This window comes from Microtetraspora glauca, from assembly GCF_040656155.1.
Taxonomy (GTDB): Bacteria; Actinomycetota; Actinomycetes; order Streptosporangiales; family Streptosporangiaceae; genus Microtetraspora; species Microtetraspora glauca.
This window is the reverse complement of sequence record NZ_JBFALK010000018.1, coordinates 56,962-114,153: the sequence shown is the minus strand read 5'-3', so window position 1 is coordinate 114,153 and position 57,192 is coordinate 56,962. Positions and strand designations below refer to the sequence as shown.

Sequence of the window (57,192 nt, the reverse complement as noted above, 5' to 3'; positions counted from 1 at the left end):
GAGGGCACAGGCGAGACGGAGACCGAGACGGCGGGCGAGGCGGCGGGCGAGGAGCGGTGGAACGGGGAGAGCGGTGGAACCCCCGGGTGGGACGGCCCCTCGGGGGAACGCGCGGCCGACGCCCGCCCGGACGGGGACAGCCCGGACGGAGACAGCCCGGACGGAGACAGCCCGGACGGGGAGGGCACGGGTGGAGACGGCGCCGGTGGTGACACCACGGGTGGGGAGGGCACCGGCTGCGGGCGGCCGTGCCCGCCGTCCGCACCATGATCGCCGATTCCGCCGGTTCCGCGGTCTCCGCCGCTCCCGTCCCGGCCGTCGCGGGAGCCGTGCCCGTCGTAGGAGCCGCGCCCGTCGTGAACGCCCTGTGCGGACGGGTGGCCGCCACCGATGACGACGTCGGAGAGGAACAGCCCACCGGCCGCGGCCGCGGCCGTGCCCGCCGCGGCGGCCCAGTACGCGAGGGGCACCCGCCGCACCCAGCGGCCGACGCCGGTCCGTCCCCCGCCTCCCGCGGTGGCGGCGCCGCGGAGCGCGGCGAGATATCCGGTGAGGAAGGGGCCGGCGACGAGCGGACCGACGACGACCCGCAGGCCCTGGACGACGTCGGACAGTTCGAGGAAGACCGTCCGGCAGTCGACGCAGTCGGCGACGTGGCCGTCCACCAGGCGGGTCTCCCGCCGGGTCAGGCCACCCCGGACGTAGGCCGCCATCTTCTCCACCATCACCCGGCAGCCGGGCAGCGGACCGCCGTCCAGGTGGATCTGGAGGAACGCCTGGCGCAACCCCTCGCGGGCGCGGTACGCGAGGGTCGCGACCCCCTTCACGGAGAGGCCGAGCATCGGGGCGATCTCCGCCGCGCCGCAGGTCTCCACCTCGGTGTGCCACAGCACCATCCGCCACCGCTCAGGCAGGGAGAAGTACGCCGTGGCGACGAGCGAGCGCTCCAGCCCGGCGTAGGCCGGGTCCACGTACGGCGTGCCGAGCGCGTCCTCGTCGGTCTCGCCCGCGGCCGTACGGCGGAGCGCGGTCAGGAGGTAGGGGCGGAAGGCCGATTCCGGGCCGCCGCCACTCCTGATCGCGTTGAGAACGGCCGCGAAGGTCTCGGAGACGATGTCCTCGGCCTCCGCTTCGCCCTCGACCATCTGGCCGGCCAGGGAGCGGGCCGCGGCGACATGGCGATCGAAGAGCGGCGCATAGGCCGACACGTTGCCGCCCCGCACCGCGTCCAGGAGTTCTGCATCGGTTTGCCGGATTCCCGCACTCATTGTTACCTCACGATTACGCTGAGTCGTCCCGCACATGATTCCGCCGACCATGCGATGCCTAAACCGGTGACGGGTCCTTACCTCCGAACCGGTGGCCGCGACCTCGTAGGCTGGGCGCCATGAACGACCGCGAGAAGCTGCTTGACGAGATCAAAAAGAAGGGGGTCGTGCACGGCAGGGTCGTGCTCTCCTCGGGCAAGGAGGCCGACTGGTACGTCGACCTGCGCCGCATCACGCTCGACGGCGTGGCGGCCCCGCTCGTGGGGCGGGTGATGCTCGACCTGACCGAGGACCTCGGCTATGACGCGGTCGGCGGCCTGACGCTGGGCGCGGACCCCGTGGCGACCGCGATGCTGCACGCCGCCGCCGCCCGGGGCCGGACCCTTGACGCCTTCGTCGTACGGAAGGCGGGCAAGGCCCACGGCCTGCAGCGCCGGGTCGAGGGACCGGACGTGAAGGGGCGCCGCGTGCTCGCGGTGGAGGACACGACGACCACGGGCGGCTCCGTGCTGACCGCCGTGGAGGCCCTGCGCGAGGCGGGCGCCGAGGTCGTGGGCATCGCGACGATCGTGCACCGGGGTGGCGACGAGAACCTGGCCGCCACCGGTCTGCCGTACCGCTCGGCCTACGGCCTGGCCGATCTGGGGATCACGTCGGCCTGAAAGTTTCAGCCCGGCCGGATCTCAGCGGGAACGGCTCACCTTGAACGCCTGGCGCTCCCCGGTCTCACCCGGGGGACGCTGGGTCCCGTTCTCCAGGACCGTGACCGTGCTCGCGTCGCCGAGGACCACGTCGAGTTCGGGGTCGAAGTAGGACGCCTGCTCGCCCCGGGTCAGGTCCCGGTCCATCAGCACGTCTCCGCCGGGAATGCGGACGAAGACCGGGCACCGGTCGGCGCTGCACACGATCTGGACGGTCGCCGTCCGGGTGCTCGCGGGTGAGGGCGTACCCCCGGAGGCGCGGGGCGAGGAGGAAGGGACGGCCTCGGCGTCTCCCGAGCCGAGGACCGTCAGCAACGAGGTGGCGAAGGCACCGGCGACAGCCAGCGCGAGCAGGACCGCCAGGCCGATGAGTACCAGCCGGGCGATCCCCATCGGATCAGACCTGTGGCGTCCCACATACCGGAGGGTAGCGGCTCCACGAAGAGGTCAACAGCACCCAAATGGGGATTAATCACTCTTTCATGCACCAGAGGGGTCAGCGTCCCGCGTGGTGCTTCCCCTTCGGCTCCGCCACGGCACCGGCCTTGCGGTTCTTCAGGACCTCGCGGACGATCGGCACCAGCGACAGCACGACGATCAGGAAGACGCCGGGCAGGATGTACTTGTCGATGCCCTCGACCTTGCTGCCGAGGAAGTAACCGAGCAGCAACAAGGCCTCGACCCAGACGACGCCGCCCACGACGTTCCACACGAAGAACTTGCGCGCGTCCATTTCCAGGACACCGGCGACGGGGTTCATGAAGGTGCGGACGATCGGCATGAACCGCGCCGCGACCACGGCCTTGGCCGGGCCGAACTTCTCGAAGTAGTGCTCGGCCTTTTCGACGTGCTCCTTTTTGAACAGCCGGGAGTCGGGCTTGTCGAAAAGCTTGCGGCCGATTCGCGCGCCGAGCAAATGGCCGAGCTGGGCGCCGAGGATCGCGGCCAGCGGTGTTCCGACGAGCAGGGTCGGCAGCGAGAGGGGTTCGATGCCCAGCCCCTGCGCCGCCGCGGCGGAGCTGAAGATCCCGGCCGCGACCAGCAGCGAGTCGCCCGGCAAAAAGAAACCGACGAGCAACCCGGTCTCGGCAAAGATGATCGCGATGACGCCGACCGTCGCGAAGGCGCCGAGCATGGTCAGCCACCACTGCGGGTCAAGAAGGTTCAGGATCACGTCCACGCCCCGAGCTTACCGGTCGGATATGAGGCGACACTTAAAGAAGACGGGCCGCGGCCCCGAGCCTGCTTCACACATCGGCACACGCTTCGGGATACTTGCGACCGCCGGTAACTGTCTCAGAAGGAGATGAATTTCCGATGCCTATCGCGACTCCAGAGGTCTACGCCGAGATGCTCGACCGGGCCAAGGAGGGCGGCTTCGCCTACCCGGCGATCAACGTGACCTCGTCCCAGACGCTGAACGCGGCGCTGCGCGGCTTCGCCGAGGCGGAGAGCGACGGCATCATCCAGGTGTCGACCGGCGGTGCGGAGTTCCTCTCCGGCACGACGGTCAAGGACATGGTGACCGGCTCGGTCGCCCTGGCCGAGTACGCCCGGGTGGTGGCCGCCAAGTACCCCGTGACCGTCGCCCTGCACACCGACCACTGTCCGAAGGACAAGCTGGACGGTTTCATGCGCCCGCTGATCGAGATCTCTCGTGAGCGGGTCGCCAGGGGCGAGGAGCCGCTGTTCCAGTCCCACATGTGGGACGGCTCCGCCGTACCGCTGGAGGAGAACCTCTCCATCGCCTCCGAGCTGATCGAGAAGTGCGCCGCGGCGCGTGTGATCATGGAGATGGAGATCGGCGTCGTCGGCGGCGAGGAGGACGGCGTCGTCGGCGAGATCAACGAGAAGCTGTACACCACGGCCCAGGACGCCATCGCCACCGCCGAGGCCGTCGGCCTGGGCGAGCGCGGCCGCTACCTCCTGGCCGCGACGTTCGGCAACGTGCACGGCGTCTACAAGCCGGGCCACGTCAAGCTGCGTCCCTCCGTCCTGAAGGACATCCAGGAGGCCGTCGGCGCCAAGTTCGGCAAGGAGAAGCCGTTCGACCTCGTCTTCCACGGCGGCTCCGGCTCGCTGCTGGAGGAGATCCACGAGGCCATCTCGTACGGCGTGGTCAAGATGAACATCGACACCGACACGCAGTACGCCTTCACCCGCCCGGTCGCGGACCACATGTTCCGCAACTACGACGGCGTGCTGAAGGTCGACGGGGAGGTCGGCAACAAGAAGGCCTACGACCCCCGTTCGTACGGCAAGGCCGCCGAGGCGGGCATGGCCGACCGGGTCGCCGAGGCCTGCCGCCACCTCAAGTCGGCGGGCACCAAGCTCCGCTGACCGGAGCCCGGTCGACCACACGTCTGACCAGGCGTCGCCGCGCGGAACATGTTCTTCCGTTCCGTGCGGCGACTTCCCGGAGAATTTCCGTCAATCTTGCCCCCGCCCGCTCATCACAGTGCGGGCTGTCCACAGGTAAGACTGTGGACATGGAATCGCATGAGAACCTCCTGGCCGGTCCGCCGCCCACCCTCCTCCCGGACAACACCGAGGCCCGAGAGATGCTCGAAGCCGGCGCCAAGGCGGCCGACGTGGCCGCGCGCTTCCCCGCCTACTCGGAAGCCTGGGCGGCGCTGGCCGACGACTACTTCGCGGCCGGGCACGCCGTCACGTCGTACGCGTTCGCGCGCACCGGCTACCACCGCGGCCTCGACCAGTTGCGCCGGGCCGGATGGAAGGGCCACGGCCCGGTCCCGTGGGACCACGGGCCGAACAAGGGCTTCCTGCGCTGCCTGCACGCGCTGAGCCGGGCCGCGCAGGCCATCGGGGAGAAGGACGAGGCCGAGCGCTGCGCCCAGTTCCTGCGTGACAGCAGCGCCGACGCCGCGAGGGAGCTCGCCGGACACTGAAGTGCCGTGACCTGCCCGAGCCGGTGGGAGCCGTACACGCGGGGTGACCGCCCACTTAGGACCCGGAGATCCCATTTTCCGACCGGCTCAGGTAGTCTCTGTTTGCAAGAGGCCCCTGTCGTGCTTGCGCCAGGGGTTTTCGTTTTGTGGTGCAGGAGTCAGACCATGCCGGCTGTGGTTCTCGTAGGCGCCCAATGGGGCGATGAGGGCAAGGGAAAGGCCACCGACCTGCTCGGGGGCGACGTTCACTACGTCGTCCGCTATCAGGGCGGTAACAACGCGGGCCACACCGTGGTCATCGGCGACCAGAAATACGCCCTGCATCTGCTGCCAACGGGCGTTCTCTCCCCGGACGTGGTCCCCGTGATCGGCAACGGCGTCGTGGTCGACCCGGGCGTGCTGCTCAGCGAGATCGACGGGCTGGCCCAGCGCGGGATCAACGCCGACCGGCTGCTGATCTCGGCGAACGCCCACCTGATCATGCCGCATCACAAGGCCATCGACAAGGTCAGCGAGCGCTACCTGGGCAAGGCCAAGATCGGCACGACCGGGCGCGGCATCGGCCCCGCCTACGGCGACAAGATCTACCGCATGGGCATCCGCGTCCAGGACCTGCTGGACCCGGGCATCCTCCAGCAGAAGATCGAGATCGCCCTCGGCGACAAGAACCAGATCCTCACCAAGATCTACAACCGGCGCGGGCTCGACCCGGTCAAGGTGCTCGACGAATACCTCGCGTACGCCGAGCGGCTCAAGCCGCACATCACGGACACGTCGCTGGTGCTGAGCAAGGCGCTGGACGAGGGCAAGGTCGTCCTCCTCGAAGGCGGCCAGGGCACGCTGCTGGACATCGACCACGGCACCTACCCGTTCGTGACCTCGTCGTCCCCGACCTCGGGCGGCGCGTGCGTCGGCTCGGGCATCCCGCCGTCGCGGCTCACCCGCGTCATCGGCATCCTCAAGGCGTACACCACGCGGGTCGGCTCGGGGCCGTTCCCCACGGAGCTGACCGACGAGATGGGCGACTGGCTGCGCTCCACCGGCGGCGAGTACGGCGTGACCACCGGCCGCAACCGCCGCTGCGGCTGGTTCGACGCGGTCATCGCGCGGTACGCCACCCGGATCAACGGCGTGACCGACTTCTTCCTCACCAAGCTGGACGTGCTGTCCGGGCTGGAGCGCATCCCCGTCTGCGTCGCGTACGACGTGGACGGCGTGCGCCACGAGGAGATCCCCATGACACAGACCGAGTTCCACCACGCCAAGCCGATCTACGAGGAGCTGCCCGGCTGGCAGGAGGACATCACCGGCGCCAAGACGTTCGACGACCTGCCGCCCAAGGCGCAGGATTACGTCAAGGCGCTCGAGGAGATGAGCGGGGCCCCGATCTCCGCGATCGGCGTCGGTCCCGGCCGCACGCAGACCCTCCAGATCCGCCCGCTGATCTGAGCGCGTTTCCCCACTCCCGCAGGTTGTGCGGCATTTGAGCGGATGCGCGCCGAGGGGGTGGGGATGCTCGGGCACCGCCGGCCTACCCAGTAGGGTTCGCCGTTGTGCACGGACACGTTGAACTACACGGCCATCGGGGAGCGCGCGGGCTGCGGCCCGAGAACACGCTTCCCGGGCTCGCCTTCGCGCTGGAACTCGGGGTCGACGCACTGGAGTTCGACGTCGCCCTGAGCTCCGACGGGCAGATCGTGCTCACGCACGATCTGATCGTCTCGCCGGTGACCAGCGCGGACACCGGGATGGCCACGGCGGGCGACGAGATGTTCCCGTACGTCGGCAAGCCGATCGGCTCCCTGACGCTGGACCAGCTCAGGACGCTCGACGTCGGCATCCGGATGCCGAAGCGACCCGACGACCCGTTCGCGCTCACCCAGGTGCCGCTGCCGGACACCCGGATGCCCACGCTCGGAGCCGTGCTCGGCCTCGTCGACGCGTACGGCGCGGACCAGGTCAGGTTGCACGTCGAGCTGAAGTCCGACCCTGAGCACCCGGACCTCTCGGCCGATCCGCACGCGTTCACCGAGCTCGTGGTGAAGGAGCTCGACCGGCACGGCCGGCTCGCGAACACCGCCCTGCTCAGCTTCGACTGGCGCGTCCTCGAGATCGCGCGCCCGCTGGTCGACCGGCGGTACGCGCTGGTCGAGCAGGTGACGATGACCCCAACCTGGATGAACGGCCTGGAGCTGGCCGACTTCGACGGCGACCTGGCGGCCGCGGCCCTGGCGGTCGGGGCCACCGCGCTGTCCCCCGACCGCGTGCTGGTCGACCGGGCACTGATGGCCGGCGCGGCGGACCGCGACCTTCCGGTGGTGGTGTGGACGGTCAACGACCCCGACGAGGCGGCCGGGCTCATCGACCTGGGCGTGGCGGGCGTCGTCACCGACTATCCGGACCGGATGCGGCGTCTGTGGGCCGCCCGGGGGCTTTCCCTGCCGTCGCCGATCCCCCCGCTCCGCAACGCCGTCGCCTAGCCCCGTCAGCCGTCCCCGGCGTCCTGCTCCTCCTCCTCGGGCGATTCCGCGATGGACAGGGCGCCGGACGGGCAGAGCTGTACCGCCTGCCTGACCGCGCCCGCCATCGAGGCGGGCGGCTCCGGGACGAGAAGGACGACGGTCCCGTCGTCCTCGCTCTGGTCGAACACCTCGCCCACGGCGAGCACGCACATCCCGGCCCCGATGCAGCGGCCGGTATCCGCGACGATCTTCATGGTCGTCCCCCCTCCTACCAGGTGACCGGCAGCCGGTGCACCCCGTAGATCGCCATGTTGGTCCGCATCGGGACCTCCTCCGGCGGTACGGCGAGGCGCAGGCCGGGGAAGCGGCGCAGCAGGGCCGGGTAGGCGATCCGCATCTCGGTCCTGGCGAGCTGCTGGCCGAGGCACTGGTGGATGCCGTGGCCGAAGGTGAGGTGCCCGCCGGCGTGCCGCGTCACGTCGAGCTGGTCGGGCTCCGGGAACCGCTCGGGATCGCGGTTGGCGGCCGACACCGACAGCGTCACCGACTCACCCGCCCGGATGAGACGACCGTCGATCTCGACGTCCTCCAGAGCCGCCCGTACCGGGCCGATGTGGATGACGGTCAGATAGCGCAACAACTCCTCGACGGCGTCCTCCACCACCTCGGGTTTGTCCCGTACGGCGGCGAGCTGGGCGGGGTTGCGCAGCAGGGCGTAGGTGCCGAGGGCCAGCATGTTCGCGGTCGTCTCGTGGCCGGCGATGAGGAGCAGCGTGGTGACGCCGGTGAGCTCCTCGTCGGTCAGGTCGGTGTCCGTCGCGAGCGCGCTGACCAGGTCGTCGTCCGGCTCGGCCCGCTTGCGCCGCACCAACTCGTCGAGGTAGTCGAGGAGGTCGTTCATCGCGGCCTCCACCTCCTCGACCGTGGAGTCCAGGCTGAGCAGCACGGCGGAGTCGCGCTGGAACTTCTTCCTGTCGGCGTACGGGACGCCGAGCAGCTCGCAGATCACGAGGGACGGGATCGGCAGCGCGAACGCCCGCACGAGGTCGATCGGGCCGCCCACGTCCTCCATGGCGTCCAGATGATCGCGGGTGATCTCCTCGATCCTCGGCTCCAGCAGCTTCATCCGGCGGACCGTGAACTGGCCGGCCAGCAGGCGCCGGTAGCGGGTGTGGTCAGGCGGGTCCATGCGCAGGAAGAAGCCCGGACGCCGCAGGGTCGAGCGGAACTGCGCGGCCCGCTGCGGGATCGGCATGTGCAGGAGGTCGATGCGCGTGCTGAAACGTGGGTCGGCGAGGATGGCACGAGCGGCCGCGTGGCCCGTCACCAGCCAGCCCTGGTGGCCGTCCGGGTAGGCCAGCGGGCGGATGGGGTCCTCCTCACGCCAGCGGGCCAGGTCCTCCGGCGGGTCCAACGGGCGTACGCGCGCGAGGGGAAGGGTCACCGGACGGGTCGCGGCCTCGGTCATGACGGGCTCCTTGTGGAAGAGCTGCCGGAATTCGCTGCACCTATTCCACGGAACAACATTTAATGCAAAGTTGCAATGAATGAAGATATATATGTCGTAAAGTTGGACTATGTCGCACCCTCCTGGCCTGCGGGAACGCAAGAAGATCCGCACGCGCAACGCGCTTGTCGACGCGTCTCTGCGGCTGTTCGAGGAAAAGGGCTACGACGCGACCACCATCGCGGAAATCGCCGCCGCCGTGGACGTCTCGCCGCGGACGTTCTTCAGTTACTTCACCAGCAAGGAAGACGTCGTCTTCTTCGACAACGAGGTGCGGGTCGCCGAGGCCCTCCGCGTGATCGCCGACCGCCGGCCCGGGGAGTCCGCGATGGATCTCCTCGTCCGGGCGGCACGGCAGAGCCTGGACCGCGACTTCGCGGACGCGGACAGGTCCGTCGAGGCGGCCCAGCGGCGCACACACCTGATCGAGTCCGTCCCCTCACTGCAGGCGCGGGCGCTGCACCTGCTCTTCGACACGCAACGCCGGGTGGCCCGCGCCCTGCACGAGGCGTGCCCCGACCAACTCGACCCCGTCGAGGCCGCCTCGGCGGTCGGCGCGATCGTCGGCGCGGCCAGGCTCGCCGCCATGACGTGCGTCGACCAAGGAGCCTCTCCCCCGGAGGTACGGGCCGCCATCGACAAGGCGATCGACATCACGATCAGGGGTCTCGGCTCCTTCGGCTCCCCCGGCCACGACGCCCGTTAGCAGCGACTACGAACCCTCGTACAAGCGGGCGAGGTCCACGAGTTCGATGTCCGCCCGTGCGTCGGCGACCCGGCGAAGGTCGTCGGTGAACCCCGACCGGCTGAAAAGCAGCAGCTTGGGCGGCGACCCGACCTTGGCGGCGGGCAGCAGGCCGCGAAGATGTTCGAGGCGCCGCACGTGCGACACGTCCATCACCGCACCGGTCCCCTTCGCCTCGCCTATCGCGGTTATCCGGTCCGCCGCGAAGGAGGGCGATTCCGTGACGACGATGTCGATCTCATGCCCCCGCCGGTGCTCGCGGCAGGCGATCTCGGTGGGGCGGACCCTGGCCGCCACTCCTCCAAGCGTCCCCGAGTCGGCGTGCTCGAAGCACCAATCACGGGCCAGGTCCTCGAAGTGCGGCCCGTAGATCTTCGCGGCAACGGTATCGGCGTTGTCGGCCCATACCCGACTCGCCCGTCCGATCACCAACTCGGGCTCGTGACGTTGGACCAGAAGCTGGTGGAAGCGGACGACCGGTTCCGCGATCCGGTACACGCTGCGCTTCTCCCTGAGCGCGTCGTCGATCTGGACGATCAGGCCGATGTCCCGGAGGCCGGACAGCAGGTGACCGAGTGCGCTACTGGGGCGGCCCAGCGCCGACGCGATCTCGGAGCGGCGATGGTTTCCCGCGCTCAGAGCCGCCAACGTCGCCGCGTACGAGGTGGGATCGACGATGGACGACTCCTCCCGCAGGAGCAGGCCGCCCTCCCGGAACATGGCCGAGGCGGGGTTCAACAACCGGCGCGCCACCCACTCGTCGAAGTCGGCCGCCGAAGATGGGGAGGACCCTCCGCTCATTTCGAGGTACGCGGGAGTTCCACCGACCAGGGCATGCAGCCGGAACGCGAGTTCCGGATCGTGCGACACCTGCCAGAACGCGGCGGCTTCCCGGTACCGGAACGGGCGGACGACCAGTTCCATGCTCGCCCGCCCGCGAAGCGGAGCCCCGCCGCCGAGCAGTTGGGCCATGGTGGTCAGCGCGCTGCCGCAAAGGATCATCCTGGTGCGGGTCCGTTCCTTGGCGAACCCAAGTGGGCGGAGCGCCTGCTGGAGATAGGACGGAAGTCCTGGAGTGGCGCCGACCAGGTACGGAAACTCATCGATGATCACGGGGACGGCACGGTCCTCGCCCAGCCTGAACAGCTCCTCCAGCGCCTCCTGCCACGACGGGAATTTGACGTGCTGCCGGAGTCCGAGAAAGGCGCCGTACGCGGCACCGAGGTCGGCGAGATTCTGCGTCTCGCTCTGCTGGGTGGCCGCGAAGAGGAAGCCTGAGGTCTGCCGGGCGAGAAGTTCGAGCATCAACGTCTTGCCCTGGCGGCGCCTCCCGTAGACGAGGCCGAGCGTCGCACCGATGGCGGGCATGGCGGCGAACTCGGTCAGCTCCCGCCACTCCGTGTCTCGCCCGAACAGCCGCTCAGGCTTCCCCGTGACCTGCATCGGACAATGATAGTTCCAGCTATGATAACTAGAGCTATCTTTCTCAACCTTCCTTCGAGGACGCCGGCGAAGCCCGAGGTAGCGAGGCGATCGACATCACGATCAGGGGTCTCGGCTCCTTCGGCTCCCCCCGGCCACGACGCCCGCTAGCCGCGGCCCCTTCGGTGACGTCAGGTCGGGAATGCCGGATCAGTGGAGCCGCAGCACCTCCGCGAGCCTGTTCTTGATCGCGACGCGATGGGGAAGCGGGACGCGCTCCGACGATCTGGTCCGTCGAACGCCGAGGTCGGCCAGGATGTACAGGCCCCGCAAGGTGCGCAGGCAGTTGGACACGTACGTGGGAATCGGCGCACCGAGGTCCGCGAAGTCCGCCTCGATCGGAGCCAGCCAGGCGACTGCCTGCTCTTCGGTCAGCTCCGGCCGGGTGAGGACCCTGCCTATCGCCTGGGCGAGCCGGTCGTCCTCCTCTTGGTCGAAGAGGTAGGTGGTGGGCGCGAGCAGCCGGGCGACGGCCAGGTCGAGCATGGCCGTCGGCGCCACCTGAGGATGGAGGCCGAACGTGCCCAGCAGATCCGCGCCGTGTGCCGCCGCGTGCAGCCAGCCCAACTCGGCGTGATACCCCCGCAGGTCGGTCTCGGCGGGGTACCAGCGGGAGAACGTGGTCAGCCACTCATGGTCGAAGTCACCCCGGGAGACGATCATGTTCAGCACCAGGGGGGCGAACGTCCTGGCCTGGATCTCCGGATCGTCGAACCGCGCCGACATCACCGCCCCCAGCCCGGCACGGTGCTCAGGACCGATCACATCACGCTCGATCCAGGTCCGCAGAACCATGTACGGGTAGCCGTCGCGGACCTCCGGGTCCGGATCCCGGAGGGCCGCGGCGAGTTCCTCGACCAGCCCGCCAAGGTGACGGCCGGACGGCAGGGCGTAGTCGTCGGCCGCGATGTTCTTCCAGTCGGTCGTTTCGGCAGTGTTCATGCGAGCAATCTACGGACGCCCGCAAGGGGACTTGCGGACGCAAGGGGTATCTCGATCTCAGAGCCAGCCGTTGCGGCGGAAGGCGCGGTGGAGCAGCGTGCAGGCGACGACCATCACACCGATCACCGCGGGGTAGCCCCAGGCGGTCTTGATCTCCGGCATGTGCTCGAAGTTCATGCCGTAGACACCGGCGATCATCGTGGGCACCGAGATGATGGCGACCCAGGCCGAGATCTTCCGCATGTCCTCGTTGGCCAGGGCGTTCGAGCGGGCGAGGGCGGCCTGCAGGATGGAGTCGGACAGTTCGTTGGACGCCTGCACCTGCTCGCACACCCGGGACAGGTGGTCGCCGACGTCACGGAAGTACTCGCGCATCTCCGAGGGGATCATCCGCCGCTGCGGAAGGGAATTGAACGGCGTCTGGAGCGGGCCGACGGCCCTCTTGAGCTCCAGCATCTCGCGCTTGAGCTGGTAGATCCGGTTGATGTCCCGGGAGCTGACCTCAGCGAAGACGGCCGCCTCGACGTCCTCGAGTTCGTCCTGCATCAGGTCGGCGACGTACAGGTACTTGTCCACGACGTAGTCGGCGATGGCGTGGAGCACCCCGGTCGGTCCGCGCCCGAGCAGCTTGGCGTCGTCCTCCAGCCTCTCCCTGACGTCCGCCAGGGGACACTGCCTGCCGTGCCGTACGGTGACCACGAAGTCGGGGCCGACGAACACCATGATCTCGCCGATGGCGATGATCTCACTCGCGGCGGTGGGCGTCTGGCTGTCGATGAACGCCACGGTCTTGAGCACGACGAACAGCGAGTCGCCGTACCGCTCGACCTTGGGCCGCTGGTGCGCCTTGATCGCGTCCTCGACGGCGAGCGGGTGCAGTCCGAAGACCTCCGCGAGCCATTCGACCTCGGGCGCGGCGGGCTCGTAGAGACCGACCCAGACGTACGCGTCGGGGGTGGCGTTGCCCTCGTTGTGCGCGCGGACCAGGCGGACCGCCTCGGCGATGCCGTCGGCGTCGACCTTCCTTCCCCCGATGTACGCGCCGAACTCCAGCAGGGAGTTGCTCGGTGGCACGCAGCGGTCGGTGACGGGCGGCTGCTCAGGCACCGGCACCGGCTTCGCCAGTCGTGGCGGAATCACCCGGGCGTGCCGGGAAATGAGTGGAAAAAGCGTTGAGGAGCGCATGGCGGACCCTTCCCGCCCGGGCCGGCACGCTCCACGCGCGACGCGATGTCACCCCTTTTTCAGGCGTGAGCTTGCCCCTCGGGCTCAGAGATCAGGTGGTCGGGAATGCGCACGTCGCACGTGCGCGGGCACGTACTGACGGGATCACCAGAATTCACCCCGAACCACCTCCAATCGCCACGAGACACAGCAAAGCTGGGCCAACCTATCACAACTGGCTGGCTTGTCTCTAGGATAGCGACCCGCTCCCCGGCGATCAGGTACTTCCCCTCAAAAGCCTCCAAGCCACCCCGAGCCGACCCCTCAACACTCCCAATCCCGCGCGAGCGGAGCGAGCGCCAATAGACACCGCGAGGGGCGCGGCGGGGAAGTAACCGACGAGCGAGTGGGGAGCGAGGCACGAGCGACTCCGAGCGAGGAGGGCACGAGTCGCCTCAAGGGCGCCCCGAGCCCGCGCGAGCGGAGCGAGCGCCAATAGACACAGCGAGCGCCCATAAACTCAGCGGGTGCGCGTTCTAGTCATTGGATCCGGTGGTCGCGAGCACGCCCTGTGCCGGGGGCTGCGGCTCGACCCGTCCGTCTCGGAAGTTCACTGCGCCCCCGGCAACGCCGGGATCGCGCGGGTGGCGACCCTGCACCAGGTGACGCCGACCGACGGAGCGGCGGTGTCGGCGCTGGCGGTCACGCTGGGGGCCGATCTCGTGGTGATCGGCCCGGAGGCACCGCTGGTCGCGGGCGTGGCCGACGCCGTACGGGCGGCGGGGATCCCCTGCTTCGGCCCGTCGAGCGAGCCGGCCGGGATCGAGGGGTCCAAGTCCTTCGCCAAGGACGTCATGACCGCCGCCGGGGTGCCGACCGCCCGCGCGTACACGTGCGCCACGGCGGATGAGGCCGCTGCGGCGCTGGACGAGTTCGGCCCGCCGTACGTGGTGAAGGACGACGGTCTGGCCGCGGGCAAGGGCGTCGTGGTGACCGGGGACAGGGACGAGGCGCTGGCGCACGCGCAGGCGTGTGAGCGTGTCGTCATCGAGGAGTTCCTCGACGGCCCGGAGGTGTCGCTGTTCGCCCTGTGCGACGGCGAGACCGCGGTGGCGCTGCAGCCCGCACAGGACTTCAAGCGCGTGGGCGACGGCGACGCGGGACCCAACACGGGCGGCATGGGCGCGTACACGCCGCTGCCGTGGGCGCCGGAGGGCCTGACCGAGCAGGTCATGTCCGAGATCGTGCACCCGACCGTGGCCGAGTTGGCGGCGCGCGGCATGCCGTACACGGGCGTGCTCTACGCGGGCCTCGCCCTCACGGCGAAGGGGCCGCGCGTGATCGAGTTCAACGCGCGGTTCGGCGACCCGGAGACCCAGGTCGTGCTCGACCGGCTGGAGACGCCGCTCGCCGGGCTGCTGCTGGCCTGTGCCACCGGCACGCTGGCCGCGCACGAGCCGCTCCGCTGGCGCGAGGGCGCCGCGGTGACCGTGGTCGTCGCGGCGGAGAACTACCCCGGCGAGCCGGTCAAGGGCGACGTCGTCGAGGGGCTGGACGTGGACGTGCCGGGGGCCTACGTCCTGCACGCGGGCACGGCGTTCGACGCCGACGGCCGGATCGTCTCCAACGGCGGCAGGGTGCTGAGCGTGGTCGGCACGGGACGCGATCTCGCCGAGGCGCGCTCGCGCGCGTACGAGGCGGTCGGGCACATCCGGCTGCGCGGCTCGCATCACCGCTCCGACATCGCTCTCCGCGCCGTCGAGTCGTAGGAAGCCCGGGTGGGGGTGGTCGTCAAAGAGGTCTGAACCACTGGCAAAATGGCATAGTGAAGCACCTCCACTCCGGCAAGGTCCGCGATCTGTACGAGACCGAGGACGGGCTGCTGCTGATGGTGGCCTCGGACCGGATCTCCGCGTTCGACCACGTTCTCGCGCCCGGCATCCCCGACAAGGGCGCGATCCTCACCCAGCTCTCGCTCTGGTGGTTCGAACAGCTCGCGGACGTGGTTCCCAATCATGTGGTCTCTACCGACGTGCCCGCCGAGTTCGCGGGCCGAGCGGTGTTGTGCCGCAAACTGCGGATGGTCCCGGTGGAGTGCGTCGCGCGTGGATACCTCACGGGTTCCGGGCTGATCGACTACCGCCGCGAGGGCGTGGTCTCCGGCGTGTCCCTCCCTGCCGGGCTGACCGACGGCTCGCGACTGCCCGAAGCGATCTTCACCCCGTCGACCAAGGCGCCGATCGGACAACATGACGAGCCGATGACGTACGCGCAGGTCGTCGAGGAGGTCGGGGCGGACGTCGCGGAGCGGCTCAGGCGGATCACGCTCGACGTCTACGTCCGCGGCGCCGAGATCGCCAGGGAGCGCGGCATCATCCTGGCCGACACCAAGATCGAGCTGGGCTGGGACGCCGAGGGCGAGCTGGTCCTGGGTGACGAGGTGCTCACACCCGACTCCTCCCGCTTCTGGCCGCTGGAGGAGTGGCAGCCGGGCCGGTCGCAGCCGTCGTTCGACAAGCAGTTCGTCCGTGACTGGCTGACCTCGCCGGAGTCCGGCTGGGACAAGGCGTCCGACGAGCCGCCGCCGCCCCTTCCCGACGAGATCGTCGAGCGCACCCGGCAGCGGTACGTCGAGGCGTACGAGCGGCTGACAGGCCGCGTCTTCCGCGGGTAGTTCCTCCGCATAACGCCAGTCCCAGCGGCTACTCTGGTCAGCCTCGCCGCCGCCTTATGCGAGTCCCCACCTTTGACTTTTGACTTAGGAGTCCCATCCATGGTCCGTTACCGCGTGCGCGGTGGCAACGTACTGCGCGGAACCGCCTTCATCCAGGGTGCGAAGAACGCCGTCCTTCCCATGATCGGCGCCGCGCTGCTCGCCGCGGAGGGCCGTACGGTGCTCCGCAACGTGCCCGTGATCGAGGATGTGCGCCGTGCCGTCGAGCTGGCCCAGGCGGTCGGCGCCAAGGTGCAGTTCCACGAGGCCGAGCGCACGCTGGTCATCGACGCGTCCCAGCTCACCAGCCCGGTGTTGCCCGCGGAGATCGCGCGGCGGTTCCGCGGTTCCGTGTTGTTCGTCCCGGCCCTGCTGCACCGCCTGGGCGAGGCGATCATCGAGGGCGTGGGCGGCTGCAATCTCGGCAGCAGGAACCTGGACTTCCACTACCTCGGCTACAAGCGGCTCGGCGCGGTCGTGGACGAGGGCGAGACCGTCATCCACATCAAGGCGGCCGGGCTGACCGGCGCCAAGCTGTACCTCGACACCCCCTCGCACACCGGCACCGAGAACCTCATCATGGCGGCCACCCTGGCGGGCGGCACCACCGTGATCGAGAACGCGGCGCTCGAGCCCGAGGTGCTCGACGTCATCACCATGCTCTCCCGGATGGGCGCCAAGATCCGCGGCGGCGGCACCGGGTTCATCACGGTCGAGGGCGTCACCGAGCTGACCGCGGTCGAGCACACCGTCATGCCGGACCGGCTGGACGCGGGCGTCTTCGCGATGGCCGCCGCGATCACCGGTGGCGAGGTCAACCTGGTCGGCGCCTCCTTGGAGCACCTCGGCGTGGTCCGCTGGAAGCTGGAGCAGATGGGCGTGGAGTTCGCCACCGACGGCGCGGTGCTGAACGTCCGCAGGAACCGCACCCTCCGGCCGATCAACGTCATCACCGACACCTACCCGGGGTTCGCCACCGACCTGCAGTCGCCGCTGATGACGGTGGCCTGCCTGGCCGACGGCTCCAGCTACATCCACGAGCGGATCTTCGACGGGCGCTTCGCGCTCGCCGGCGAGCTGAACAAGATGGGCGCCAGGATCGAGGTCGACGAGAGCCGGGCGGTCGTGCACGGCCCGACGCCGCTGCACGGCGCCGAGGTCACCGCGCACGATCTCCGTTCGGGCATCGCGCTCGTTCTCGCCGGGCTCGGCGCCGAAGGCGAGACGACAATCGACTCGGGTTATCTCATCGATCGCGGTCACGCTCATCTCGCGCAGCGTATGCAGGCGCTCGGGGCAGATGTGGAACGCCAGATTTCCCCTTTGGCCGCAGACTGATCCCTGGGCCCAATTTTGTGCCGCTGAGCTGGCAAAACGTTCTGATTGGCCTTCCACGGGCCGTATGCAGAACGGAATTCCGGCAAATTTGGGCGTGACATTACGGCCGCCACACGCGATCGTTCCAAAGAGAGCTTCAACCAATTTGGAAACGGTCACGCGGATGGGACAGACATTGGTCGAGCGCACGGAAGAGAATCCGCGCGGGTCACGCCTGGGCACGATGACTCCGGATCTCACTATCGGTGTGGTGGGGCCGCATGATCTGGTCGAGCGAGTGATGCTCATGGGTCATGCGGCCGCGCCTGTGCCGTGCCGCCTGGTGGCGGCCGCCTACCGGGACGAGCAGGAGGCGGCCGACAAGGTGACCAGGCTCGGCCCGAACGTGGACGCCTGCCTGTTCTCCAGCCCCGCACCCTACGAGATCGCCCGCCGCGCGGGCGTCCTCACCATGCCCGCCACCCACGTACAGCTGGGTGGCGCCGCCCTGGCCGCCGCCATCGCCCAGGCGGCGATGGACGAGCGGATCGACCCCCGGCGGGTGAGCGTGGACGTGCTCACCCGGGCGGAGATCGACGAGGCGTACACCGACCTGGGCCTGCCCTCCGGCGAGGTGCACAGCCGCGACGAACCCGGTGCCACCGGCACCATCGCCGCGTTCCATGAGCGCCTGATCCGGCAGGGGGCCGCGACGGGGGCGCTGACCTGCGTTCCCGGGGTCGCCGACCGGCTGTCCGCCGCGGGCCTGCCCGTCGTGCGGATCCGCCCCACCTCGGCCGCGGTCCGTACGGCACTGCACACGGCGGCGCTGCTCGGGGCGCACCACCGGCTGGAGGAGTCGCAGCTCACGGTCGTGCTGGTGGAGGTCCCCACGCTGCGCGAGCCGGTACGGCGGGCCGCGCCCCGCTACTGGCGGGACGAGCTGCGGCTGTCGCTGCACCGCCTGCTCGTCCAGGAGGCCAACCGGATCAATGCCAGTGTGTGGCCGATCGACGACCACAGCTACCTGGTGGTGGCCTCACGGGGTTCGATCGCGGCCGCGACGGACGGCTTCCGGGTGCTGCCGTTCGCCGCCAAGATCAGGGACGAGCTCGGCCTGGCCGTCGAGGTGGGGGTGGGCATGGGCCGTACCACCCATGACGCCGAGACGCACGCGCGCGGCGCGCTGGGGCGCAGCCAGGGGGCGAAGAACTCGCAGGGCTTCGCGGTCGACAGGGAGGGCCGCGCGCTGGTCCCGCCGCCGCGGATGCCTCCGCACACGGCCGGCATGGCCAAGCCGAAGGGCGTCGAGGTGCTCGCCCGGCTGGCGGCCAAGCTGGAGGGCGGCGACACGGTGGTGGACGCCGAGAGCGCGGGCAAGATGCTCGGCGTCACGCCGCGCACGGCCCGGCGGTTGCTGCGCACGCTGGTTGACGAGGGACTCGCGTGGCCGCTTCCGCCGAACCGTACGCCCGCCCCGGGCCGGCCGCGCCAGCTCTACCGGCTCATCGTGGAAAAACTCAACCGCTGAGTCAGGACATGTCCGGCTATTGTCATGAGCCATGGGGAAGAACACTCATGGCATCAGGATCTGGCTGGCATTGACGACCGTCTACATCGTGTGGGGGTCGACCTATCTCGGCATCCGTGTGGCCATCGAGACCTTGCCCACCCTGCTCAGCGGTGGGCTGCGGTTCGTCACCGCCGCGCTGGTCCTCGGCACCGCGTTGCTGCTCATCAAGGGACGCGAGCCGTTCCGCATGACGTGGCGGGAGGCGGGCGGCGCGGCGTTGGTGGGTGTACTGCTGCTGACCAGCGGCAACGGCCTGGTGGCGGTCGCCGAGGAGCACATGGGCACAGGGCTGGCGGCGCTGCTCGTCGCCTCCGTCCCGCTCTGGCTCGTCATGCTGCGCACGGTCTTCCGGGACCGGCCGCAGGCGCTGACGCTGGCCGGTGTGCTGGTCGGGTTCGTGGGGGTCGGCGGGCTCTCTCTGGGCGGCGCGACCGGGTCGAACCCCATCGGGGTCACCGTCATCCTGATCGCGTCGCTGTCGTGGTCGCTCGGCTCCTTCCTGTCGGCGCGCATCCCCATGCCCAAGAACCCGTTCGCGGCGAGCACGGTGGAGATGGCCGTCGGCGGCGCCGGGCTGCTGCTCATCGGCACCGGGCTGGGCGAGCGCCTGGACCCGGCCGCCGTGAGCGGCCGGTCCTGGGCCGCGCTGGCCTACCTGATCGTGGTGGGCTCGCTCGTCGGCTTCACGTCGTACGTCTGGCTGCTGGGGAACGCGCCCATCTCGCTCGTCTCCACGTACGCGTACGTCAACCCGGTCGTGGCCGTGCTGCTCGGCGTGGCCGTGCTCGGGGAGAACGTCACCGCGGGCATGCTCGGCGCCGGCGCGCTGATCGTGATCGGCGTCGCCCTGGTGGTGTCCACCGAGCGCCGCGGCCGTGGCGCGGCCGTACCGGAATCGGAACCGGAGGCCGTGCCGAGCTGACCCGCGGGACGGGTCAGACGCCGAACGCCTCGGCGGCGGCGAGGAACGTGTCGTTGGCCTCCTGGTCGCCGATCGAGACCCGCGCCCCCTCGGTGCCGAAGGGCCGCACGGCCACGCCGTACCCGGCGCAGAACTCGGCGAAATCGGGGGTCCGGTCGCCGAGGCGCATCCAGACGAAGTTGGCCTCGGTCGGGGGGATCGTCCAGCCCTGGGAGATCAGCGCCTCCCTGACCCGGGTGCGCTCCTTGACCACGGCCTCGACGCGCTCCAGGAGCTCGTTCTCGGCCTTGACGGACGCGATGGCGGCGGCCTGGGCGATGTGGTTGACCGCGAACGGCACCGTGGTCTTGCGCACGGCGGCGGCCACGGGCTCGTGCCCCACCAGGTAACCCACGCGCAGCCCGGCCAGGCCGTACGCCTTGGAGAACGTGCGCAGGACGGCCACGTTCGGGCGGTCGCGGTAGAGCGTCAGGCCGTCGGGAACGTCCTCGTCACGGACGTACTCGCGGTAGGCCTCGTCGAGGATCACCAGAACGTCGTCGGGGACGCGGTCGAGGAACTTCACCAGCTCGGCGGAGCGGTTGACCGTACCGGTCGGGTTGTTCGGGTTGCAGACGAAGATCAGGCGGGTCGCGTCGGTGATCGCCCCCGCCATGGCGTCGAGGTCGTGCGTCTCGTCGTCGAGCGGCACCTGGACCGAGGTCATGCCGGCCAGGTCCGCGAGCAGGGGGTACGCCTCGAAGGAGCGCCACGCGTAGATCGCCTCGGCGCCCGGCTCGCCGACGGTCTCGAAGATCTGCTGCGCCACCGTGACCGAGCCGGGGCCCAGTGCGACATGCTCGTACGGCACGGCGAACCGCTCGGCCAGGGCCTCGGTGAGGGCGACGGCGGCGGGGTCGGGGTAGCGGTGGATCTGCGTCGCGGCCTCGGCGATGGCCTCCCGGACGCTCGGCAGCGGCCCGAACGGGCTCTCGTTGGAGGACAGCTTGAACGATCTGCCGTCAGGGGCGACGACGGCCTTGCCCGGCTTGTACGGGGGCATGGTGTCGAGTACGGCCCTGAAACGCGGCGTCGACATGCTCGTCCTCCTCGAATCAGTCTGTTTATGCACTAAATACCCTACTGATGATGGCGGACTGAGGGGGACGGCCGACGGCGTCACGACCCGAGGTAGCGCAGCACGGCGAGCATCCGGCGGCTGTATCCGCTGACGTGCTCGATGCGCAGCTTCACGAAGATCGAGTTGATGTGCTTCTCGACCGCGCTCTGCGAGATGTGCAGCGACTCGCCGATCGAGGCGTTGGTGCGGCCCTCCGCCATGTGCGCGAGCACGTCGCGCTCCCGGGACGTGAGCGCGGCCAGCGGGTCGACGTGGGTGGTCCGGGCGAGGAGCTGCCTGACGACCTCGGGATCGAAGGCCGCCCCACCGGCTCCGACGCGTTCGAGGGCGTCGAGGAACTCGTCCACCTGCGCCACGCGGTCCTTGAGGAGGTAGCCCACTCCCTCCGTGTCGGAGGTGATCAGCTCGGTGGCGTACCGCTTCTCGACGTACTGCGAGAGGACCAGCACGCCGACGCCCGGATGCCGCCGCCGGATCTCCAGCGCCGCCCGCAGGCCCTCGTCGGCGTGACCGGGAGGCATCCGGACATCGGTGACGACCACGTCCGGCGGGTCCTGCGCCACCGCGGCGACCAGCGCGTCGCCGTCCCCGACCGCGGCGAGGACCTCGTGGCCCTCGTCGGCGAGCAGCCGGACCAGGCCCTCGCGCAGGAGCGCCGAGTCCTCGGCCAGGATCACCCGCACGGGAGCGCCACCTCGATCACGGTGGGCCCGCCGGGCGGGCTGTCGACCAGGAGCCGCCCGTCGAGTGCGGCCACCCTGCGGGCCAGCCCGCCCAGGCCGGTACCGGAGGGATCGGCCCCGCCCCGGCCGTCATCGCATATGCGCATAGTCACCACTTTGTCGCCTGCGATCAGATCCGCGGTAATCCGCTCGGCCTTCGCGTGCTTGGCCGCGTTGGTCACCGCCTCGCAGACCACGAAGTAGACGGCGGTCTCGACACTCGGCGGGAGCCGTACGGGCAGGTCACAGGTCATCGTGACCGGCACGGCCGACCGCTCGGCCACTCCGGACAGCGCCTCCTCCAGCCCGAGCGTGTCCAGCGCCGTCGGATACACCCGCCAGGCCACGTCGCGTAGCTCCCGCAGCGCCTCCCTGGACTGGTCGTGCGCCTGGCGCAGCAACTCGTCGAGAAGCTCCGGGCGCCGTCCCCGTCGGGCCCGGCCGAGCAGTACGGCCAGCGCGACCAGGCGTTGCTGGACCCCGTCGTGCAGGTCGCGCTCGATGCGGCGCCGTTCCTCGTCGACCGCCTCGACGATGCCGGCCCGGCTCGCGGCCAGCTCGTCGATCCGCCTGTGCAGCAGCTCCTCCGGACTCGGGCCCAGCAGGCGGCGGGCCAGCCGCCGTTCCAGAGCGCCGACGCCCGCGATGCCCTGCAGGACGAGGAAGAACATGACCGCACCGGCGACCACCAGGTACGCGATGATCGGCGCGGTCGGGGCGATGCCGTCCGGCCGCTCACCGGCCAGCCAGCCGCCGACGAACAGCACCCCGGTCACGAGACCCCACGCCAGCAAAACCAGCACCAGCCCGCCGAGGAGCCCGAGAGGCACCCGCGCGGCCAGATAGCGCGTCGCCCGCGCACCCTCGTACTCCGGCGGCACCTCCACCCCGTGGAACACCGCCACCCTGCGGCGCTCCAGCTCGGCGAGCCGTCGCGCCCCGGCCGGCACGTACGGCGTGAGCCTCGGCCACAGCCGCCCCACGAGCAGCGCCACTCCCGCGACCGCGAGGTAGCCCGCCGCGACCGCCGCGGTGAACGTGCCGGTCACCAAGCCCGCGAGCGTACGGCACCAGCGGGCGAACGCGGAGGTCAGCGGCCGTCCCACTCCTGTCTCCCCTCGCCGTCGTCGCCCTCGAGCCGGTGCCGTCCCTTGCGGGAGCTGACGAGCCGGGTCACCACGAAGACCACCATGACCACCACGACCAGGATGAGGACGCCTTTGGAGTAGACGTCCACATAGTCCTGGACGATCCACCAATTCTCGCCGAGCAGATAGCCGGCCAGGACGAACGTGCAGTTCCAGATCAGGCTGCCCAGCGTGGTGTACGCCAGGAAGGTCACCAGCCGCATCCGCTCGATCCCGGCGGGAATGGAGATCAGGCTGCGGAAGATCGGGATCATCCGGCCCAGGAACACGGCTTTGCCGCCGTGCCGGTAGAACCACGCCTCGGTGCGGTCGATGTCGGACACCTTCAGCAGCGGCACCCGGTCGGCGATCAGGCGGATCCGGTCCGCGCCGAGCAGCATGCCGAGGAGGTACAACACCAGGGCCCCCGCCACGGAACCGCAGGTGGTCCAGAAGATGGCCCCGCCCAGGCTGAGATCACCACGGCTCGCGGTGAACCCGGCCAGCGGCAGGATCACCTCGCTCGGCAGCGGCGGGAACAGGTTCTCCAGCGCGATCGCCAGACCGGCTCCGGGGCCGCCCAGCTTCTCCATGATTTCCATCGCCCAGCCGGCGATGCCGTCCATCGTCTCGATCACCTGGTCAACGCTAGGAACCGGGCCCGCCCGTCACCATGATGAAGCCCGCCGACCTGGCCCGGTCTTGCCTCACTATGACCCTGCGGAAGACCACAATCCGCGGATCGCGCCTAGCCTGATCATCGACGTCCCGGCGACCGGATCCCGGGGCACGGCACGGTCCGCTCGGCCCCCGACGCGAGGAGAATCCATGGCGACCCGATGGAGCCTGACGATCGACTGTGCGAGCCCGGCGAAACTGGCGGAGTTCTGGGCCCTGGCGGACCGCCGCCGGGGCGACCGTGATACGCGAGGACGAGCTGCAGGGCAAGCCCGATCACGTGGTGATGGCCGACCCGGAAGGAAACGAGTTCTGCCTGGTCTGACCACATGACCGTTCAGGCCAGAGGTTTCACCCAGCGCCCCCACTGGGGTTGGGGGGCATAGCCCGAGGCCGACCAGGCATGGTGGGCGAGGTCGTTGTCGTGCAGGACCATGGCGTCCGCGCGGAAGGCGCCGAACTTCATGAACCGGTCTTCCGCCGCCGCGATCAGACGCGAGCCGATGCCCTTCCGCCGCTGACCGGGGTCCACGGCGAGCCGGTAGAGATGGGCCCGCCAGCCGTCCCACCCGGCGATGAGCGTGCCGACCATCCGCCCGTCGAGCTCGGCGATCAGCAGTGCCTCCGGGTCACGTTCGACGAGCTGGACGACCTTGTCCGCGTCGTCGCGGCGATCGGTGCCCTCGGCCGCCTCGGCCCAGAACCGGAGCACCGCCTCGACGTCGTCGAGCTTTCCGTATCGGATCCTCAATCCGGGGGTCCCCATGGCAGACGAAATTACCAAAGCGGTCAGCGCCGCCCCCGGGCGCGCATTGCCACGTTCTACGGCCTCCACGCCGTACGTGCGGTCGAAGAGCACGGGCGCGTGGGGAACGACTCCCCCGTCGCAAGTGTCTCTCCAGTGCCGTCCCCTAGCGTGATCGCCGCCGGGGCCGAGCCCCGCCCGGCGGAAGAAGGGCGAAAGGAGATCACGATGGGGGACACGAAGGTCCCGAGAGCCGCCGTGCTGCGGATGAACCGGTGCCTGCGGACCGGATCCGACCGGCTCGACCTGTCTCTGTGTTCCATGTCGACGTTGCCCGAACGGCTGCGCGAGCTGACCCACCTGCGTGAGCTCAACCTGACCAGCACCAACCTGACCGAGCTCCCCGAATGGCTGGGCGAGTTCACCGGACTGACCACGCTCACCCTGTGGCGCAACCGGCTGACCCGCCTGCCCGGGTCGCTGAAGAACCTCACCGCTCTCACCACGCTCAACCTCAACGACAACGACCTGTCCGAGGTACCGGAGTCGCTGGCGAACCTCACCGGACTGACCGCGCTCGACCTGGGGGGCGGCAACCGGCTGACCGAGATCCCCCGATGGGTGGGAGACCTCACCGGCCTGACCGCGCTCAACCTGAACGGCAACCCGCTGATCACGATCCCGGAGTCGCTGGGAAACCTCACCGCCCTCACCGATCTCCGGTTGATCAGGACCCAACTGGACGAGGTCCCCCGATGGGTGGAGAACCTCACCGGCCTCACCGAGCTGTGGCTGGGGCTCAACCGGCTGACCGAGGTCCCCGAATGGCTGGGGAACCTGACCGGCCTCAAGGAGCTCTACCTGAACCAGAACCGGCTGACGGGCCTTCCCGATTCGCTGCGGAACCTCACCGCCCTCACCACGCTCAACCTGCGGAACAACCAGTTGGCCGAGATCCCCGAATGGCTGGGCGACCTCACCGCGCTCACCCGGCTCGAACTCCAGGGCAACTGCCCGCCGCCCACGATCCCGGAGTCCCTGAGCCGTCAGGCCCGGACCTCACGGCTGTGGCGCAGGTTCCTGGAGGGCCTCGACCACTGAGCAACCTCCCGCATGACTCCGGCGCCGGGCAACCACGATGCGCCGAAGTCGCCCATTTCACAGGGCGGGCACGCGCATACCATTGAGCGGCATGGAGGGCTTGCCCTGGGTCCTGCCGCCCGTGGCGGCGGCGATCGTCTACTGGGTCGCCGTACGGCGCACCGCCGGGGTCGCCGCCGTCGTCGCCGTGGTCATGGTCGCCGCGGCGGCGGGTGTCGCGGCCGCGCTCGGGGAGTCTCCGCGGACCATCGCGGGGCTCGCGCTCCTGTGCGGTGGAACGGCGGCGGCGATCTGGGCGTCGGGCCGGTCCCGCAGGCGTGGACGAGCCCGGCGTTCCGCTATGGACGCGTACCGAGCGGGCCGGTCGGCGGTGCCGGACGCGGCGGCGGACGCGGAACGGCTCAGGTTGGCGGCCGAGCTGCACGACACCGCCGCGCACCGGCTCACCGGCATCGCAGTCGGCGCGGCCTCGGCGCTGCACGTGACGGAACCGGCGCTGCGGGCCGAGGCGCTGCGTCACGCCGCCGAGGCGGGCCGCCTGGCCGCCTCGGAGTTGGACAGCCTGGTCGCCATCGGAGCGGTCGGCACGGACACCGCGGGCGCGGGGAACGCGGAGCTCCTCAGGATCGACGCCCTGATCGACTCCTGGCCCGAATCGGCTGTGCGATATCGCAGGAGTGCCGAGTTCGCCGCGCCGCAGGTCGCCGCGGTGGCGTACCGGGTGGTCCGCGAGGCGCTGACCAACGCCATGCGGTATGCCGGGGGCGCGGACGTTCGCGTCAGCGTCGAGAACGACGGCGACCGCCTGCGCGTCGAGGTCAGCGATTCTGGGCAAATGCCGCGGGGCGGGCACGGGGTCGGCGACGGGCAGGGGGTCGGCGACGGGCAGGGGGTCGGCGACGGGCAGGGGGTGGTCGGGCTGGGCGGCGGGCACGGGTTGGTCGGGCTGCTCACCGCCGTAACCGACTGCGGCGGGACCTTCACCGCCGGCCCCAGCGGTACGGGATGGACCGTCGTGGCGGAGTTTCCCCACGCCGTCGAGGCCCCACCGGTGAGACGAGCCGTCTGGCGCGGCCGGCAGGCCTCGGACGGGGCGCTGGTGGCCCTCGCCCTCGCATTGTCGATCGGGACGTACCTGTTGCCGGACGACACCCCTGCGGCCTCCGAGGCGCAGCTCGCGCTGTTGATGCCCTTGTTCGCCGTGCATGCCGTACCTCTGTGGTGGCGGAGGCGGACGCCCGGCCGGAGTCTCGCGGCGGCGCTGTCGACATACCCGGTGATGCTCGCGGCGCGGGCGGCCGGCTGGTCCGTACCTCCGGCGGGCGATCTCTTCCTGTGGGGGTGCTGGGTCGAGCTGGCGCTGGTCTACGCGGCCGGAGCGTACGGCGGGCGCGGCAGAGGACTTCTCGCGCCGCCGGCCGTGGCGGGGATCGGAGGCCTGGCACTGGCCCTCGGGCCAGGGATCACCGGGCCTCCGGCGGCCGCATGGGCGGTACTGGCGCTGGGCCTGCTGATCCCATCGGTCCTGGTGTGGGCCCTGGGCCGGGCCGTCGCCGCGGCACGGACCCGGCGGCGCGCGGCCGAGCAGGCGGAGCATGACCTGCTCAGCGGCCGTGCCTCGGCCATGGTGCGCGCCGAGCGCGGGCGGGTCACCGCGGGCGTGCGCCGTACGGCACTGCGGCATGCCGAGGCCGTCGTCGCCGCGGCGGACGCCGGCCGCCTGACGCAGGTACTGGCCGAAGCCCGGGCAGGGCTCGGCGCGCTCAGGGACCTGCTCGACGAGCTGCGCGCCCCCATGAACGGCGAGGATTTCCCACCCACCCTGGTCGGGCTGTCGGCCCTCGCGACCCGCGCCGACGCGGGCGTGCGCTGCATCGGAGACCGTCGCCCCCTGGCCCCCGCCGTCGAGGCGAGCGTTTTCACAGTGGCCAGGGAGCTCGTGGGCGCCGCGGCCGGCTCGGTGACCACGGTGTCGTTTCTGCCCGGCGGTGTCGCGGTGACCGGGCGCGCGGATCAGGCAGGAGTACAGCGGTTGCGCACACTGGCCGACGCCTGCGGCGGCAGTCTGTCACCCGTCGAGGATGGGACGGTGTGGGTATGGCTGCCCGAATGATCCGGGTAATGGTCGCCGACGACCAGGCGGTGGTCAGGGCGGGCATCGCCGCAGTGCTGGGCGGCGAGTCCGACCTCCAGGTGGTGGGCCAGGCGGCCGACGGCGAGACGGCGGTGGCGCTGGCCACGTCGCTCGCGCCCGACGTGGCCCTCATGGACATCCGGATGCCTGTCCTGGACGGGCTCCAAGCCACCGCCAGGATCGCCGTGGAAGCTCCCGGCACCAGGATCGTCATGCTGACGACCTTCGGCCTCGACGAATACGTGTTCGCCGCGTTGCGCGCGGGCGCGTCGGGATTCCTCCTCAAAGACGCCGAACCCGCCCGTATCACCGACGCCGTCCGCGTGATCGCACGTGGGGACGCGCTCATCGACCCCGCCATCACCCGACGGCTTCTGGACCGCTTCGCCTCTGCCCCCGATCCCGGCAGGGCGGCGGAACTCGGCCGGCTCACGCCCCGGGAGACCGAGGTGCTCAGGCACGTCGCAAGGGGCCAGACCAATGCGGAGATCGGCGTCAGCCTCGGCATCAGCCCCGCGACGGTTAAGGACCATGTGGCCGTGATCCTCGCCAAGCTGGGTGTCCGCGACCGGCTGCACGCGACCATCTCCGCCTACGAGTCCGGTCTGATCCGTCCCGGGGTCGGCTGAGCCCCGCCGCACGGCGGGGGTACGGGTCGGCCTCTCGCAGGAGGAGGGGCCGCACACCGATTCCTAGCGTGATGGATATGAGATTTCAGCGCTTGTACGGCGTCGCCTTGCTGATCGCCGCCGAGATCGCGGCACTCGTGGCCGGGGCCGCCGTGTTCTTCCTCACAGCCGTCGTCACCGCCAGTGTGCCGGTGTTCGCCGGGGCCGGAGCGGCCGCGGTCGCGGCGATGAGCCTGCTCATCGGGAGGCCCGCGTTCCGACGCCTCGGCCTGCCCCGGTCGCTGGTGCCGTACGTCGTCGTGAACACCCTTGCCGTGGCGACGCTCGTGGCTTTCACGGTCTTCCGCCCCTTCCCCGTGCCCACACCCGGCGCGGTCCCCACCGGCGTCGCGTATTGGGATCTGCCCACCGGCTCGCGAATCGCCTACGTCAAGGTCCCCGCCTCCGGCACGCCCAGACCGACACCGGTGATCTTCCTGCACGGCGGCCCCGGCACCCCTGGTGAGGGCGTCCCCGAAGCAGGCAAGGAACTGGCGGCCGCCGGATTCGACGTCTACGCCTACGACCAGGTCGGCGCCGGGCGCTCCACCCGCCTGGCTGACCTCACCGGCTACACCGTCGCCCGTCATGTCGCCGACCTGGACGCGATCCGCGAAACCATCGGAGCCCAAAAGATCATTCTCGTCGGCAGGTCGTGGGGTGGCACCCTGTCGGCCGCCTACCTCGCCGCTCATCCCGGCCACGTCGCCAAGGCCGTACTCACCTCGCCCGGCGCCATCTGGGAACCCGCCTACCCGAACGGACCGGGCGGGCCTTGGGACGACCTGCCCGCCGAACGAAAGGCCCGCGCCGACGAGTTGACCGACGACCCCAGAATGCTCACCCAGGCGCTGCTGCTGCAGCTCAACCCGGCCGCGGCCCACGCCCTGGTTCCCGACGCCGAAGCCGACGCCCGGATGCGCGCGCTGCTGCTCACCGCCAAGGACGCCACCGGCTGCCGGGATGCCGCACCCGCCTCCGTGCACGACAATCCCCCCGGCTTCTACACCAACCAGCTCACCTCGGCGGACGCCTCCACCGTGCCCGACCCCCGGCCTCGGCTCAGGGGTGTCCGTGTGCCCACGTTGATCATGCGCGGCCAGTGTGACTATCTGAAATGGGAGGTCACCGACGATTACCGGCGCACGCTGCCGAACTCCACCCTCGTCTACATCCCCGGAGCGGGCCACTCCATCGCCAACGGCCGCCCCGACCTCTACCGGGACCTTCTCATGGCCTTCCTGCGTGACCGTCCGCTGCCCATACCCGCGTACACCGGAACCACGGACCCCGCGAAGAACTGAGCATGTCCCCCATCGCCGAGTCCTGGCCAGTGCCCCTCACGTCAATCTTCGCCCTGTCGCGTCGTGACGCAGGCGCTCACAGATGTGTCCACCTCCCCGTTCTCCATGCCGATGAACCGCAGCCCCGGTGCGCCCGGACACGCGGTTCCTGATCCGCCACGTGGCAGCTCCGCCGCGTCCTGGCTAGGCGTCCAGGGAGATCCCGTTCTTGGCGTGCTCGACGGACTCGGTGGAGGCCGGGCCACCAGGATTCTCCGTGGCGAGCGCCTGGTTGAGCCCGACGTACGGGCGCATGCGCTCCTCGTATCGGGCGAACGCGATGGAGTGGTCGCCTCCCGCCCGGCCGAGTTCCTCGGCCAGCACGTAGGCGCCGACCAACGCCAGGCTGGTGCCCTGGCCCGACAAGGGCGAGGCGCAGTATCCCGCGTCACCGAGCAGCGCCACCCGGCCCTTCGTCCAGCGGTCCATGCGGATCTGGGCCATCGAGTCGAAGTAGAAGTCCGGCGCCTCCGCCATGGCCTTCAACAGTCGGGGCGTCTCCCAGCGCAGGCCGGCGCATCCGTCCGCGACCAGCCCCTTCTGCCGCTCGATGTCGCGGTGGTCGTAGTCGAATGACGGCGACTCGAAGCCGATCGTGACCCTGATCTCGGTGTTGTCCTTCACCGGGTAGATGCCGAAGCCCGCGTTCCCGTCCCTGAGCCAGACCTGCCAGTTGTCGAGGTTCAGGAAGTTCTCCATGCTGAAGATCGCCAGATGCGTGCCGAGATGATGGATGAAGCGTCTCTCCGCTCCGAAGGCGAGCCCTCGCACGTTCGAGTGCAGACCGTCCGCGCCCACCACGAGGTCGAAGGTGCGGGACTCTCCGTGCTCGAACACCACGCGGGCACCGTGCTCGTCCTCGTCGATGGTCGTGATCGAGTCGCCGAAGACGTACTCGACGTCGTCGCGCGTCCGCTCGTACAGGAGCCGGGTGAGGTCCTCGCGCAGCAGTTCGACGTCGTCGCCGTCGAGCCGGCCGCCGGAGACCGTCTCCTCGGTGGATCGCATGATCTCGTTGCCGTCGCCGTCGAGCATGGACATACCGCGCATGCGCGTGCGCGCCTGCCGTATCTCCGCGAGGAGGTTCATCCGGCCGACGACGCCGAGCGCGACACCGCGGACATCGACGGCCTGGCCTCCCAGGCGCGGCGCGGGGGCCCGCTCGACCACGGTCGGCGCGAATCCGCGGCGGTGCAGCCAGTACGCGAGCGCGGGGCCGGCGACGCTCGCGCCGGAGACGAGCACGTGCTTCATGGGGAGATCTCCGTTCATGTACGTTGTACGCGCTTCTGAATATACATCGTACATACAGCATTTAAACGCACTTCATTGGCAGCATTTGAGCTAGTACAGATATGCTTCTGTACTAGAACAGAAGGGAGTGCGTGGTGCCCACCGACCCGCCCTACATGCTGATCGTCAGCGAGATCCGGCGCCGCATCGCGGACGGCGAGCTGAACCCCGGCGACCGGGTGCTGTCCACCCGGCAGATCGCGCGGGAGTGGAACGTCGCGCTCGCCACCGCGACCAAGGCGCTGAACACCCTGCGCCAGGAGGGTCTCGTCCGCGCCGAACCGCGCGTCGGCACCGTCGTCACCCCTGATCCGGCGGCCACCGGCACGGCCGGCGCGCACCCGGCGTCCTCCCGGCGGCGGCCGGCCGCCGATTCCGACCACGAGCTGACCCGTGAGCGCGTCGTGCGGGCCGCCGTCGAGATCGCCGACGCCGAAGGTCTGGACGCGCTGTCCATGCGCGGGATCGCGGCTCGTCTCGGCGTGGCCACCATGTCGCCCTATCGCTACGTCAACAGCAAGGACGACCTCATCCTGCTGATGGCCGACGCCGTCTTCGACGAGCCGGAGTATCCCGAGGAGGCGCCGGAAGAGTGGCGGGCCTGCCTGGAGCTGTGGGCGCGCATGTTGTGGGAGCTGTACCGGCGGCACCCATGGCTGCCGGACACCAGCTCGCTCACGAGACCGGTGATCCTCCCGAACCAGATGCGGCACTCCGAGTGGGTGCTGCGCGTCCTCGACGGCCTCGGGCTCGACGCGTTCACCACGTTCCACATGCACGTGCTCGTCTACAGCTACGTGCAGGGCATCGCGACGAACCTCGAACGCGAGGCCCGGTCGGCGGCCGAGACCGGCATGTCCGAGCAGCAGTGGATGGACGCCCAGGAGCCCACGTTCGGCGCGCTCCTCGGGTCAGGCTCCTATCCCACGGTCGCGAGGATCCTCGAAGGGCTGGGCGACGACTACGATCTCCACCTCGACGAGTTCTTCGAGTTCGGTCTCCAGCCCCTGCTCGACGGCCTGGCCGTACTCATCGAGCGCGAACGGCCGCGGGATGTTCCGGCGCGGTGAGCACGCGGGGGCGCGGGTCCCGGGACTCAGTGCCCTCGTGGCGCGTACATGATCACGGCGACTCCGGCCAGGCAGATCAGCGCGCCGATGACGTCGAACCGGTCGGGCCGGTAGCCGTCCATCACCATGCCCCAGATCAGGGAACCCGCCACGAACACGCCGCCGTACGCGGCCAGGATGCGGCCGAAGTGCGCGTCCTGCTGGAGCGTGGCGACGAAGCCGTACGCGCCGAGCGCCACGACGCCCGCGCCGATCCACGCCCAGCCGCGGCTCTCCCGCGTGCCCTGCCACACCAGCCAGGCCCCGCCGATCTCCAGGATCGCGGCCAGAACGAACAGGAGTACGGAACGCGCGACGGTCATGGGGGTGGACTCTACGCCGCCGCCCGCTCCGCTCCGCCGGCGGTCGGCGGTCAGGCCCATTGCCGCTGATACTCGTACGCGTATACTCGCATACGAGTATCAGAATGAGGTGGCAGTGTGACCGAACGGCGCAAGGTGAACAACATGCTCGGTCTGGCTGTGCTCTCGACGGTCATCGACAGGCCGATGCACCCCTACGAGATGGCCTCCCTGATGCGCGCACGCGGCAAGGACCGGGACATGCGGATCAAATGGGGCTCGCTCTACACGGTCGTGCGCAACCTGGAGAAACACGGATTCCTTGAGGTGACCGACAGCGTCCGCGACAGCGCGCACCCCGAGCGCACGATCTATCGCATCACCGACGCCGGGCGGGAGGAGCTCGCTGACTGGATCCGCGACCTCCTCGCGACACCCGACCGGGAGCAGCCGAAGTTCGAGGCCGCGCTCTCGGTGTGCGGGGTTCTCCCGCCCGACGAGGTGACGAGCCTGCTCCGGCGGCGGCTCGACCTGCTGGAGACGGAGATCGCCGAGCAGCGGGAGGCGTTGGCCGAATCCCGCCGCGACGTCCCCCGGCTGTTCCTCGTGGAGGCGGAGTACGACCTCGCCATCCGGGACGCCGAGCTGGCCTGGACCCGGTCACTCCTCGACGAGCTCGTCTCCGGGACGTTTCCCGACCTCGCGCTGTGGCGCGACTGGCACGAGACGGGCCGGAAGCCGTCCGAGATCGCGAAGCTCGCGGAGAGGGGGGCGACACCGGCCGAACCGTAAGGCAGGACCCCGGCGGCGTGCGCCAACACGACCGCCGGGGAGACCTCGAACCGAAACCCGCGGAACGCAGTCCGGCCACGAGGTGGCACTGGTAAGAATAGTCGGGCTCTTTCCCGGGCCGGTTCGGAAGAACATCCGAAACCGGAGGGAACATGGAGAAGACACACACCACCCGCTCCCAGGCTCCGATGATGGAGGGAGCGATGGCGCGCTGGTACGCCCGCCAGCGCGGCTCGGCCCCCCAACTGGCGATCGTCCGGCACTACGCCGCGCTGCTGACCGCGGGCCTGCCCCGCGGAGCCGCCGTACTGGAGGTGGCCCCGGGGCCCGGATACCTGGCCGTCGAGATGGCACGGCTCGGGTTCGCGGTTACCGGGCTGGATATCAGCCACACGTTCGTGGAACTCGCGACCGAGCAGGCGCGCCTGGCCGGCGTGCCCGTCCGGATCGAACAGGGGGACGCGGCCGACCTGCCCTTCGACGCCGAGTCCTTCGATCTGGTCGTCTGCCAGGCGGCCTTCAAGAATTTCGGACGGCCTGTCCGCGCGCTGGACGAGATGTACCGAGTCCTCCGCGGTGGCGGTACGGCGGTGATCCACGACCTGAACAGGAACGCGTCCCGCGCCGACATCGGCCAGGAAGTCACGAGGATGGAGCTCAGCCCGCTGAACTCCATCCTGACCAGGGTGCCGCTGACGATGCTCAAACGCCGGGCCTACTCGCACGCCCAGTTCGAGCGCCTCGCCGCCGAGAGCGCCTTCCGCACCTGCGCCATCCGGGCCGAGGGCATCACCCTTGAGGTCCGGCTGACCAGGTCGGCCTGATCCCGCCCCGTACAAGGGCGGGCACGGACCCCGACCGCGCCGCACATCGGATCGCCGGTGTGCGGCGTCGGGTCGTCCTACACCCGGAGCATCGGGGGGTGCAGGACCAGGGCGGGGCCGCGGCGGTAGAGCATGGCGGGGCGGCCGCCGTCACGGGTGGTGGTCTCGCCGGTCGGGATCAGGAACCCCTCGGTCTTGGTGACCTTCCGGTGGAAGTTGCGCGGATCCAGCGGCCTGCCCCACACGATCTCGTACACCCGGCGCAGCTCCGCCACGGTGAACTGCGGACGGCAGAACGCCGCGCCCAGCGGGCTGTACTCCAGCTTGGCCCTGGCCCGCTCGATGCCGTCGAGCATGATGCGGCGGTGGTCGAACGCCATGCGGGTCAGCGAGTCGACCGGCTGCCAGCTCATGTGCGCCTCGGTCGAGGCCGGAAGGTCCGGAGCGAGCCCGAGATAGGCCACGCTGACCACCCGTTGCCGGGGGTCACGGTCGGGGTACCCGTACGTCTGGAGCTGCTCCAGGTGGACGGGAGCCCCGGGAAGACCGGCCCGCTCCGCGAGCACCCGGGCGGCGGCGGCCGGAAGGTCCTCCTCGAGCTGGATGAAGCCTCCGGAAAGCGCCCAGCACCCCTCATATGGAGGTCTGTCCCGCCGCCAGACCAGCGCGCAGAGCGCCTGCGACCTCACCGTGAGAACGACGAGATCCACGCTGACGGGAATACGCGGGATCATGTACAGAACGCTACCGGAACCCGCACATCCCGGGGTCCCTCCATTCGATCACTGAGACGGCGCTCAGCCGGTGTTCTTGTAGTACACCGGCTCCGCGGCCTTGCGGCCGTCGGGCGAGCTGATCTCGATCCGGACCCACACGTCCGAGGGCACCGTGGCCCAGTCGACCGGGATCCAGATCTTCTCGACGCCATGCGGAAGGCCCTCGTTCGGGGTGGCGTCGTGCCAGCCGACCGACGCCGAGTCGACGACGCGCGGGGTGTCCAGGCCGGTCCAGTTCAGCGTGACCTTGGCCGATCCGAGGTGGTAGCCGCGGACTTCGAGGCCCTCCTGGATCTGCCTCGCCTGCCTGACCGCCTGGATCGCGATCGGACGGTCCCAGTCCTCGGTGATCTCTCCGGAGAGCGACGGCGAGCCGCAGGTGAAGAAGTCACTCCACATGTAAGAAATGATCTTCGAGACGTACGGGCCGGCCAGCGTCACCTGGGTGTCCAGGCGGGACTTGTCGGTACGGCTGCGGGTGGCCTGCGTGCCGCACTTGGGTGTGTTGGACTCCTCGGGCGTGGACGGCTCGAACGCCTCGACGTTGGCCCAGAGCTGGACCTCCACGCCTTCGGAGGCGAGTTCCTGCCGCGCCTGCGCCATCTCCCGGTAGTAGTCGCGGGTGCCGCCGTAGTACGCGGAGGCGTACGTGGACTCGCCCACACCGTTCACGATCTTCAGGCGGTCGTCCACGTCCTTGTTCTTCCAGTTCGGCCAGAACAACCCGACCTTGCCGGTGCCGCGGCCGTCCTGCGGCGCGATGATCTCCACGCCGGTCTTGGCCAGGGCCTTGAACCCCCGGGCGACCTGCTTCGGCGTGGCGGTGAACTTCACCTTGCGGCGCGCGTCGAGGTACGGGCTGACCAGGATCGGCTTGCCGGGTAGCTCCTGCTCGACGATCAGGTGCTGCTCGGCGTAGACCTGGAGCGTCTGGACCTTGGACGGGTCGGGCCAGTCGCGGAGTTGCAGCTCGAACGGCTGGTAGACGCCTCCGAGGGACTCCCTGCCACCGAAGCGCGAGCCGTAGTCCTGCAGGACGCGCCGGGTCAGGGTGGTCAGGGTGCCGATGTGCCGCGGGTCGGCGCGGGTGCTGTTGGCCGGGTCGCGAGGCGCGAGCGGCAGCGCGGGGAAGACCCTGATGCCGAACCGGTCGCCGAGGTCCAGCAACTCGGTCAGGCTGTCCGTGGCTCCCGCGGAGATCAGGATCATATGGTAGTTGCGCCCCTTGGACGAGAAGTCGCAGGTCGCGTCGTCCGATCCGTCTTCGGGGGCGATCAGCCGGTAGAACACCGCCGATCCGACGACGATCTTGCGTTCCATCGTCGGGCAGCGGAAGATCCCCTGGCCGAACTGCTCGTCGGTCCGGTAGACGTACGTCCAGGTGATCCGATTGCCGGGGTTGGCCGCGACGAGGTCCTTCTCGGCCGCCCGCACGCAGGAGAGGTCGTTCTCCTTGCAGACGCCGTACCGCGCGTCAGCCTTGGCGCCCTCCTTGTCCATGATCTGGCCGGTCTCCTCGTCCGTCCGGCGGGGGGACAGGCCGAAGCCGAGCCGGACGACGGTGTCACCGCCCACCTTGTGGATCGCCTGGAGCTGGCGCCGCCAGGTGCACCGGTCCGCCGTGGGAACGAGCCAGTAGCCCGTCACCGCGTACGGCGTGGGCGTCGTGGTGTCGAACGTTCCGCACGGATCGGTGAACGCGCTGGCCGTCGGGGAGCTCGGCCCGGAGGGGCGGGCCGAGGAGGTGCTCCCGACACCGGTGACGTGGGACACGGGCCGGTCGTGCCGCATGACGATCACCACGGAGGCGACACCGGCGAGTATCGCGACGCCCAGAAACAAAGTGATCCAGCGCACCTTCAGGACACTACCGCCCATCGTTTCAGGACCAGATAAGTCGAACCCGCCCAACGGGGTCGGTCAGCGCCTGACGCCGGCCCACTCTTCGAGCTGCGTGACGAAACGCCGGGCGGAGTTCGGCCAGTGATGGTTGGCCCGCGCGGCGGCGTAGCCCCGAGAGCCGTGCCCGTGCCGCTCCTGAGGGTTGTCCCTGAGGAACAGGACGGTTCGCGCGACCGCCTGGGGGTCCTGCCATGGGACGACGAAACCGGAGCGGTAGCGCTCGATGAGCTCGACCGCCCTCGGGGACGGCGTGGTGATCACGGGGATGCCGTGCGCCATGTACTCCACGATCTTGGTGGGCATGGAGTGCCGGTAGTTGGGCTCGTCGTGCAGGAGCGAGAGCCCGGCGAGCGCGCCGTCGAGCCGCTTGAGCGCCTCGTCGTTCGGCATGAAGTCACGCCATTCGAGCACGCCCTCGGCGACGGCCTGGTTGAGCAGCGGCCGGGTCTGCGGATCGGCGTACCCGATCAGCTCCACGACCACCCGGTACGGCTGAAGGATCCGGGCCACCTCGACGGCCTCGCGGACGCCCCGCGCCTCGGACAGCCAGCCGAGGTAGACCACGCGGTCGTCGCCGGGCGGGCTGACGGTGTCCGGGACCCAGGTCTCGTTCGGTACGACCAGGTGTGCCTGCTTGAACCGTCCCGCGTACGCGGTCTCGGCCAGCAGCAGGCGCAGGCGGCGTTCGGCCGCGCCCTCCAGGAGCCGGGCGAGGAACCGGGTCGGCGGGCGTAAGAACGCGGGCAGCCACGGTTTCAGGGAGAGCGTGGCCGGCGTGTCCTCGTGGACGTCCCAGACGACCGGCGGACGCTTGCGCACGCCGACGACGGCGAGCAGCAGCTCCGGGTCGTGGATCAGGGCCAGGTCGATCTTGCCCCGCATGCTCTTGAACAGCTTGCGGGCGGCACGTACCGCCGCGAACCTGCGCCGCTCGGCGGCGCGCGGCAGATCCACCCCGTTGACCCAGGATCGTGGGACCACCCCGCGCGCGGAGTACGGCGCGGCGTACGTGACCTCATGACCGGCGTCGACGAGCGCGCGGATCTGCCGGTGCAGGATCCGGGCGTCCTCGGGGTGATGCACCACCGTCATGACGAGCACGTGCACGCGCGGACCCCTCCTACAGTCGCTCGACGCGATCGCTCGTGGCCAGAACGCCGCGAGTGTCGAGCACGAGCTGGGCCCGTTCCTCCACCACACCGAGGTCGAACGCCGAGTGCTGCTGCAGGAGCAGGGTCACGTCGGCGTCGGCCACCGCCGCGGCCAGGTCGTCCACCCGCGGAACCGGACTGCCCTCGACCGTCCATTCCTTGACATACGGATCGCAGAAGACCAGCTCGGCGCCGAGCTCCAGGAGCGCCTCGGCGACCGGGATCGCGGGCGTCTCACGCTCGTCGGCGATGTCGGGCTTGTACGTGACGCCCAGCAGCAGCACGCGGGACCCGTTCACGGGCTTGCGCGCCCGGTTCAGCAGCCGCTGCACGCGGGCCACGACGTACGACGGCATCCGCTCGTTGATCTCCTGGGCCAGCTCCACGAAACGGAACGGGTACCCGAGCTTGCGGACCGTGTAGGACAGGTAGGACGGATCGACCGGGATGCAGTGCCCGCCGACACCCGGGCCGGGCAGGAACTTCTGGAAGCCGAACGGCTTGGTGGAGGCCGCCTCGATGGCCTCCCACAGGTTGATCCCGAGCTCGTCGCAGAAGATCGCCATCTCGTTGACGAGGGCGATGTTGACGTGCCGGTAGGTGTTCTCCAGCAGCTTGGCCATCTCGGCCTCGCGGGTGCCGCTGACCGGGACGACCCGCTCGACGAACTGGCTGTAGAAGGAGGCGGCGCGGTCGCGGCAGGCGACGGTGTAACCGCCGACCACCTTGGGCGTGTTGCGCAGGCCGTACTTCGTGTTGCCCGGGTCGATGCGCTCGGGCGAGAAGGCGAGGTGGAAGTCGGTGCCCGCGACGAGCCCGGCGCCCTCCAGGATCGGCCGCGCGACCTCGTCGGTGGTGCCGGGCCAGGTGGTGGACTCCAGCACGACGAGCGTGCCCGCCCGCAGGTGCTGGGCGACGGTGCGCGTCGCCCCTTCGACGGCGGACAGGTCGGGACGGTGGTCCTCGTCCAGCGGCGTCGGTACGCAGATGACGATCGTCCGCGACTCGGCGAGCACCGAGGCGTCCAGCGTGGCGGTGAAGCCACCGGCCAGCATCGCGTCGAGGTCGGCGTCGGTCAGGTCGTCGATGTAGGACCGACCGGCGTTCAACGCGTCGACCTTGCGGGGATCGACGTCCAGACCGGCCACCCGCAGGCCCGCCGCCGTGGCCTCTTTGGCCAGCGGCATACCCACGTATCCCAGCCCGATGACCGTGAGATCGAAACCGGTTCGCTCGCTCACGATGAGACCTGGGGGCGGAAACAACACTTCATGGTGGCAAAGGCTATCTCAAGTCAGCACCAACGGTGCCTGATGCCGTAGATCGGAACTCCCCGTCATTTCCATTATGAGGTCAATGATTGGTAGATCGCACGGTATGTCCGGGCAAGGCTGCTCCACGTGCGTTTCGCGGCCACCTCGGCCTTTCCGGCCTCGCCCATCTCGCGGCGCCGTTCGGGATCGTCGCGGAGCGCGGCCACCGCGTCGGCGAGCGCGGCGGGGTCTCCGGCCGGCACCAGCATCCCGGCCCCCTCACCGCCCACAAGCTCGGAAAGCGCGGGCAGGTCGCTGAGAACGACCGGCTTGCCGAGCGCCATCGCCTCGACGGGTTTCAATGGCGTAACAAGTCGGCAAACCCGGAGGTCCTCGCGCGGGCACGCGAAGATGTCGATCGCCGCCTGCGCCTGGAGCGCCTCGTCCGGGCCCACGCGGCCCGGCAGGATCGCGATGTCGCCGAGGCGGAGCCGCTCGACCTGCTGGAGCAGGTTCGGCCGTTCCGCGCCGTCGCCGACGAGCAGCACCCTGACCGGCGTTCCCGCGTCCCTGAGCAGCGCCGCGGCGTTCAGCAGGGTGGCGAAGCCCTCGTAGCCCACGATGCTCGACACGGAGCCGATGACCACCTCGCGGTCGCCGATGCCGTACTGCCGGCGGAAGGCCGCGCCGTCGTAGTCGGCGGTCAGCAGCGCGTCGTCCACGGCGTTCGGCGCGAGGTGGATCCGCTCGCGGGGCACGCCGCGCTCGACGATCTCGGCCGCCATGGTCTCGGCCAGCGTCACGACCGCGTCCGCCTCGCGCATGATGTGCGCCTCGCGGTCACGCTGCATGATGTGCCGCTCGCTGCCGATCCGCTTGGGGTCCCTGGACGTCCAGGTCTCCTCTAGGAAGCCGCGCACCTCGTAGACGAACGGCGTGTTCGTCCGCTCCCGTACGGCGAGCGCCACGGAGCCGTTCCGGTGGTCGGTCGCGGCGTGCAGCACCTGCGGGCGCAGCCTCCTGACCAGCTCGGTCACCTGGGCGGCGCCGCGGATCATCCGCCCGCGGCTCTCGAAGGGCAGGTCGCCCCCGTTCGGCAGCAGCCGGTGGTAGGGGATCTCGTCGATCTCCTCGTACGACGTGGCGTCGGTGTGGCCCTGGAGCATCGGCCAGCCCCAGCTCGTCACGACGTGCGGGTCGAGGCCGGCGTTGCGCTGCGCGGTGACGATGCGGTGCGTCCGCACGGTGTACCCCGCCTGCGTGTACGGCAGGGCGTTGGTGACGAGGTGGAGGACCCGGCCCTCCTCGCGCGAACCCATGATCACCTTGGGCTTCGGCGGGATCGGGGCGGGGCCGATCGCGGCCATCTCACCCTCGTAGTAGGCGATCCTGCGCCGGATGAACGGCCACCGGGTGTGCGGCTGCAGCACCTTGATCGCCTGGGTCATGCGCCCGGCCTCGAAGTGGACCTTCGCCGCCTCCAGCGGCCCGTCGGCCATCCTCCGGACTATCTTGCGCACGGTCACCCTGGCGTACCGCGCGGCGGGCCAGGCGACACGGCCGATGATCGGGCGCATCCCGCTCGGCATCGCCTCGGCGGCGGCCTGCGCGACCCGCACGGGATCGGACTTCACCTTGCTCACAACGATGCGGGAGACGACCACCGGATTCTTCACGAAACCGCGGAGCAGACCGCCCATCCCGGCCCTCGCCGACTTGGCTGACACGGACGGTTTCTTGGCCTCGGATACCACGGCGTGACCGTACCATAGGCAACGTTTGCCCCAGTCCCACCATGAAAGGCGAGGTCAATGAGGGACAACCCCCTCGTCCTGCACGTGCTGGGCGCCCGGCCCAACTTCGTCAAGGCCGCCCCCGTCGTGCGGGCGCTCGACGAGATCGGCGTGCGGCAGGGCATCGTGCACACGGGCCAGCACTACGACGCGTTGATGTCGGACGTCTTCTTCGCCGACCTCGGCCTGCCCGAGCCGGTCGCCAACCTCGGCGTCGGCTCCGGGTCGCACGCGCGGCAGACGGCGGCGCTGCTGACCGGCCTGGAGGACGTGGTGCTCGAACACCGGCCCTCGCTGGTCGTCGTGTACGGCGACGTGAACTCCACGCTGGCCGCGATCCTCGTGTGCGCCAAGCTGCACGTGCCGACCGCGCACGTGGAGGCGGGCCTGCGTTCCTTCGACCGGGAGATGCCCGAGGAGGTGAACCGGGTCGTCACCGACTCGCTGTCGGACATCCTGTTCGCCACCTCGCCGGACGCCCTGTCGCACCTCGCCCGCGAGGGCGCCGACCCGGAGCGGGTGCACCTCGTCGGCAACCCCATGATCGACAGCCTCTTCTCCGCGCTCCCCAAGCTCGACCCCGCGCCGGTCCAGGAGCGCCTCGGCGTGTCCGGAAGGTACGCGGTCGCGACGCTGCACCGGCCGGCGAACGTGGACGACCCGGAGTCGGCCCGCGAGCTGGTCGAGGCGGTCCTCGCGGTCGCCGAGCAGGTGCCGGTCGTCGTCCCGCTGCACCCGCGCGGACGGCAGCGCCTGGCCGACGCCGGGCTGGTCGACCGCGAGAACCTGAAGATCATCGACCCGCTGGGATATGTGGACTTCCTCTCCCTGGTCCGGGGCGCCGCGCTGGTCGTCACCGACTCCGGCGGTGTGCAGGAGGAGACCACCATGCTGGGGGTCCCCTGCCTGACCGTGCGGCCCAACACCGAGCGGCCGATCACCGTCACGCACGGCACGAACCGCCTGGTCACGCCGGCCGGACTGCCCGCCGCCGCGGAGAAGGCGCTGGCGGACGGCTCGGCCACGCCCAGCGGCGAGCTTCCCCCGCTCTGGGATGGCGCGGCGGGGCCCAGGATCGCCCGGGTCATCGCCGCCTGGCTGCGCGGGGACAACCTCTCCCCCGCCGCTCAGGGGCGCAATCGCCAGTCATAGACCCGGCAAAAGCCGTACGATGGCACATTCCTGGACGCGATGGGGGCGACATGTCTGACCAGAACCCTTCAGATGAGCCGAAATTCCAGCGCCTCGGGCCGGTGAACTGGCTGCCGGAGGAGCGCAAGGTCGTCGAGCGCTACGAGCAGCGGATCCGCGAGCTGGAGAAGAAGCTGGCCACCCAGGAGGCGCGGGCCGACTACGCCATCTGGAAGCTCAAGGCCACCCAGACGCAGCGGCCGTACCGCGTCGCCCAGGCGCTCACCGGTGCCACCAAGCCCGCCAGGTTCGCGCGGCTGCCGCGCGACCTGAGCAAGGCCATGAAGACCGGGAAGAGCCCGAAGGCCCCGATGTCGGTGATCGAGGCCGCCGAGCAGGCCGAGGCCAAGGGTCCCGAGGTCAAGATCCCCACGTTGCAGTGGCCGGACGGTCCGGTGGTGCGCCCCGACCTCAAGGTGGCCGTCATCCTGGACGACTTCTCCCGGCTCGCGTTCAAGTACGAGTGGGACCAGATCGAGTTCGGGCTCACGGACTGGCCGGAGATCTTCGCGGAGAACCGGCCCGACGTGCTGTTCTGCGAGTCGGCCTGGCACGGCAACCAGGGGCGCTGGCGTTACCAGATGACCGGGACGAAGGCCCCCAAGCAGGAGCTGCGCGACCTCATCGCGTGGTGCCGGTCGGAGGGCATTCCCACGGTCTTCTGGAACAAGGAGGACCCGCCGAACTTCGACTTCTTCATCGACACGGCCAAGCTGTTCGACTACGTGTACACGTGCGACGGCGACATGATCCCGAAATATCGGGAAATTCTGGGGCATGACCGCGTCGGCGTGCTGCAGTTCGCCGCCCAACCCCGGATCCACAACCCCATCCAGACCAAGCAGGGCCGGCCGTACGACATCGTCTTCGGCGGCATGTACTTCCGGGACAAGCACCCCGAGCGGCGCGAGCAGATGGAGACGCTGCTCGCCCCCGTACGCGAACTCGGCCTGCACATCTTCGCCCGCAACGGCACGGTGGACGACAAGTACGCCTGGCCCGAGGAGTACCGCCCGCACATCGTGGGCGAGCTGCCGTACGAGCAGATGCTGGCCGCGTACAAGATGTACAAGGTCTTCCTGAACGTGAACTCGGTGATCGACTCCCCGACGATGTGCGCGCGGCGCGTCTTCGAGCTGTCGGCCTGCTCGACCACCGTGCTGTCGGCGTGGTCACGCGCCATCGAGGAGACCTTCGGCCCGCTGATCCCGATCGCCCACTCGCAGGAGGAGGCGTACAACCGGGCGCTGTACTTCATCAACAGCCCCGAGCTGCGCGCCCGCCAGGCGCACCTGGCCATGCGCGAGGTGTTCGACAAGCACCTCTTCTCGCACCGCGTCGACCAGATCCTCACCGACCTCGGCCGGCCGGTGGCGTCCCGGTCCCGCTCGGTGTCGGTGGTGCTGCCGACCAACCGGGCCGGCCAGCTCGAACACGCCATCGCGCAGGTCGCCAGGCAGCGGCACCGCGACGTCGAGCTCATCCTCGTGCTGCACGGCCTCTCCGAGGACCCCGGCGTGGTCCGCGACAAGGCACTCGCGGCCGGGATCCCCGGCGTCAAGGTGCTGACCGCCGACCCGTCCTGGACGCTCGGAGAGGTGCTCAACCACGGCATCGCGCACGCGGACGGCGAGCTGATCGCCAAGATGGACGACGACAACATCTACGGCGAGCATTACCTGTCCGACCTGCTGCGGGCGTTCGACTACGCCGACGCGGAGATGGTGGGCAAGGGCGCGCACTACACGTACTTCCCCGACCAGAACGTCACCGTGTTCCGCCTGCCCGGCCTGGAGAACCGCTACGCCCACCTCATCCAGGGAGCCACGATCGTCGCCAAGGCGGACCTGCTGCGGTCGATGCCGTTCGAGCCGGTCAACGCGGGCGAGGACACCCGCCTCGTGCGGCGCTGCAAGGAGGAGGGCGTCCGGATCTACTCGGCCGACCGCTTCAACTTCATCTACATGCGCGGCTCCGACGCCACCGCCCACACCTGGCAGGCGGCGGACTACAAGCTGACCCGCAACGCCCAGTTCTGCTTCGCCGGCAACCCGGAGCAGCACGTCCTGATCTAGATCGCGTTCCTCGGAATGTACGGGAGCGGACAACGGTTGGCCACTCCCGTAACGGCAGCATGCCCAGGGGAGCTTGGCCACGTGAGCACGAAGACAGGCGAGAAACAGGACGGCATCGGGTTCAGGTCCGAGCGTGGCCCGGTGCTCGCCGCCATCATGCTGTGCACCGGTCTCGTGGCCCTGGACAGCACGATCATCGCGACGGCGGTGCCGTCCGTCGTCGGCGATCTCGGCGGGTTCTCGCAGTTCCCGTGGCTGTTCTCGATCTACCTGCTCACGCAGGCCGTGACCGTGCCCATCTACGGCAAGCTCGCCGACGTCTTCGGGCGCAAGCCGGTGATGTTCTTCGGCATCGCCGCATTCCTCCTCGGTTCCGTGCTGTGTGGCGTCGCCTGGAGCATGCCGGCGCTCATCCTCTGCCGTGCGATCCAGGGCATCGGCGCCGGAGCCGTCCAGCCCATCAGCATCACCATGGTCGGGGACCTGTACTCGGTGGAGGAACGTGCCCGGGTGCAGGGCTACCTCGCCAGCGTCTGGGGCGTCTCGGCCGTCGTCGGACCGACGCTGGGCGGCGTCTTCTCCGAGTACGTGTCCTGGCGGTGGATCTTCTTCATCAACCTGCCCCTCGGGGCTGTGGCCGCCTGGACGCTGGCCCGGCGGTTCAAGGAGCGGGTGACCCGAGGCTCACACCGGATCGACTACCTGGGCGCCGTGCTGCTCACCGCCGGTTCCTCCCTGCTCATCCTCGGCCTGCTCGAAGGAGGGGTCGCCTGGAGCTGGGGGTCGCCGGTCAGCCTGGCCATCTTCGCGGGCGGCGCCGCCATGATGATCGCGTTCGTCCTCGTGGAACGCCGTGCGGCCGAGCCCATCCTGCCGCTGTGGGTGTTCCGCCACCGTGTGCTGACCGGCGCCAACCTCGCCGCGCTGGGGATCGGCACACTCACCATCGGCCTGAGCTCCTATGTGCCCACGTACGCGCAGGGCGTGCTCGGCACCGGCGCCCTGGTGGCGGGTTTCACGCTGGCCGCGCTCAGCATCGGCTGGCCCCTCGCCGCGGCGCTCTCCGGCCGCGTCTACATGCGCATCGGCTTCCGCGACACCGCGCTGATCGGCGGCGCCGTCACCGTGGCCGGGGCCGTACTGTGCGCCGTGCTCGGCCAGGAATCACACATCTGGCAGGTCGCGACCGCGTGCCTGATCGTCGGCGTCGGCCTGGGCCTCACATCGAGCCCGACGATGGTCGCCGTGCAGTCCGTCGTCGGGTGGGAGCACCGCGGCGTGGTCACGGCGACCAACATGTTCTTCCGCTCCATCGGCAGCACCGTCGGGGCCGCGGTCCTGGGCGCGGTCTCCAACGCGACGCTGTCGGACCGCTTCGCCCACCCTCCGGCCTCGGTCAGCGGCGATCACCTGCCGAAGAGCGTCGACGCCACGAGCGACGTGCTGACCGGGCAGGGCGCGGGAGGTGTGGGCGGCGCGAGCTCGGCCGTGACGTCCTTCGTCCGCGGAGCGCTCAACGACGCCGTCCACAACGCCTTCCTCACGGCGCTCGTCGTGGCCGTGCTCATCGTGGGCGCGGTGCTGCTCATGCCCCGTGTCCGCGCCGAGACCGGCAACGGAACCTGAGGCGGGAAAACGAAAGCGGCCGCCCCGCTGATAGCGGGGCGGCCGTGTGCCTTCAGTGAACGTGCGAGGTCAGGAGGCGGTGTCCGCGGAGTTCTTGGGCTCGGCGCCGTTGAGACTCGCGGGGGTGCCGCCGGCGAGCAGGGTGCGGGCCAGGCCCAGACCGGTGCCGCCGAGCGTGAGGGCCTTGGCGAGCATCTCCTCGATGCCCTGGGCGCCGTTCAGCACGACCATGTGGTCGACGTTGCCGAACGCCTTGGAGCCCGCCTCGACGATCTGCGGCCAGTTCTCGGCGAGCTGCTGGGCGATGACGGCCTCCTGGTTCTCGGCCAGCGCCTCGGACCTGGCGCGGATCGCCTCGGCCTCGGCCAGACCCTTCGCCTTGGCCGCCTCAGCTTCCGCGAGGCCCTTCGCCTTGGCCGCCTCGGCCTCGGCCAGACCTCTCGCCTTCGCCGCCTCGGCCTCACCGAGACCCGTCGCCCTGGTCGCGGCCGCGGCCGCCTCGCCGCGGAGCCGTACGGACTCGGCGTCGGCCGCCGCGGCCTGCTTCACCTGGGACGCCTGGGCGGCGGCGCGCAGCTCCGTCTCGCGGGCCTCGGCCTCGGCCTGGGCGATGCGGGCGTCACGATCGGCCTGCGAGAGCGTCACCGTCTCGTACGCCTTGGCGTCCGCGGGCTTGCGGACCTGGGACTGGAGCCGCTGCTCGGAGAGCTGGGCCTCCAGCTCGGCCGCCCTCGTCTCCTGGACGACGACCTCCTGGCGGGCGGTGGCCTCCGACAGCGGGCCGGCCTGCCGGGCCTTCGCCGCCGCCTGGTCCACCTCGGCCTGGTAACCGGCCTGCTGGATCTGGGACTCCCGGATCGCGGCGGCCTTCCTCGCCGCGGCGACCTGCTCGGCCTCGGTGGCCTCCTGGTCGCGTTGCGCCTCGGCGATGCGGGCCGAGGCGGCGATCCTCGCGGCGTGCGGCTTGCCGAGGTTGACGATGTAACCGGTCTCGTCGTCGATCTCCTGGATCTGCAGCGAGTCGACGACCAGGCCAAGCTTGCTCATCTCGTCGGCCGCGGAGCTGCGCGTCTCGCTGGTCAGCCGCTCGCGGTTGAGGATGAGGTCCTCGACGGTGAGGTTGCCGGTGATCGAGCGCAGGTGACCGGTGAACAGCTCGTGGATCGCGCCGTTCATCGAGTCCTGCTGGTCGAGGAAGCGGCGGGCGGCGTTCGCGATGCTGCTGAAGTCGTCACCGACCTTGTAGATCACCACGCCGCGCACCTGGACGGGGATGCCCTGCTGGGTCACGCAGGACACCTGGAGGTTGGTCGCCCGGCTGTCCAGGCGGAGCCGGCGGGCGGTCTGGAACCCCGGAAGCACGGCGGTTCCCTTACCTGTGATGATCTTGAAGCCGAGGCTGTCGGCCAGTTCGTTCTTCGTATGGGCGCCGAGGCCCGAGATGATGAGCGCCTCGTTGGGCTCGGCCACCCGCCAGACGGCTTTGAACAACAGGATGATGACGATGAGGGCGACAACGATCACGCCGCCGAAAACCAGGAATTCCGTGGGCATCTACGCCTCCACTTCCAGGGGGGAACAGGGGGTCAGGCGATCGCGCGCGTGACGTAGACCGTACGCGGTGGCGAATACTCGACAATGACAACGAGCGACCCGACCGGGATCTCCTCCTCCGGAAGGTTCGGATGTGCGTAGAACGCTTCGACACCCCCGCGGATCGGCACCATCACTTCACCGACAAGGCCCGGACCGATCTTGCCCGTCACCCTGCCCTGCCTGCCGACCACCGCGTCACCCCGTCGTCTTCACTTGCACCGCGAATGCGCACGTTACCCCGAATTCGTGCAGTACGTCATCACGCGGCGACGCGTCCACCGACGGCCGCCCCGGATGACATACGACGTCCACGGCCACATGCCATCGACCCGGACAACGAACACCACTCGTGAAACGTTCCGATATCGCAACACAACCGCTTACATCGAGATGTGAGCGTTATGTTCTGCGAATTTCTGCGGCGCTTACCGTTTCCCGCTGATTTAACGGCGGATTCTCGCGGAAAACCACCCGATTTTCGCGGCCGATCGGGATTCCGGCGGAATATGGCGTCACACCGCGCCCGCCGACCGGCCGGGACCGCCCCGCCCCGGGCGCCGGAGCCGGGTGAAGGCCCAGGACACGTCCGGCTCCACGGCCCACCGGAAGAGCCGCCGCACCGGGGCCGTGCACAGGACCGCCGAGAGGACCACCCCGAAAAGGATCATGACGGCGACACCCAGCGGGGCGACGAGAACATCGTTGTACCGTTCGGTCACCTTCACCACGAACCCGTGCAGCAGGTACGCGTACATGGTGGCGGCACCGAGTCCGGTGAACCAGGTACGGCCGGCCGGGGTGACCGCGAGGAACGCCATGACCAGAAGCGCTCCCGTCGCCAGCATGGCGAGCCTGATCAGGGTTCCGGTCAGATCGTCCACGCCGATCACCGTGTTGGCGTGCCTCCAGCGGATCCACTCGGTCGGCACGGCGCGATGGACGGCCAGGGCCACGCCCACCCCCGTGGCGAGGACCAGCGCCCCGCAGGCCCGCGCCCAGGGCCTCCTGAGCGACTCCAGATGCCGCGGCCTGAGCATCAGCCCGAGCACGTAGAACGGCAGCAGCCCGAGCGTGCGGTTCATGGACAGCTCGTCCGGCAGCGCGCTCGTCCCGGAGAGGAGCGACACCCCCACCGCCACCGCCAGCGGCCACCGGAGCTGCTGCCACACCGGCGTGGACAACCGCCAGAGGAACAACGCCATCAGGAACCAGGTCAGGTAGTACGGATCGAGCAGGCTGATCTCCAGCTTGCCGTACAGGAAGAACCTGGGCAGCGAGTAGGCGACCTCGAAGATCACGTACGGCACGGCCAGCCCGCTGATCAGCTTTCTCGCCTTGCCCGGCGAGAAGGCGAAATTTCCCGACAGATAGCCGCTGACCATGATGAACAGCGGCATGTGGAACAGGTAGCCGAAGAAGTACAGGGCATGCGCGACCTCCACGTCACGCAGGTCCTCGATCAGGTGCCCGGAGACCACCAGGACCATGGCCAGGAACTTGGCGTTGTCCAGGAACGGGTCCCGCACGCGGGCCGTACCGGCCGGGGCGGCCGGGGCGGCGACCGGCGGGGAAGAGCCGGTGGGGACGGCCGACGAGCCGGCACGGGCGGCGGCTTCGCTGCGGGCCGAGGCGTCGATGCATACCGGGGCCTCGGTGCGGGCCGAGACTTCGGTGCCCGCCGAGGCGTCGGGAGCGACGGCGGGCGTGCCGGAGGCTTCGGCGGGAGCGTCGGGAGCGTCAGGAGGAGCGGCGGGGACGGTCACGGAGCCGGACGCTAGCGACGGCCCCCGCACACGGGCAGGCAACGACGGCCGAACATTGCCCGAACACTTCCGTCACCCGGAGGCCGAGGACCTGTCGTTCGCCGACCCTGTCGCGGCGAGGCTGGCGGACCAGAGGGCCGCGGCGAGTTCCGGGTCGGCCATCTGGCCGGGCACGGTGACGGGGACGTTCCCGGCGAAGTAGCGGCCCGGATGGTCGACGCCGTCCCGGTGCGTGGCGAGGTGGGTGATCCTGGCGGCACCCGCCTCGACCGACTCCCCCATCCCCGGCACATGGAGCACCAACTTCATGAGGAACGTTCCCGGCGCGAACCCGGTCCGGATGACTCCGGGATGCAGGCAGGTGGCGGCGATCCCGCGCTCGGCGAGGGAGACCGTGAAGAGGGCGTTCGCCTGCTTGGAGTCGCCGTACTGCAGCCATCCGCTCCACCGGCGCCGCTCCCGCGACAGGTCGGCCGGGTCGAGCCGGCCGGTCTTGGCGGCGCGCGAGCAGGTCGTGACAACCCGGCCGGAGGACTCCCTGATCCGGTCGAGCAGCAGGTTCGTCAGCAGGAACGGCGACAGGTGGTTCACCTGGATCATCAACTCGTGTCCGTCGGCGGTGTGCTGCCGCTTGGTGGACATGACCCCGGCGTTGTTGATCAGAACGTCGATGCGCTCACATCGGTCGAGCAGCTCCGCGGCCAGCCGGCGCACGTCCTCGAACGAGGTGAAATCCCCGGTCAGCGTGCCGGGCCGGCTGCCCGTGATCGCGGCCACCTGGTCCGCGACCGCTGACAGCTTGGACGGGGTTCGACCCACCAGGATGAGCTGGTGTCCCTTGCGGGCGAGCTCCAGCGCGGACGCTGCCCCAATTCCGTCGCTTGCCCCGGTAATGACAGTATTCATCAGGTCCTCCAATGCGCTCGAACTGTATCGGTGCTAGTCTCCTGTGCGATCTTCCGGAGGTGCATTTCCCCATAAATGCGGCGCGACCTCCACGCACTGCAGGAGTGGCCATGGGTTCGAGAAACCGGTCGATTCGGTTCAAGATCTTCTTATTGCTGCTCTTGCCACTGCTCACTCTGAGCGCTTTGTGGGGGTTTGTCCTTAATCTGACCGTCAGCGACGGCCTGGCCCTCGTACGCTCCGGAAAGCTCTACGACACCGTCGGCGTGACCTCCACCGACCTCGGCCTCCAGCTCCAGGCCGAGCGCGCCGTCGCCGCCGACACGCTCAGCTCCGGCCAGACCACGTCCACCGCGCTCAGCGCGCAGCAGCTCAAGACGAGCGCCTCCGTGGACAAGTTCATCAAGGCCGCGAACGACGACGAAGCCCGTGACTCCATGGGCGAGGAGCTGCGGGTCCCGGTCGACAGCCTGGTGGAGGCGCTCGGCCGCCTGACCTCCGTCCGCGAGTCCGTGGCGCTCGGCAAGTACACCCGGCTCGACGCGCTCACCGCGTACAACCAGATCGTGGACGAGTTGTTCGCCGTCTACGCGCGGATGGTCTCGGTCCCCGATCTCGGGATCCACGAGCAGGGCAGCGCCATGCAGGCGATGGGCAACGCGTACGAGATGATCGCCCGCGAGGACGCCCTGATCCGCGGTGCGCTCGCCCGGGGCCAGATGAGCCAGCAGGAGCACAACGCCTTCAGCGAGTGGGTGGCCACCCGCCGCTTCCTGTACCAGAAGAACCGGCCGATCCTCGAAGGCGGCATGCGCCGGCCGTACGAGGAGGTGCTGACCTCCGAGCTGTTCGACAAGTTCACCGGCCTGGAGGATCGGATCGTCGACCAGGTGCGCTCCGGCGGGCCGCTCCCGACCGACGCGGCCCGGTGGAAGTCCACCACGAACGCGCTCTTCACCAGCCTGGACACCGCCCGGATCAAGGCGTCCGACGCGCTCAGCGAGCGCGCGGCGTCCGTGGCGGGCGGCATCATGATCCGGATCGCCGTCGCGGGCGGCGTCGGCCTGATCGCGGTGATCGCGACTATCATCTTCTCCGTCCGGTTCGGCCGCCGTCTGGTGCGCGACCTCGCCGGGCTCCAGCACGCCGCACTCGAACTCGCCGACATCCGCCTCCCGAACGTGGTCGAGCGGCTGCGCAAGGGCGAGGAGGTCGACGTCGACACCGAGGCGCCGCCGATCGAGGCGCACGGGTCGTCCGAGGTCGAGGACCTCGCGCACGCCTTCAGCTCGGTGCAGCGCACCGCGGTCGAGGCGGCGGTCGGCCAGGCCGCCCTGCGGCGCGGCGTCAACCAGGTCTTCCTCAACCTGGCCCGGCGCAAGCAGGGCCTGCTGCACCGCCAGCTCACGCTGCTCGACACGATGCAGCGCCGGGCGGGCGACCCGGAGAGCCTGGAGGACCTGTTCCGGCTCGACCACCTCACCACGCGCATGCGGCGGCACGCCGAGGGTCTGATCATCCTGTCCGGCGCCACTCCCGGCCGTTCCTGGCGCAAGCCGGTGGCCGTGGTCGACGTGGTACGCGCCGCGATCGCCGAGGTGGAGGACTACACCCGCATCACGCTGATGCCGATGCCGAACGCGTCGTTGGCCGGCTCGGCGGTGACCGACCTGATCCACCTGGTCGCCGAGCTGCTCGAGAACGCGACGATCTTCTCTCCCCCGCAGACCCGGGTGCAGGTACGCGGCGAACTGGTGGCCAACGGCCTCGCGATCGAGGTCGAGGACCGCGGTCTCGGGCTCGCCCCCGAGGAGTACGCCACGATCAACGAGCGGCTGGCCACCCCGCCGGAGTTCGACCTGGCCGACAGCGACCGCCTCGGCCTGTTCGTGGTCAGCCAGCTCGCCTCGCGCTACGGGATCAGCGTGGTGCTCCGCGCCTCGCCGTACGGCGGCACGACGGCGATCATCCTCATCCCACGCGAGCTGGTGGCCAAGGACGGCGTGCCCCCCGCCATCACCGGCTCGGTGGCGTCGGAGGCCATCACCGGCACGGTGACGCCTGGCCCGGTCACCGGGTCGATGTCCGCGGCCGCCATCATGGGCGGCCCCGCGACCACACACCCGGACGCCCCGGTCGTTCCTGCCACTCCGATGGCCGCAGCTCCGGCCCCGACGGACCCGGGTCCGAGTCTGGGTCTGGGGACGAACCCGCCGGCGTCGGACCGGTCGCCGTTCTTCACTCCGGCCGCGCAGCGCGGCGAGCCCGTACCGTCCGCGGCGCGCGAGGACGGCCACGAGGAGAGCCGGGTGCGCAACCTCAGCATCGTGCAGAACGGCTCCGAGCCGGGGCTGCCGAGCCGAGGCAAGGACTCGGGGTTGCCGAGCCGAGGCAAGGACTCGGGGCTGCCCAGCCGCCGGGCCTCCGGTGCGAGCGGCACGCACGCCGGCCTCCCCCGGCGGGTCCGGCAGGCCAACATCGCCCCCCAGCTCCGCGAGCGGTCCCAGCCGCTGTCCGCGCCTGTCCCGGTCACAGAGGAACGCTCGCCGGAGCAGGTCAGGGCGACGTTCGCCGCCTTCCAGCAGGGGGCGCAACGAGGCCGTGAGGACGCGGACGACAATTCCGGTAACACGCAAGGCGAGAAGGGTGACGAATGACCAGCAAAGTGGCATCGGCCGGCGAACTGAACTGGCTGCTGGACGATCTCATCAGCAGGGTCGGCGCCGTCCGCCAGGCGGTGATCCTCTCCACTGACGGCCTCGTCGTCGGAGCCTCGCAGGGACTCAGCCGCGAGGACGCCGAGCACCTGTCCGCCGTCGCCGCGGGCTTCCAGAGCCTGGCACGCGGCGCGGGACGGCACTTCGGCGGAGGCGAGGTGCGCCAGACCATCGTCGAGATGGAGTCGGCGTTCCTGTTCGTCACCGCCGCCGGGCAGGGCACCTGCCTCGCCGTGCTGGCCGCCTCCGACGCGGACGTCGGCCACATCGCCTACGAGATGGCCATGCTGGTCAAGCGTGTCGGCCAGCACATCTCGACCAACCCCCGCCGGTAACCCGCCGATATCGAGGGCCCCGAGGAGGAGGCGTGACGGAACCGCAATGGCTTGACGAGGAGGCCGGTCCCATCGTCCGGCCATACGCGCTGACAGGAGGCCGTACGCGGTCGTCCGGTGACGACTTCGACCTCATCGCGTTGGTGACAGCCACCGACGGGCAGGTGAAGGACGACAGCGGCGTCGGTCCGGAGCAACGCCGGATCCTCGCGATCACCAGGGAACCCATGTCCGTCGCGGACATCGCGTCCGAGATCGATCTGCCTCTCGGTGTGGTCCGCGTCCTTCTCGGGGATCTGCACGACCATGAGCTGATCAGCGTGCGACCACCCGCCCAAGTGGCGCCGCTGCCCAGCGCGCACATTCTCAAGGAAGTGATCAATGGCCTTCGCGCCCTCTGAGGAGCCGGTCGCCCTCAAGATCCTCGTCGCCGGCGGCTTCGGCGTCGGAAAGACCACGCTGGTCGGCGCGATCAGCGAGATCCGTCCCCTCCGCACCGAGGAGGTCCTGTCGGACCGCGGGGTCGGCGTCGACGACGTCGACGGGGTGGAAGGCAAGACCACCACCACCGTGGCGATGGACTTCGGCCGGATCACGATCCGCGAGGGCCTCGTGGTCTACCTGTTCGGCACGCCCGGCCAGGAACGCTTCTGGTTCATGTGGGACGAGCTGTCCTACGGCGCCCTGGGAGCGGTCGTCCTCGCGGACACCCGCCGGCTCACGGACTGCTTCCCGTCGATCGACTACTTCGAGCAGCGCGGGACGCCGTTCATCGTCGCGGTGAACTGCTTCGACGGCGCGGACAAGCACGAGCCCGACGACGTCCGGGTGGCCCTGGACCTCGACCCCGAGGTGCCCGTGCTTCTCTGTGACGTACGGCGGCGCGCCTCGGCCAAGGTCGTCCTCGTCACGCTCGTCGAGCACGCCCTCAAGACGCTGACGGCCGCGCAGAGCAAGTAGGCCGCGTGCGACGGCCCGCGCGCCTACAGGGCGCGCAGGCCGTTGATCACTTCCAGCAGGATGCTCTCCATGGGTCGGGACGCCTCCGGCGCCGGCGGCCGTACCAGGATCAGCCCGTGGTCCAGCAGGTCGCCGACCAGCACGCGGACGACGCCGAGCGGCAACCCCGCGTCCGACGCCACGTCGGCGAGCGGCCGGGCCCGCCGCACCAGGTCCAGCAGCCGCAGATGCTCGCGCCCGAGGTCCGCGTGGTACGGCACGGCCGCGCCGGTCGCGACGACCACGGCGACCAGATCGAGCGTGGCCGCGGACGTGGGCTGTACCCGCCCCTTGGTCAGGGCGTAGGCCCGGACGACCGGTCCGTCCTCGACCAGGTCCTCGTCCCAGTGCTCGTGATCGGTCACGTGCCCGCTCCTTCCGGGATGCCGAGCCGTACGGGCTCCGGGTCGTCGTCGCCCGTGGCGGCCAGCAGAGTCGCCGGCAGCAGCACGATCGCGGTGGTTCCGCCGAACGGCGAGGGACGCAGCTCCACGCGGACCCCGTGCCGGGAGGCGAGCCGGGCGACCACCACGAGGCCGAGCCGGTCGGTGTCGGCGAGGTCGAGCTCGGGCGGGCTCGCGAGCATGTGGTTGATCGCGTCGATCTCCTCGTCGGAGAGCCCGAGCCCCCGGTCCTCGACCTCGACCGCGTACCCCCTGGCCACCGACTCTCCGCGCAGGGAGACCTCGGTGTGCGGCGGCGAGTAGGCCGCGGCGTTCTCGATCAGCTCGGCGAAAAGGTGGATGATGTCGGCCACCGCGCTCCCGGAGACCGCGGCCTCGGACATGGGGTACACCCGGACCCGCGTGTAGTCCTCCACCTCGGCGACCGCGCCCTGAAGCATGTCCGCGACGGGCACGGGCCTGCGCCACGTGCGGCCGGGCGACCCTCCGGCGAGGACGATCAGTCCTTCCGCCTGGCGGCGCATCCGGGTCGTCAGGTGGTCGAGCCGGAAGAGGTCCTCCATCGTGCTCGGGTCCGTGGTGCGGCGTTGCATGGCGTCGAGCAGCCGGAGCTGGCGCTGGAGCAGTCCCTGGCTGCGGCGGGCGAGGTTGCGCAGCGCCTGGCCGACGCTCTCGCGCGTGCGTGCCTGGTCCACCGCCGCCTCCACCGCGGTGTGCTGGACGGCGCTGAACGCGGCGGCCACGTCGCGCACCTCCCCGGTGCTGCCGATCGGCTCCAGCGGGGGCGCCTCCGCCTCGACGTCGCGCACCTTCTCGCCGCGCCGCAGGCGCTGGACCAGCCGCGGCAACCGTACGTCCGAGAGCTCGGTGGCGGCCTCCTTCAGCCCGACGAGTTCGCGGGTGAGGCCGCGGCCCATCCGGATGGAGATGATCAGCGAGGCGATGACCGCGACGAGGCCGAGCAGTCCGGCGGCGCCGGCGCGGACGAAGACGCCGATCGCGGCGGGCTCGTTGCGCGCGTTGTACACCGCCCCGGCCTTGCTGAGCGCGTTGGTGTACGCGTTGTCCACCCGGTCGACGACGGACCGCCACAGGACGGGCGAGACCTGGCCGGTGACCTCGCCCTGGAGGAGGCGGTCCTCCAGGTTCGTCACCTGCCGGTACGCCTCCGACTTGGCGAGGACATCGAGCGGCGCGCGCAGCTCGTCGTCGAGCTCGTTCATCCCCTGGTCGAAGAGCACCCTGCGGGTCGTGACGTGCTGGGCGAACCTCAGCTTCTCCGCGTCGGTGAACGTTCTCGACTGCCCGAGCACGCCGGCCACGAGCGCCCGCTCCTTGGCCAGCACGTGCTGGGCGCCCGCGATCGAGACGAGGCTGCGGCCCTGCTGTGCGGTCGTGACGACGGTGCCCATGGCGGCGACGACGGAGAAGCGCTGCGAGGCGTCGGGGAAGGTCTCGTAGTTCTCGCCCAGGTTCGCGAGGTCGAGCTGACCGGCGTCGAACTCCATCCGCACGGTGTCGAGCCGGGCCGCCGCGTTCTTCATGTCCTCGTAGGGCTTCCTGCTCGCGTCGATGAGCATCGACTCCGCGTCGCCGTCCGCGACGAGCTCACGCATCCGCGTGCGCGCCCGGTCCACGACGGCCCGCTGGGCGAACATGTCGCTCCGGTCGACGTCCGAGCGGGAGGCCAGATATTGGGCGGAGAGCAGGTACTCGCGTTCGATCTCCGTGGCCAGCGCGTGGGCGGGCTCGCCGACGCTGCTGTAGACCGTTGAGGCGTTGAGCAGCCGGAACGCGTCACCGACGGTCAGGGAGGCGGAGAAGATCCACAGCGCGACAAGCGAGACCAACGGGATCACCAGCAATAGGGTGATCTTGAATCCAATGGACCTGCTCGCCGCCATACGCCCTCTTCTCGATCTTTAAAAGATCGACGGAAAGGCTAGCAGTGAACCGATCCAATTTCTATATACCTCTTATATGCCACGAAGCCGGTGAAGCACCTGGTCAGCACGTCGGGCGATATTTCCGACGGCCGCGGCCTGATCGAGAAAGGCATCCTTCCACGCGAGCCGTGCCAGCTGTACGGCGAGCACCCCGAGAACGGTCACCTCGACGGTCAGAAACACCCGCTCCACGAGCCCGATCATGAGCCCGTGACCGGGCAGGGCGAGATAGGTCATCGCGGCGAGCCCGATGCCCGAGGCCAGCGTCAGCCACTCGACCGGGCGGGCGACCGCCTTCCAGCGATCGTCCGCGGCGAATCTGCCGACGAGCAGGGCGGTCGCGGCGGGCAGGCTGACGAAGGCGGCCACCGAGACGTACCGGTGCACCTGCGCCGCCCAGGTCATCCCCTCGGCGATCGCCGACGTGGGAACGATCGCCGCGACCACGAGCGCGAGGCTCCACACGAGCATGAGCCGCTCCGGCCAGCCCGAGACCGGCGCCCGTACGGCACGCATCCCGGCGAGCAGCGCGAGCGAGCTCAGGCCCAGGACGACCATGGCGACCTCGGTCGCGCCGCTGCGATCGAGCACGGCGTAGTCGCTCAGCGTCAGGTTGATCGGATCCAGGTACGGATCCGGATCGATCTGTCCCACGACGGCCGCGACGACGGCGGTCACGATGCCGCCGCAGGCAATCATCGGATAGAGCCTCTTGACCATGATTTGAGAATCTCGCGAAAGATCGGCGCCGACCATCCGGAGAACTCCCTACCCGCCCCTGATGCCGCCCCCCGAGACGGCATCAGGGTCACCTCAGGGGCGGGCCGCCGCGTCCGCGTAGCGCTCGCGGAGGCCGGGGGTCGGCGCGGCCTCGTAGACCGCCGTCCTCCCCGCCGCCCACTCGGGTGGTTCCGTCCCGCCCGCCAGCGACCAGGCGGCCTGCCGCGCGGCCCCGTCGGCCACGTACTCCCCCGGCTCCGGCACCAGCACCGGACGGCCGAAGACCGTGGGGGCGATCCGCCGTACCGCCTCCGAGCGGGCGCCTCCGCCGATCAGCAGCACCCGTCGCGGATCCAGGCCGAGCGCGTCGAGGGCG

Annotated in this window: 54 protein-coding genes (2 of these 54 cut by a window edge); 26 read left to right on the top strand and 28 right to left on the bottom strand. The window is 70.0% G+C overall.

The genetic code is table 11. The features are described from left to right. Positions 1-1,268, bottom strand: partial view of a sigma factor gene (locus tag AB0I59_RS29630; protein WP_358138163.1) — the 5' end (the start) only. The gene continues 1,348 nt to the left of window position 1, outside the view; 1,268 of the gene's 2,616 nt are visible here — the first part of the coding sequence; the start codon lies at positions 1,266-1,268; the stop codon falls past the left edge of the window. 119 nt (positions 1,269-1,387) lie between these two features. On the opposite strand from AB0I59_RS29630, the gene AB0I59_RS29625 reads away from it, so the two are divergent. Then, on the top strand, positions 1,388-1,930 hold the full coding sequence (locus AB0I59_RS29625; protein ID WP_061260083.1) for an orotate phosphoribosyltransferase: 543 nt from the start codon (positions 1,388-1,390) through the stop codon (positions 1,928-1,930). 21 nt (positions 1,931-1,951) lie between these two features. Here AB0I59_RS29625 and AB0I59_RS29620 read toward each other — a convergent pair whose 3' ends face one another. After that, positions 1,952-2,386, bottom strand: coding sequence for a hypothetical protein (locus tag AB0I59_RS29620; RefSeq protein WP_358138160.1), 435 nt, complete (start codon positions 2,384-2,386; stop codon positions 1,952-1,954). Positions 2,387-2,465: 79 nt separating this feature from the next. Further along, the gene (locus tag AB0I59_RS29615; RefSeq protein ID WP_061260085.1) at positions 2,466-3,149 is read right to left on the bottom strand and encodes a DedA family protein; all 684 of its coding nucleotides are present in this window, start codon (positions 3,147-3,149) and stop codon (positions 2,466-2,468) included. 137 nt (positions 3,150-3,286) lie between these two features. Between AB0I59_RS29615 and fbaA the strand changes: the two genes are divergently transcribed. From fbaA to AB0I59_RS29595, 4 genes are all read left to right on the top strand, one after another. Then, positions 3,287-4,309 (top strand): class II fructose-bisphosphate aldolase, encoded by a 1,023-nt coding sequence (gene fbaA, locus AB0I59_RS29610; RefSeq protein ID WP_061260086.1) that lies wholly within the window; start codon positions 3,287-3,289, stop codon positions 4,307-4,309. Between the two features lie 149 nt (positions 4,310-4,458). Continuing rightward, on the top strand, positions 4,459-4,878 hold the full coding sequence (locus AB0I59_RS29605; RefSeq protein ID WP_061260087.1) for a DUF3151 domain-containing protein: 420 nt from the start codon (positions 4,459-4,461) through the stop codon (positions 4,876-4,878). A 165-nt stretch (positions 4,879-5,043) separates the two neighbouring features. Further along, positions 5,044-6,327 carry an adenylosuccinate synthase gene (locus AB0I59_RS29600; RefSeq protein WP_358138156.1) on the top strand — a complete coding sequence of 428 codons (1,284 nt, stop codon included), beginning with the start codon at positions 5,044-5,046 and terminating at the stop codon, positions 6,325-6,327. 104 nt (positions 6,328-6,431) lie between these two features. Further along, positions 6,432-7,358 (top strand): glycerophosphodiester phosphodiesterase family protein, encoded by a 927-nt coding sequence (locus AB0I59_RS29595; protein ID WP_358138153.1) that lies wholly within the window; start codon positions 6,432-6,434, stop codon positions 7,356-7,358. 5 nt (positions 7,359-7,363) lie between these two features. Here the strand turns inward: AB0I59_RS29595 and AB0I59_RS29590 are convergent, their stop codons facing one another. Continuing rightward, positions 7,364-7,594: a ferredoxin gene (locus AB0I59_RS29590; RefSeq protein WP_061260089.1), complete on the bottom strand. Its 231-nt coding sequence runs from the start codon at positions 7,592-7,594 to the stop codon at positions 7,364-7,366. A gap of 14 nt (positions 7,595-7,608) precedes the next feature. After that, positions 7,609-8,808, bottom strand: a complete 1,200-nt coding sequence (locus AB0I59_RS29585; RefSeq protein WP_358138150.1) for a cytochrome P450 — start codon at positions 8,806-8,808, stop codon at positions 7,609-7,611. Positions 8,809-8,917: 109 nt separating this feature from the next. On the opposite strand from AB0I59_RS29585, the gene AB0I59_RS29580 reads away from it, so the two are divergent. After that, a complete protein-coding gene (locus AB0I59_RS29580) occupies positions 8,918-9,553 on the top strand; it encodes a TetR/AcrR family transcriptional regulator (protein ID WP_358138147.1) in 636 nt (211 codons plus the stop codon). 6 nt (positions 9,554-9,559) lie between these two features. Here the strand turns inward: AB0I59_RS29580 and AB0I59_RS29575 are convergent, their stop codons facing one another. From AB0I59_RS29575 to AB0I59_RS29565, 3 genes are all read right to left on the bottom strand, one after another. Further along, on the bottom strand, positions 9,560-11,035 hold the full coding sequence (locus AB0I59_RS29575; protein ID WP_358138145.1) for an ATP-binding protein: 1,476 nt from the start codon (positions 11,033-11,035) through the stop codon (positions 9,560-9,562). Between the two features lie 189 nt (positions 11,036-11,224). Further along, a complete protein-coding gene (locus AB0I59_RS29570) occupies positions 11,225-12,016 on the bottom strand; it encodes a DUF2785 domain-containing protein (RefSeq protein ID WP_358138143.1) in 792 nt (263 codons plus the stop codon). Between the two features lie 57 nt (positions 12,017-12,073). Next, on the bottom strand, positions 12,074-13,123 hold the full coding sequence (locus AB0I59_RS29565) for a magnesium and cobalt transport protein CorA (protein WP_358138140.1): 1,050 nt from the start codon (positions 13,121-13,123) through the stop codon (positions 12,074-12,076). Between the two features lie 584 nt (positions 13,124-13,707). Here AB0I59_RS29565 and purD point away from each other — a divergent pair. From purD to AB0I59_RS29540, 5 genes are all read left to right on the top strand, one after another. Beyond that, positions 13,708-14,949 carry a phosphoribosylamine--glycine ligase gene (gene purD / locus AB0I59_RS29560; protein ID WP_061260095.1) on the top strand — a complete coding sequence of 414 codons (1,242 nt, stop codon included), beginning with the start codon at positions 13,708-13,710 and terminating at the stop codon, positions 14,947-14,949. 56 nt (positions 14,950-15,005) lie between these two features. Continuing rightward, entirely contained in the window at positions 15,006-15,854 is an 849-nt protein-coding gene (locus AB0I59_RS29555; RefSeq protein ID WP_358138136.1) for a phosphoribosylaminoimidazolesuccinocarboxamide synthase, read from the top strand. A gap of 99 nt (positions 15,855-15,953) precedes the next feature. Further along, complete coding sequence (murA, locus tag AB0I59_RS29550) at positions 15,954-17,231, top strand: UDP-N-acetylglucosamine 1-carboxyvinyltransferase (RefSeq protein ID WP_061260096.1); 1,278 nt, start codon at positions 15,954-15,956, stop codon at positions 17,229-17,231. A gap of 223 nt (positions 17,232-17,454) precedes the next feature. Continuing rightward, positions 17,455-18,741: a transcriptional regulator gene (locus AB0I59_RS29545; protein ID WP_061260172.1), complete on the top strand. Its 1,287-nt coding sequence runs from the start codon at positions 17,455-17,457 to the stop codon at positions 18,739-18,741. 31 nt (positions 18,742-18,772) lie between these two features. Further along, complete coding sequence (locus tag AB0I59_RS29540; protein ID WP_358138132.1) at positions 18,773-19,705, top strand: EamA family transporter; 933 nt, start codon at positions 18,773-18,775, stop codon at positions 19,703-19,705. A 13-nt stretch (positions 19,706-19,718) separates the two neighbouring features. On the opposite strand, the gene hisC is transcribed toward AB0I59_RS29540, so the two are convergent. The 4 genes from hisC to AB0I59_RS29520 all read right to left on the bottom strand — a co-directional run bounded on the left by hisC (position 19,719) and on the right by AB0I59_RS29520 (position 23,300). Then, entirely contained in the window at positions 19,719-20,783 is a 1,065-nt protein-coding gene (gene hisC, locus AB0I59_RS29535) for a histidinol-phosphate transaminase (RefSeq protein WP_061260098.1), read from the bottom strand. Between the two features lie 80 nt (positions 20,784-20,863). Continuing rightward, on the bottom strand, positions 20,864-21,508 hold the full coding sequence (locus AB0I59_RS29530; protein ID WP_061260099.1) for a response regulator transcription factor: 645 nt from the start codon (positions 21,506-21,508) through the stop codon (positions 20,864-20,866). Beyond that, positions 21,499-22,653, bottom strand: a complete 1,155-nt coding sequence (locus AB0I59_RS29525) for a sensor histidine kinase (protein WP_358138129.1) — start codon at positions 22,651-22,653, stop codon at positions 21,499-21,501. The genes AB0I59_RS29530 and AB0I59_RS29525 overlap by 10 nt, the downstream gene beginning before the upstream one ends. Beyond that, positions 22,638-23,300, bottom strand: coding sequence for a DedA family protein (locus AB0I59_RS29520; RefSeq protein ID WP_061260174.1), 663 nt, complete (start codon positions 23,298-23,300; stop codon positions 22,638-22,640). The genes AB0I59_RS29525 and AB0I59_RS29520 overlap by 16 nt, the downstream gene beginning before the upstream one ends. A 233-nt stretch (positions 23,301-23,533) precedes the next feature. Between AB0I59_RS29520 and AB0I59_RS29515 the strand changes: the two genes are divergently transcribed. Continuing rightward, a complete protein-coding gene (locus tag AB0I59_RS29515) occupies positions 23,534-23,677 on the top strand; it encodes a VOC family protein (RefSeq protein WP_358138126.1) in 144 nt (47 codons plus the stop codon). Between the two features lie 12 nt (positions 23,678-23,689). Here AB0I59_RS29515 and AB0I59_RS29510 read toward each other — a convergent pair whose 3' ends face one another. After that, on the bottom strand, positions 23,690-24,103 hold the full coding sequence (locus tag AB0I59_RS29510; protein WP_358138124.1) for a GNAT family N-acetyltransferase: 414 nt from the start codon (positions 24,101-24,103) through the stop codon (positions 23,690-23,692). A gap of 222 nt (positions 24,104-24,325) precedes the next feature. On the opposite strand from AB0I59_RS29510, the gene AB0I59_RS29505 reads away from it, so the two are divergent. The 4 genes from AB0I59_RS29505 (at position 24,326) to AB0I59_RS29490 (ending at position 29,304) form a co-directional block, all read left to right on the top strand. Further along, the gene (locus AB0I59_RS29505; RefSeq protein ID WP_061260102.1) at positions 24,326-25,198 is read left to right on the top strand and encodes a leucine-rich repeat domain-containing protein; all 873 of its coding nucleotides are present in this window, start codon (positions 24,326-24,328) and stop codon (positions 25,196-25,198) included. A gap of 91 nt (positions 25,199-25,289) precedes the next feature. Further along, on the top strand, positions 25,290-27,311 hold the full coding sequence (locus AB0I59_RS29500) for a sensor histidine kinase (protein ID WP_358138121.1): 2,022 nt from the start codon (positions 25,290-25,292) through the stop codon (positions 27,309-27,311). Then, positions 27,296-27,961 (top strand): response regulator, encoded by a 666-nt coding sequence (locus tag AB0I59_RS29495; protein WP_358138118.1) that lies wholly within the window; start codon positions 27,296-27,298, stop codon positions 27,959-27,961. The genes AB0I59_RS29500 and AB0I59_RS29495 overlap by 16 nt, the downstream gene beginning before the upstream one ends. 77 nt (positions 27,962-28,038) lie before the next feature. Then, entirely contained in the window at positions 28,039-29,304 is a 1,266-nt protein-coding gene (locus tag AB0I59_RS29490; protein WP_358138115.1) for an alpha/beta hydrolase, read from the top strand. A 183-nt stretch (positions 29,305-29,487) separates the two neighbouring features. On the opposite strand, the gene AB0I59_RS29485 is transcribed toward AB0I59_RS29490, so the two are convergent. Further along, positions 29,488-30,597, bottom strand: a complete 1,110-nt coding sequence (locus AB0I59_RS29485) for an FAD-dependent monooxygenase (RefSeq protein ID WP_358138112.1) — start codon at positions 30,595-30,597, stop codon at positions 29,488-29,490. 134 nt (positions 30,598-30,731) lie between these two features. Here AB0I59_RS29485 and AB0I59_RS29480 point away from each other — a divergent pair, with 134 nt between their 5' ends. After that, positions 30,732-31,706, top strand: a complete 975-nt coding sequence (locus AB0I59_RS29480; protein WP_358138109.1) for a TetR/AcrR family transcriptional regulator C-terminal domain-containing protein — start codon at positions 30,732-30,734, stop codon at positions 31,704-31,706. Between the two features lie 26 nt (positions 31,707-31,732). On the opposite strand, the gene AB0I59_RS29475 is transcribed toward AB0I59_RS29480, so the two are convergent. Further along, positions 31,733-32,068, bottom strand: coding sequence for a YnfA family protein (locus tag AB0I59_RS29475; protein WP_061260176.1), 336 nt, complete (start codon positions 32,066-32,068; stop codon positions 31,733-31,735). Positions 32,069-32,185: 117 nt separating this feature from the next. Between AB0I59_RS29475 and AB0I59_RS29470 the strand changes: the two genes are divergently transcribed. Together AB0I59_RS29470 and AB0I59_RS29465 are read left to right on the top strand one after the other, a co-directional pair. Then, positions 32,186-32,839, top strand: coding sequence for a PadR family transcriptional regulator (locus AB0I59_RS29470; protein WP_358138107.1), 654 nt, complete (start codon positions 32,186-32,188; stop codon positions 32,837-32,839). 152 nt (positions 32,840-32,991) lie between these two features. Continuing rightward, entirely contained in the window at positions 32,992-33,663 is a 672-nt protein-coding gene (locus AB0I59_RS29465) for a class I SAM-dependent methyltransferase (RefSeq protein ID WP_358138104.1), read from the top strand. Between the two features lie 77 nt (positions 33,664-33,740). On the opposite strand, the gene AB0I59_RS29460 is transcribed toward AB0I59_RS29465, so the two are convergent. The 5 genes from AB0I59_RS29460 to AB0I59_RS29440 form a co-directional block, all read right to left on the bottom strand. Continuing rightward, positions 33,741-34,397, bottom strand: coding sequence for an NUDIX hydrolase (locus AB0I59_RS29460; protein ID WP_061260109.1), 657 nt, complete (start codon positions 34,395-34,397; stop codon positions 33,741-33,743). A gap of 63 nt (positions 34,398-34,460) precedes the next feature. Then, complete coding sequence (locus tag AB0I59_RS29455) at positions 34,461-36,296, bottom strand: DUF4434 domain-containing protein (protein ID WP_061260177.1); 1,836 nt, start codon at positions 36,294-36,296, stop codon at positions 34,461-34,463. A 63-nt stretch (positions 36,297-36,359) separates the two neighbouring features. Further along, positions 36,360-37,448 (bottom strand): glycosyltransferase, encoded by a 1,089-nt coding sequence (locus tag AB0I59_RS29450; RefSeq protein ID WP_358138099.1) that lies wholly within the window; start codon positions 37,446-37,448, stop codon positions 36,360-36,362. 13 nt (positions 37,449-37,461) lie between these two features. Beyond that, complete coding sequence (locus tag AB0I59_RS29445; RefSeq protein ID WP_228642360.1) at positions 37,462-38,733, bottom strand: nucleotide sugar dehydrogenase; 1,272 nt, start codon at positions 38,731-38,733, stop codon at positions 37,462-37,464. Between the two features lie 104 nt (positions 38,734-38,837). Further along, on the bottom strand, positions 38,838-40,472 hold the full coding sequence (locus AB0I59_RS29440) for a glycosyltransferase family 4 protein (protein WP_358138095.1): 1,635 nt from the start codon (positions 40,470-40,472) through the stop codon (positions 38,838-38,840). A gap of 84 nt (positions 40,473-40,556) precedes the next feature. Here AB0I59_RS29440 and wecB point away from each other — a divergent pair, with 84 nt between their 5' ends. The 3 genes from wecB (at position 40,557) to AB0I59_RS29425 (ending at position 45,430) form a co-directional block, all read left to right on the top strand. Beyond that, positions 40,557-41,690 (top strand): non-hydrolyzing UDP-N-acetylglucosamine 2-epimerase, encoded by a 1,134-nt coding sequence (gene wecB / locus AB0I59_RS29435; protein WP_061260111.1) that lies wholly within the window; start codon positions 40,557-40,559, stop codon positions 41,688-41,690. Between the two features lie 50 nt (positions 41,691-41,740). Next, a complete protein-coding gene (locus tag AB0I59_RS29430) occupies positions 41,741-43,804 on the top strand; it encodes a glycosyltransferase family protein (RefSeq protein ID WP_228642367.1) in 2,064 nt (687 codons plus the stop codon). A gap of 81 nt (positions 43,805-43,885) precedes the next feature. Beyond that, positions 43,886-45,430 carry an MDR family MFS transporter gene (locus AB0I59_RS29425; protein ID WP_358138091.1) on the top strand — a complete coding sequence of 515 codons (1,545 nt, stop codon included), beginning with the start codon at positions 43,886-43,888 and terminating at the stop codon, positions 45,428-45,430. Positions 45,431-45,499: 69 nt separating this feature from the next. Here AB0I59_RS29425 and AB0I59_RS29420 read toward each other — a convergent pair whose 3' ends face one another. The 4 genes from AB0I59_RS29420 to AB0I59_RS29405 all read right to left on the bottom strand — a co-directional run bounded on the left by AB0I59_RS29420 (position 45,500) and on the right by AB0I59_RS29405 (position 49,695). Beyond that, complete coding sequence (locus tag AB0I59_RS29420) at positions 45,500-46,984, bottom strand: SPFH domain-containing protein (RefSeq protein WP_358138088.1); 1,485 nt, start codon at positions 46,982-46,984, stop codon at positions 45,500-45,502. A gap of 32 nt (positions 46,985-47,016) precedes the next feature. Continuing rightward, positions 47,017-47,196, bottom strand: a complete 180-nt coding sequence (locus AB0I59_RS29415) for an NfeD C-terminal domain-containing protein (RefSeq protein ID WP_358138085.1) — start codon at positions 47,194-47,196, stop codon at positions 47,017-47,019. Positions 47,197-47,538: 342 nt separating this feature from the next. Further along, entirely contained in the window at positions 47,539-48,789 is a 1,251-nt protein-coding gene (locus tag AB0I59_RS29410; protein ID WP_358138082.1) for an acyltransferase family protein, read from the bottom strand. Positions 48,790-48,861: 72 nt separating this feature from the next. After that, positions 48,862-49,695, bottom strand: coding sequence for an SDR family NAD(P)-dependent oxidoreductase (locus AB0I59_RS29405; RefSeq protein WP_061260181.1), 834 nt, complete (start codon positions 49,693-49,695; stop codon positions 48,862-48,864). Positions 49,696-49,880: 185 nt separating this feature from the next. On the opposite strand from AB0I59_RS29405, the gene AB0I59_RS29400 reads away from it, so the two are divergent. The 4 genes from AB0I59_RS29400 to AB0I59_RS29385 are packed head-to-tail and all read left to right on the top strand — an operon-like array spanning position 49,881 to position 53,707. Beyond that, positions 49,881-52,352 (top strand): sensor histidine kinase, encoded by a 2,472-nt coding sequence (locus tag AB0I59_RS29400; protein ID WP_358138079.1) that lies wholly within the window; start codon positions 49,881-49,883, stop codon positions 52,350-52,352. After that, the gene (locus AB0I59_RS29395) at positions 52,349-52,747 is read left to right on the top strand and encodes a roadblock/LC7 domain-containing protein (protein WP_061260117.1); all 399 of its coding nucleotides are present in this window, start codon (positions 52,349-52,351) and stop codon (positions 52,745-52,747) included. The genes AB0I59_RS29400 and AB0I59_RS29395 overlap by 4 nt, the downstream gene beginning before the upstream one ends. 32 nt (positions 52,748-52,779) lie before the next feature. Next, complete coding sequence (locus AB0I59_RS29390) at positions 52,780-53,148, top strand: DUF742 domain-containing protein (protein WP_061260118.1); 369 nt, start codon at positions 52,780-52,782, stop codon at positions 53,146-53,148. Further along, positions 53,129-53,707 carry a GTP-binding protein gene (locus tag AB0I59_RS29385; protein ID WP_061260119.1) on the top strand — a complete coding sequence of 193 codons (579 nt, stop codon included), beginning with the start codon at positions 53,129-53,131 and terminating at the stop codon, positions 53,705-53,707. Before AB0I59_RS29390 ends, AB0I59_RS29385 begins: the two co-directional genes overlap by 20 nt. A gap of 23 nt (positions 53,708-53,730) precedes the next feature. On the opposite strand, the gene AB0I59_RS29380 is transcribed toward AB0I59_RS29385, so the two are convergent. From AB0I59_RS29380 to xylB, 4 genes are all read right to left on the bottom strand, one after another. Further along, entirely contained in the window at positions 53,731-54,111 is a 381-nt protein-coding gene (locus tag AB0I59_RS29380; RefSeq protein ID WP_061260120.1) for a DUF742 domain-containing protein, read from the bottom strand. Beyond that, the gene (locus AB0I59_RS29375; protein WP_358138074.1) at positions 54,108-56,009 is read right to left on the bottom strand and encodes a sensor histidine kinase; all 1,902 of its coding nucleotides are present in this window, start codon (positions 56,007-56,009) and stop codon (positions 54,108-54,110) included. The genes AB0I59_RS29380 and AB0I59_RS29375 overlap by 4 nt, the downstream gene beginning before the upstream one ends. A 117-nt stretch (positions 56,010-56,126) precedes the next feature. Next, a complete protein-coding gene (locus AB0I59_RS29370; RefSeq protein ID WP_063818958.1) occupies positions 56,127-56,816 on the bottom strand; it encodes a DUF998 domain-containing protein in 690 nt (229 codons plus the stop codon). A 93-nt stretch (positions 56,817-56,909) separates the two neighbouring features. Next, positions 56,910-57,192, bottom strand: the end of a protein-coding gene (xylB, locus tag AB0I59_RS29365) for a xylulokinase (protein WP_358138071.1). It continues 1,142 nt past the right edge of the window; the window shows 283 of its 1,425 coding nt (coding positions 1,143-1,425); its start codon lies off the right edge, out of view — the gene reads right to left on this strand; its stop codon occupies positions 56,910-56,912.

Coding starts and splice junctions, on each gene's coding strand:
- murA (WP_061260096.1), top strand. CDS start 15,954: ATGGTCCGTTACCGCGTGCGCGGTGGCAACGTACTGCGCGGAACCGCC.
- AB0I59_RS29605 (WP_061260087.1), top strand. CDS start 4,459: ATGGAATCGCATGAGAACCTCCTGGCCGGTCCGCCGCCCACCCTCCTC.
- AB0I59_RS29460 (WP_061260109.1), bottom strand. CDS start 34,397: ATGATCCCGCGTATTCCCGTCAGCGTGGATCTCGTCGTTCTCACGGTG.
- AB0I59_RS29490 (WP_358138115.1), top strand. CDS start 28,039: ATGAGATTTCAGCGCTTGTACGGCGTCGCCTTGCTGATCGCCGCCGAG.
- AB0I59_RS29430 (WP_228642367.1), top strand. CDS start 41,741: ATGTCTGACCAGAACCCTTCAGATGAGCCGAAATTCCAGCGCCTCGGG.
- AB0I59_RS29395 (WP_061260117.1), top strand. CDS start 52,349: ATGACCAGCAAAGTGGCATCGGCCGGCGAACTGAACTGGCTGCTGGAC.
- AB0I59_RS29485 (WP_358138112.1), bottom strand. CDS start 30,597: ATGAAGCACGTGCTCGTCTCCGGCGCGAGCGTCGCCGGCCCCGCGCTC.
- AB0I59_RS29385 (WP_061260119.1), top strand. CDS start 53,129: ATGGCCTTCGCGCCCTCTGAGGAGCCGGTCGCCCTCAAGATCCTCGTC.
- AB0I59_RS29475 (WP_061260176.1), bottom strand. CDS start 32,068: ATGACCGTCGCGCGTTCCGTACTCCTGTTCGTTCTGGCCGCGATCCTG.
- AB0I59_RS29600 (WP_358138156.1), top strand. CDS start 5,044: ATGCCGGCTGTGGTTCTCGTAGGCGCCCAATGGGGCGATGAGGGCAAG.
- AB0I59_RS29505 (WP_061260102.1), top strand. CDS start 24,326: ATGGGGGACACGAAGGTCCCGAGAGCCGCCGTGCTGCGGATGAACCGG.
- wecB (WP_061260111.1), top strand. CDS start 40,557: ATGAGGGACAACCCCCTCGTCCTGCACGTGCTGGGCGCCCGGCCCAAC.
- AB0I59_RS29520 (WP_061260174.1), bottom strand. CDS start 23,300: ATGGACGGCATCGCCGGCTGGGCGATGGAAATCATGGAGAAGCTGGGC.
- AB0I59_RS29585 (WP_358138150.1), bottom strand. CDS start 8,808: ATGACCGAGGCCGCGACCCGTCCGGTGACCCTTCCCCTCGCGCGCGTA.
- AB0I59_RS29500 (WP_358138121.1), top strand. CDS start 25,290: ATGGAGGGCTTGCCCTGGGTCCTGCCGCCCGTGGCGGCGGCGATCGTC.
- AB0I59_RS29370 (WP_063818958.1), bottom strand. CDS start 56,816: ATGGTCAAGAGGCTCTATCCGATGATTGCCTGCGGCGGCATCGTGACC.
- fbaA (WP_061260086.1), top strand. CDS start 3,287: ATGCCTATCGCGACTCCAGAGGTCTACGCCGAGATGCTCGACCGGGCC.
- AB0I59_RS29580 (WP_358138147.1), top strand. CDS start 8,918: ATGTCGCACCCTCCTGGCCTGCGGGAACGCAAGAAGATCCGCACGCGC.
- AB0I59_RS29575 (WP_358138145.1), bottom strand. CDS start 11,035: ATGCAGGTCACGGGGAAGCCTGAGCGGCTGTTCGGGCGAGACACGGAG.
- AB0I59_RS29405 (WP_061260181.1), bottom strand. CDS start 49,695: ATGAATACTGTCATTACCGGGGCAAGCGACGGAATTGGGGCAGCGTCC.
- AB0I59_RS29540 (WP_358138132.1), top strand. CDS start 18,773: ATGGGGAAGAACACTCATGGCATCAGGATCTGGCTGGCATTGACGACC.
- AB0I59_RS29495 (WP_358138118.1), top strand. CDS start 27,296: ATGGCTGCCCGAATGATCCGGGTAATGGTCGCCGACGACCAGGCGGTG.
- AB0I59_RS29420 (WP_358138088.1), bottom strand. CDS start 46,984: ATGCCCACGGAATTCCTGGTTTTCGGCGGCGTGATCGTTGTCGCCCTC.
- AB0I59_RS29625 (WP_061260083.1), top strand. CDS start 1,388: ATGAACGACCGCGAGAAGCTGCTTGACGAGATCAAAAAGAAGGGGGTC.
- AB0I59_RS29465 (WP_358138104.1), top strand. CDS start 32,992: ATGGAGAAGACACACACCACCCGCTCCCAGGCTCCGATGATGGAGGGA.
- AB0I59_RS29590 (WP_061260089.1), bottom strand. CDS start 7,594: ATGAAGATCGTCGCGGATACCGGCCGCTGCATCGGGGCCGGGATGTGC.
- hisC (WP_061260098.1), bottom strand. CDS start 20,783: ATGTCGACGCCGCGTTTCAGGGCCGTACTCGACACCATGCCCCCGTAC.
- AB0I59_RS29570 (WP_358138143.1), bottom strand. CDS start 12,016: ATGAACACTGCCGAAACGACCGACTGGAAGAACATCGCGGCCGACGAC.
- AB0I59_RS29545 (WP_061260172.1), top strand. CDS start 17,455: ATGACTCCGGATCTCACTATCGGTGTGGTGGGGCCGCATGATCTGGTC.